Genomic DNA, 55,001 nt, shown 5'->3' on the forward strand with positions numbered 1-55,001 from the left:
GACGTAGGCCTCCATGATGACCGCGTAGAGCGCCCGGTCGATGCGGCGCCGGCGCTCCAGGAGGCTGGGGAAGAAGCTGCCGGTGCGGACCTTGGGGATGGCCAGCTCCAGATCGCCCGCCTGCGTGGTCAGGGTCTTGTCGCGGTGGCCGTTGCGCCAGGTGGTGCGGGCCTCGGTGCGCTCGCCCGGCTCGGCGCCGATCCGGGCGGTCGCTTCGGCCTCGATCAGCTCCTGCAGCATCCGCTGAGCGAGGACCCTGATCAACTCGATTCCGTCCGCCGAACGCAGTGACTCCATGAGGCGGAGTAGGTCAGACTGGGACAAGGCCATCGCGCACCTCTCACTCAACGAGCCTTCCTACTCGGAGAGTTACGCGATGGCTCCTTCATGACCAGGGGTTACGCCAAGATCCCTGCTACACCACTCCACGGGACGCCATCTGTGGCCGAACACCGACTCGGGCTGTACGGCCAACATCCCGGTTCAGGTTCAGACCGTCCTGGAGCTCCGGGAGCCAGTGAGTCTAAGCGGCCTGATGGGGTGTCAGATCTTCTGGTTGGCGCGCAAGAACTCGTGATCGACATCAGGTGTGCGGCGGGGAAGTCGCGGCCGGGTGCGCTCGGTCGGGCGGCCTAGGGAGGCACGGACGGATCAGCGCCGACGCTGTACGTCACGCCATCCTGTCGCAGTTCCATGGCGAAGCCGGATCCCTGTGAGAGAAGGGCGAGGGCCTCGCCGTACCGCCGGTGGTCGCTCAGCCAGGCGCCCACGATCCGGGTGGCGGGCGGATCCAGCTGGACGGCGATCTCGTCGAGTCGTCTGCGGATCCAAGAGATCGCGTCGTACGCCGACTCGACAATGGCATCGCCCAGCGGGAAGTCCCACACCCCCGTGGCCACGCTGCTGCACCAGAAGCTCGCGCTCTGCATGACGACAACCCGTGAATCCAAGGCGCTGATCAGCACACGATCACCTCGCTGCCCTGACCGGCGTGCTGGGACTGTCGAGCTCCTGGCAACGACTCTGCGGCGATCAGTGCCCAGATTCGCTTTCCGCCACCGGGACTGAGAATGCTCTTCCACTCAAGGCTCAGCGCCTGAACCAGGACGAGCCCTCGTCCGTGATCGTTGTCCTCAGCAGCCTCGATGCGGGCTGGCAGCTTCGAACTCGCATCGCCGACCGCGACCTCCAGCCCGGCCGCGCCGGCGGCCAGGAAGACCTCGAAGTCACCGTCAGGTCCACTGCTCCCGTGGATGACTGCATTGCTGGCCAGTTCGGCCACGACCACCTCGGCGTCATCAATGACAACCTCCGAGTAGCCCCACTTGAGCAACTCGCCACGGACTCGTGCGCGGAGGGTGGGGACGGAGTCCCGCAGGGCGGGGAAGCTCTCCTGCCAGGAGAGCGCATCGGCGGTTTCGGCCGGCTTGCTGGTCGTCGTGCGCACAGTGCCCTCCTGTGAGTGTCGATGGCTGGTTTGAGCAGCGAACTGTCCGGCGGGCCGGATGGCTGGTCGTACGCAGGCTGATCTTGGTGCCGGAGGCGACGAGAAGTGGCCCACGATCGCCTGGCGACGCATCAACTTCACTGCGGGAAACGCCCTGAGAGAAGACCAGGTGACGGTCGGGGTGGTCTGCGAGAAGGTAAGAATGGTCAGCTTTCCCGGATCCAGCCGAATCCGGTGTTGTACCCGTGCCACGCTGACGAGACAGCACGAGGCCGAGGAGCGGTCCGGGCAGGGGAAGGCGGGTGGCAGACAGCGATGGCTGAGGCGTCGTTGCTCGGCGGGTGCCTGGAACGACTGGACTGGTCGCCGGAACGCCTCGCCCGGGAGATCAACCGGCTGTGCGGGCCCGGCACCATCAGCAGCAAGGCGCCCTACGGGTGGCTGCGAGGATCCTGCCCGAGAGGGCGGCTGCCCCAGGTGGTCGCAGAGATCCTGTCCAGCCGACTCAACGAACCAGTGCGCGCGGAGGCCTTGTGGCCCTCCAGACTCAGGGCCGGCGGGGTCCTGCTGTCTGCCGACGACGGCCTGGATCTGCCGTGGACCCAGAACGGGACGCGGCAATGCTCCACCCTGCTGACCGGCGGAGGAGCGGCCGAGCAGAGCGTCCCCGCGCTGCTCCCGGTAGCCGGGCACTCGCTGATCGGGCCCGCAGTCGACTGGCTGACGGCCCCCGATGAGCAACTGCAAGCGCGTTCGATCGGTGCGGAGGTCGGCCCCGCCGCCGTGGACATCCTGATCGACCGCATCACCCAACTTCGCCGACTCGATGATCTCCAAGGAGGCCCGCTCGTCCTCGACTGGGTCGCCCAGGACCTTCACTGGGCTGCAACCCTGGTTCGCGGCGGCGCCTACGACAACCAAACCGGCGTGCGCCTCCACGAAGCGCTCGCCGAACTCGCGCAACTTGCGGGTTGGGTGGCAACCGACCTCGATCGTGTCGCTCTCGCCCAGCGCTACTTCCTCACCGGGTTGCGAGCCGCGCACACTGCGGGCGACCGCCTGCTCGGCGCGAACATCGTCTCCTGCCTGAGTTACCAAGCGGCGTGGCACGGTGCCGACGATGATGCCTTGCGGCTGGTCAAGGTGGCCCGAAAGGGAGCCGCCGGCAACGAGAGTGGAGCTGTCCAAGCCCTGCTCGCCACCCGTCAGGCCAGGGCGCACGCGAAGCTCGGCGACGTGGGGGGATGCGGGCGAGCACTGGAGGAGGCCGCCGCCTTCGGATCGGCCATCGACGGAGCAACGGACCCGCGCTGGTCCTACTGGGTAACGCCGGCGGTGCTGGCCGCTGACGCGGGCCGCGCCTGGCTCGAGCTCGGCAGACCAGCCCGAGCGGAAGAATATCTCGTGCGTGGGCTGGAGATGTTCGGTCAGGACCAGCCCCGCAACCGCCTGCTGCACAACGCCTCGCTCGCCGAGGCCCGGCTGGCCCGGGAGGACGTCGAGGGGGCCGCCGCCGCGGCGCACAGCGCGATGGATCTGAGCGCACACCTGGACTCGCAACGCGCCCGTGCCCGGCTTCGCGTCCTGCACACGGGCTTCGGAGCCAGGGACACCTCGGTGGCTCGCGAGGTATGCGGCAGGGTGGAGGACATCCTGTCCGCGTAGGCTCAGCTCGATCCGTAAGAAGGAGACCGCGTGCACGTCCGCTCCCAGGTCCCCCTGGCCCCGCTGACGACCCTCGGGATCGGCGGGGCCGCCGAGTCCCTCATCGAGGTGACGGAGTCGGACCACGTCCCCGCAGCCATCGACTACCTCCGTGGGCTCGGGATCCGCCCCCTGGTTCTGGGCAGCGGTAGCAACGTCCTTGCGGCGGACACCGGGTGCTCCGGGGTGGTTCTGCGCATGGCAACTCGTGGGGTTGCCCTCCAGCCGCAGCCTGACGGCCAGAGTGTGCTCGCCACCGTGGAGGCGGGGCACCCACTCCAGGACCTGGTGGAGCTGACCATTGCGGAGGGCCTCACCGGCATGGAGACGCTCATCGGCATTCCCGGCACGGTCGGGGCCACGCCGGTACAGAACGTCGGCGCGTACGGGCAGGAAGTCGCTGACACGCTCGTCAGCGTCGAGGCCTGGGACTGGGAGACCAACCGCCCGGTCCGGATTTCCGCCGCAGACTGCGGCCTCGGGCACCGGACCAGCATCTTCAAGCGGTCCACCCGCTGGACTCTGCTGCGGGTGCTGTTCCGACTTCACCGGTCGCAGCTGAGTACCCCGATCACCTACGGCATGGTCGCCGAACGGCTGGGCATCGCAAAGGGCCAGCGCGTCCCGCTCGCCGACGCCGCCGCGGCGGTCCTCGCGGTACGACGGAGCAAAGGCATGGTCCTGACTCCCGGGGATCCCGACGACCGCTCGGCAGGCAGTGTCTTCCTCAGCCCTGCGATCAACGCGGACCTCGCGAAGCGCCTGCGCGTCCGGCAGGCCCCGGTCAATGACTTCCCTGACGGTTCCACCCGGGTGAGCGCGAGTTGGCTCATCAAGGAGGCCGGCTTCTCCCTCGGCCAGATGGTTGCTGATGGTGTCAGGCTGTCCAACAGGCACTACACACTGGTCACGGAGAGCGGTGCCACGTCCGCAGCCTTCGCGGCCGGTGCTGAACGGCTGGCCCTGGACGTTCTGAAGGTGACCGGGGTGCGGCTCACACCAGAACCCGACCTCTTCGGCCACGAGCCCGTGTACACGCGACTCGTCGAAGCCGTGCAGGTGCAGCGGCCGTCCAGCACCCTGGTGCCCGCGGCGGACTGAGGCCCACGCGAGTGTTCGCGTCCGGGCCCAGCAGGCCAGATCCTCCGAACCGATGCGGACCAAATACGTTCCGTCAATCAGCCCGTACGGGGGGAGCATCCGTGGGGAAGCGGCGTCGGCTACTTGACCGTCCAGGTCGACGGTCTCGGCCGGCGCAATCGGGGATGGTGAAGATGCGGCGGTGGCACTCATCACGGACTGCGTCGTCATCGCCCTTGCACCTCCCTTCCTCCGGACCGTCGCTTCACCAGCAGTGATTGATGTCAAGTCAGAACGCTAAGAGCATGGTTGGTTGCGAACCCGGAAAATTCTTCCGGGGGCAGGACGCCGGGCACCGCAAAGCTGGGGGGTATGCGTGGGATGACCGAAATGCTGAGCGTCGGCGAGCGCGTCGCCTGGTACCGCCGACGGCGAGGCATGTCGCAGGAGGTGCTCGCCGGTCTCGTCGGCCGAACGGCTGACTGGCTGAGCAAGGCGGAGAACGGTCGCATCGAACTGGACCGGCTGTCTGTGATCAAAGCCCTGGCTGATGCTCTCGACGTCCAGCTCGGTGACCTGCTCGCCGAACCGTCCCTCCTGGACTGGACGACCGACGCCCGGGGTGGCACCGTGCCGAGGCTGCGCGAAGCCCTCATGGACTACAGGAGCATGTCTCCGCTGCTGGCGCCCGAGCCGGCAGGCCCTCCACCCGACTTGGAGATCCTGCGCGCCGAGGTCGGAACCGCCTGGTCTTCCTACCAGGACGCCAGATATGCCCGCGCTACCCGTCTCATCCCCGGCATCCTCGTGGAAGCCCAGCGGGCGGTCCGTGCATACGAGGGTGACCAGCAGTTACAAGCCCAGGCGCTGCTTGCAATGGCCTACCAGGGTGCAGCCATGGTGCTGACGAAGATAGGCGAGTCGGATCTGGCCTGGATCGCCGCAGACCGAGGCCTTGCCGCTGCCCAGGAGGCTGGCAACCCCATCATCGTCGGCTCGCTGTTCAGATCCGTCTCCCACTGCCTCCTCGCCAATGGGCGCCTTGCCGCCGCGCGGGACCTGGTCACGGACGCGGCTGGCTACATGGAAGGCGGTCTCGTAGACGCTTCACCGACGCATCTATCGGTCTACGGCACACTGCTTCTCGTCGGGGCGATGGCCGCGGCCCGCATCGACGACCGCGCCGCTGCCCGTGAGTTTCTCGCCGAAGCCGATCGGGCGGCCCAGCGCCTGGGCCACGACGCCAACCACATGTGGACGGCATTCGGACCGACCAATGTCGCAATCCACCGTGTCTCAACGGCCATGGAGCTGGGCGACGTCCAGATCGCCGCCGACCTGGGACCACGTGTGGATTCCTCCACCCTGCCGCTCGAACGCCGCGTACGCCACACGCTCGAAGTCGCCCGTGCCTACAGCGCGCAAAATCGTATGGACGAAGCCCTCGCCCTCGTTCTTGACGCCGAGGAGCTGGGCCCCGAACAGGTGCGCTACCACTTCATCCCCCGGCAGCTGGTGACTACGTGGGTCCGTCAGCAGCGCGGGAAGCCGACTCACATTCTCGCGGGCGTGGCCCAACGGCTCCGCATCATCGGATGAGATGCCGCCGGACGACTACAGTCGTCGCCATGAGCGACTCCGAACTCAACGAGGCCGTATCCCAGCCTCGCACCGCCGCTGGCGTACTGTTCTTCGACGAAGCCGGGCATGTGCTCCTGGTCAAGCCCACCTACAAGCCCGGCTGGGAGATCCCCGGTGGCTACCTGCATCCGGGCGAGACACCGAGCCAAGGTGCGGCTCGGGAGGTCAAGGAGGAGCTCGGCATTACCCCACCCGTTGGTCGACTCCTCGTCGCGGACTGGGCACCCCACCCGACCGAGGGGGACAAGCTGCTCTTCGTCTTCGACGGGGGCATCCTCCAAGCCGAGGACCGCGCCCAGATCATCCTCGACGGGGTGGAAATCGGCGAGTACGCCTTCCACGACTCGGATCAGATCGACAGCCTTCTCATCCCGCGCCTCGCCCGCCGCGTCCACGTTGCCCTGGAGGCCCGATCACGTGCGGAGACTGCGTATTTGGAGCACGGCGCGCGTCGGGGTGGCGACGACATGTAGTGGTCCCCAGGACGACGGTGCCCTGCTGATCTCAAATCGGGGCGGGGACGGCTGAGCTGGTGTGGCAGGTCTAGTCACAGCAGAATCGGCAAGGAAACCAGGCCACGCATCAACCTTGTGTGCCGCCACTCCAACTCCTCGGTGGGCACAGCGAGGCGTAGCTGGGGGAAACGCGTGACGAGGGCACGGAGCGCAATCCCGCCTTCGGCCCGTGCCAGTGGAGCCCCGAGGCATCGGTGGACGCCGTGTCCGAAGGCGAGGTGCCCTCCGGTCTCGCGGTCAAAGTCGAGCCGGTCCGGCTCGGGGAAGCGGGCAGGGTCGCGGTTCGCGGCGCCCGGCGCGATGAGCACGGGTGCCCCTGCGGGAATCTCCGTGTCACCCAGCCTGATGCTTTCGGTCGTGAACCGGAACGTGGCCACGCTGACGGGGGAGTCGAGCCGAAGCAGCTCGTCGACGGCTGTCTCGACTAGACCGGGCTCTTCGCGTAGGCGGTGAAGCGATTCCGGAGCCTGGAGCAGCGCCAGCAGACCGTTGCCGATCAGGTTGGTGGTGGTCTCGTGCCCGGCCACCAGGAGGAGCACCGCGAGGGAGACGAGTTCGTCCTCGCTTAGCCGGTCCTCGCCGTCGCGGGCGCGGATCAAGTCATTGAGCAGGCTGTCGTCGGGGCTGCGGCGCTTGGACGCGATGAGGTCAGCCATGTAGCCGGCGACGGCATGTGAGGCGGAGTCGATTCGTTCGGGCTGTCCGGCCGCGAAGAGTTCGTTCGACCAAGCGCGCACCGCCGCGCGGTCGGCTGCGGGAACCCCCAGCAGTTGGCAGATGACAGTGACGGGCAGCGGGATGGCGAGGGTCGCGATGGCGTCGGTCTGCACGCCGGGCACCCAGGCGTCGAGCAGTTCGTCCGTCACGCTGGCGATGTACGGGTGAAGGCGCGCGACGGCACCCGGCGTGAACGCCTTCGTCACCAGGCTTCGCAGTCGTGTGTGCTGGGGCGGATCGGTGGCCAGCATGCTCTGGGACACGGCGGGGTGCAGGTTACGTCCGGTGTCCTTGCCACCGAAGAAGGCCGCCGTGTCCTTGGACAGCCGCGGGTTGGTGAACGCCTCCCTGGCTTCGGCGTAGCCGGTGACGAGGTAGCTCGATCGCCCTCCTCCACTAGGCATCTTCTGGACCGGCGAAGCGCTTCGGAGCGCCGCGAAGGTGGGGTACGGGTTCTGGAAGAAGCCTGGGTCCTGAAGTGGGTTGCTCATGCTCATCCCTGTGCCGTTTCGAGCATCGGTGCCTCGCGCGAGGCCGTTCGGACGATGTCGCTTGCGGCATACGCCCGCGCCACCGAGCGTAGCCAGATGGTCTCGGCGCGGAGATCTCCCGCGCGGGCGGCGGTTCCGGGTGCCTGCGGTGCCCGAGCGAATTCCGGCTCGGCACCGGCGCGCATCGCCCGGATGGCCGCTGCCAGGATGGCTGCCTCGACCGCTGCGTCGCCATCGGCGGTGCCGGCCAGGTTTCGGCGCTCAACTTCCCGGGTGGCCGCCTGCTGGACCGTGAGCGATCGGTAAGGGCGCAGGGTAAGGATGCCGTCGTTGATCTCGACGACCCGACGGTGGAGCAGGAAGTCGGCGTCGTTCTCGCCGATGGTGTCGTCGTCGAGGACGATCTCGGGCAGGGCCGCAGTGAAGTCCTGCCACAGGGGATCGAGGTCGGCGATCGACTTACGCTCCCAGCGGCGGCGGAGGAACTGCGTGAGCGGCCAGAGTGCGGCCGGCAGGGTCAGGCCAGCGGTGATGAGGAGCACGCCGACGGCCGGAGCCGTGACGCCGAAGGCGCAGGAGACCGGAGAAATCAGGCTGGTGCAGCGTTGCCCGCCGGGGATGGCATCCCAACCGAACAGGGCCGCAACGGCATTGATGGTCTTGTAGGCGGCGTAGAGAAGAGCGAAGACGCAACCGAGGGCCGTGGTGCGAAGGCCGATGCGCTGGCTCTTTCGGGTGGCGGTGCGCGATCGGGCCCACGTCTGGGTGAGGCAGTCGTAGACGGCGTATCCGAGGAACGCGATGTACGCGGCGGAGTAGATGTGCAAGGAGGCAGGAGCCTCATCGAGCTTGCCCCGGAGCTCGGCCGCACTCCACATAAGGCTGCGCGAGGTGACCATAAACGCGACGGCCATCGTGGCGACGGCCAGGCCCAGGAGCCGGAGCCGCCATCGAAGCCGGCGCCGAGCCTCGCTCGCATCGTGGTTGAGGAAGAGGAGTACCGAGGAGACGCTGGCCGCTGCGGACAGGGTCGCGGTGTTGCTCACCAGCCGTGAGAAGTCTGGCGTGATGGAGTCCTCCAGGGTTCGGATCGCCGGTTGGTAGGCGCTGAAGGCGATCGCGAAGCACCCGAGGAAGGCGGAGAGGCTCAGGGTGCCGGCGGGACGCTGGCCGGGGCGGCGTCTGAATGCCCAGTAGAGCGATGCGGCCAGTAGCAGGAGGGGCATGCCGCCGAAGATGGCGCTGATCATTGGTCGTTCTTTCGGGTCAGGCGAAGATCGCGTCCCAGCGCTCGTCGGCCGCTACGGGCCGACGGGGTGGGAGCAGGCGTTCGCGGTACACGCGTTGGCGGATGAGCGTGGCCATGTACTCGGCCTCGCGCTCGTCCGCTGTGGTGTAGGCCGTACGGCCGGACATGCGCTGAATGAGGGTCGGGTTCAGCCCGATGGCGGCCGTGACGTCGTCGCCGAGTGAGAGCGATCCTGGGTGGTCACAGAGGATGTGGCTTATCTCGTGCGCCAGGATGTGCATCTGGTGAGCAGTCGAGGTCCCCTGCTCGACGAACAGGAAGTCGGCGGTGGGCGTTTCGACGCGGATGCCGCATGGAGTGTCGGCAGTGCTGTTCGGGTCGAGGGCCTGGAGGACGATCGGCTTTCCCCGTAGGGCGGCGACGGCCTCACGGAGCTGCTGGGTACCGAAGCGGTGGGGCAGTTCGAGGCGCGCGAGGCGTTCCTCGCAGGCAGCCCGAAGGTGGCTCTTAGCCATGATCTCCCCTTACAGGGACACGGTCGCTGGGACGTGTCGGTCGGAATGCGGCCGAGCAGAGGGTTTCGCGTACAGCGCGGGTGGGAGATCGACAGCGAGCTGGGCATCACGACGAGCGTCGCGGTCCGCCCGGCCGCCGACCTGCCCTGGTCGGTGGTGCCGGAGATCGGACACGGCAACGGCGACGCGCCTTCTCACTGCCGAAGCGTCAGTGCCCCATGGCGACGCCGCCATCGACGGGAATGACTGCTCCCGTGATGTAGCCCGCATCCTCACTCGCCACGAAGCGCACCGCCGAGGCGATCTCCCGCGGTTGGGCAATCCGACCGAGCGGGACCTGGGCGACGATCTCGTCCATGCGTTCCTGGCCGAGAACTGCGGTCATGTCCGTCTTGGTGAGGCCGGGGGCCACCACGTTCGAGGTGATACCCCTGCTGCCGTACTCGCGAGCCAGAGAGCGAGCGAAGCCGACGAGACCGGCCTTGCTAGCCGCGTAGTTGGACTGGCCGGCCTCGCCTGCCAGAGCGACGGCGGACGAGATGAAGACCAGTCGGCCCCCTCGGCGCGCGCGGATCATCGCGCGCACAGCCCGCTTCGCACAGCGGTATGCGCCAGTGAGGTTGGTGTCGATCGTTGCCGCCCAGTCCTCCTCTGCCATCCGCAGAAGCAGGCAGTCCCTCGTCACACCAGCGTTGATGATCACGACGTCCGCAGGCCCATGCTCGGCTTCGACTGCGGTGAAGGCGCGCTCGACATCGTCGGCGACGGTCACGTCGCACTGCACCGCGAAGAGACCGAGGGGCGGCTCGCCGGAGCGGTAAGTCACAGCAACGCGGTCACCGCCCTCGGCCATCTGCCGAGCCACCTCCAACCCGATTCCCCGACTCCCACCAACCACCAGAACCGAACGACCAGGCATTCCCCTACTCCCTCTTGCACAAGCCAGAAACCGCAGGCCGCGCAGGAAGCAGCTCGGCGACGGTGACGTTGCGGAACTACTGCTTCCGGGAACCGGCGCATCCTCACCATGCCTTGGGCTGAGCGGAAGTCGCACTTCCGGGAAGCGGCAGTTCCGCTTACGGAGTGTGGCCAATCTGGGTCGTTGGTTGAATCGTAAATAGCTGTGGTGGCGCGGATTCGATGGGGGCGGGTGCGCGTCCCGGGCCGACACGGAAAGGAAATCCGGAGCGAGAGCGGCGCCGGAACCTGAATGCGATCTCCCGCCTGTCTCGATTGATGGGCAGCGACAGGTATACGCTCCGTGACGCGGATCTTGAGTTCAAGATTTTCTGACGCGGTGTAGCTTTTGGCGTGATATGAGCCACAAGATCAAATAAAGAAGATCGCCCACGACCACCGTAAAATCACCCGTTATGAGCACGATGATCGAGGCGGCAGGCGGTGCGGAGGACCACAGTGAGTCCCTCGGCGACCTTCTCCGGTACTGGCGGGGCCGCCTCGATCCTCACCGCATCCCCGGTTTGGTCCGCGAGGGCCGGCGCAGCCCAGGGCTGTCGCAGAAGGAAGTGGCTCGCCTCACCGGCGTCACCGATCGGTGGTACCGCGAACTGGAACTGGGGCGACAGGCCAACTTCTCCGACGACTTCCTGGATCGGTTGGCGTTCACACTCCGACTGTCCGACGCTGAGCGCCGCGGTCTCTACCTGCGTGCGACTGGCCGGGAGCCCGCACCCCGAGGCGGCGCCGACGCAAAGGCGATCCAGGCGCTGGATGCCCCGATGCAGCGGTTCCTGGATAGCCAGCTCCCCAATCCGGCCTACCTCTCCGACGAAGCCTGGAACATCTTCGGGCACAACCAGCCGCAGGCCGACTGGTTCCCCTGGATACCCTACGAGCCCAACCTTATGCGGTGGGCCTTCCTCTACCCCGAAGCCCGCGAGCAGCTGGTCAACTGGCGAGAGGACTGGGCCAGTCCGTTCCTGGCCCAGATCCGATTCGCTTGCCTTCATCATCCCGAGAGCAAGCCTCTCCAGCAGCTCAAGCGAGATGTTCTGGCGGGAAATGCCGAGGCGCGTGAGATCTGGGAAAAGCACGAGGTGGTTGTACATCCCGACGGGCATGAGCGTCGATTGAGGCTGCCGTATCACGGCGACCAGGAGATCGCGGTGCACATCATGGCCCTGGCGCCACTCCGGAGCACTGCTACGCGATTTATCGTCTTGATGAAGTCGTAAGGTGCCCCAGCAAAGCGTCAGCGGGCCCATTCGAGCTAAATGGCTCGAATGGGCCCGCTGTCGTTTATTGAATGACGCGCTTGGATTATTCGTTCAGGTCGAGGCCCGCGAAGTCGTCCCCTGATGGGAGTCCTTCCAGGTTTCGGGCCTGCTCGATGACCGTGTGCACCATCTTGAGGCTCGCTGTCGACAGGCCAGCGGATCGAAGCGCTACCTGGGCGATCTTCTGATCTCTCATCGCCGCCACCAGCTTGATCTCGGCCTCTGTGTGCTGGGCGACGTCATCGTCGAAGAAGTAGCCGGCGGGAACTCCGAAGAAGGCCGCGAGTGCCTTGATCGTCTCCATCTTCGGGTTTCCGCGCGCGCCGGTGCGGAGCTGCTGGATCCCGCTCGCCGTGATCGCGCCCTCGCCCGCTTCCTTGATGGCCTGGGCCACCTCGGCGTACGTATACGGGCCGCGGTCGTCGGGGTGGACCTCCTTGAACAAGTGGTCCAGCCGCTCGGCGAAGGTCCGCCCTGCTCTCTCGGTCATGTCCACCTCCTGTCGTCCTGGCGAGTCTAGCCACTGCAGTGTGTCGACCAGAACCCAGGGCCCTCCGCGCAACACTGCAGTTGACGAAATGACGCAACTGCAGTGTACGTTGATCCCACCAGAGATCGCTCAGCAGTTGATACGCGCTGGTGAGGCCGGGTGGAAACCACCCTGGACTGATCGCGAACGTGCCTCGTATGGTGCTGCTCCCGCCGCTCAGGACGGGGCCAGCGAAGGGGAGAGGACAGTTGATGCGCGGACCACCGTGACCGGTGAGCCGGGGTGAAAAACGAGACCGGCGCCCGGGAGCTACCAACTCCTGGACGCCGGGGCTGGCACCCCGAAGGGCACCGATTCACAACCACGCAGGCGGCGGGGCTTTTGCACGAGAACCGCCACCTGCGCTCCTACAAGCAACGGAGTATCGCATGCTCACGACCGTGAGCGGAACCTTGGCATGTCCGGACGCCGACCGTCCGCAGCGCCTCGCCGCACAGCTCACCGACATGATCCCCGGCGCAGTCACCATCCGCGTCAGCCTCACCGACCCGACGAGGCAGTGGCCTCATCCGCACGCCATCGCCAAGGACGCGGCCGGTAGGCCGATCGAGCTGAGCCGGACCACGTCCAGGACCGCAGCGCGCTGGATCCTCCGGGTCTGGCCGCAGGCGGACTGGAGTCTGACCCACACGCTTCACCTCGGCACCGCAACGCTCGCTGGCAGCAGCGACCGCATGCTCGCAGGTCGGGGCCGTTGACATGTCGCGGATCCGACCGGTCAAGCCGGAGGCGTTCGTCTCCGAGACGCTCGCCGAGCTGACTCTCGCCGCCGAGCGCACCTTCTTCGGCCTCACGACCGAGTGCGACGACCGAGGGCGCCACAAGGACAACGCGGCGATCATCTACGGAAAGCTGTGGGTCGTGCGCGGCGACCAGAGCCCGGTGGACGTTGAGAACCACCTCCTGCAGATGGAGAGGTCCGGCCTGATCTGCCGGTACGTCGGGTGCGACGGCAAGCGCTACCTCCACTACGTGACCTGGGACAGGCACCAGAAGATCGACAAGCCGAGTCTGTCCAGGCTGCCCGCGTGCCCTCACCACGCACCCGAGCGATGCGGACTCTGCAAGGGTCCCTGCGCTCACCGGCCCGAGGCTTCGCCGAAGCCTCCCCGAGAGTTCGACGAGGCTTCGCTGGCCTCGCCCCGAGCCCTCGACCTGCCCGCGCAGCCCGTACCGAACCCTCCCGCGCTCACCGACGACGGATCCGCCTCGATGCAGGACGCCCTCCTCGGCCTCGAGGACGCGCCCGCCAATGCCGCACAGAGAATCGCAGGTCAGGGGGCCTTCGCCGAGGATCCCCCGAAGACTCCCCGAAGCCTCGGCGAGGGCTCGGCGCCTGGATCTAGGATCTTGGATCCTGGATCTTCTTTCCCTACGGGGCGCACAGCGCCCGACGCCACCGCCTCGGCCAAGGACCTCCTCGCCGAGTACGTCACCGCCTGCGCCGAGCGCCCACCGGGCGACGTGCTCGGGCACCTGGGCCGGATCACCAAGAAGCTCCTGGACGAGGGCATCGCGGTGGAGCACATCCGCGCCGGGCTCCAGCGGTTCGCCGAGATCCAGGGCCACCCGAGTCGCCTGCCGAGCCTGGTGAACGACTCCATGAACTCACGAGGCTCCGGTTTGGCGCGGCCGGGATTCCGGCCTAACGTGCCCGCTCACCAGCCGTGGACCAACCCGGTCGACGCTGTGGCCGCCTACGCCGAGGAGCTGTGATGCGCACCCGCGAACCTCAGACCCTCGGCGAGGGAACCCTCGACCGGGTGGCCCGGATCCTGGCCGCCCGCCGCATCGACCCGGCTGCCGTCGCCGCACTGAGCGATGAGCCAGCGCCGTACTCGGCGACGGAGGCCCTGTCCGCCGGGATGCCGCCCCGCTACCGGGGCGCGGCGGCCGAGCACCCGCAGGTCCTGGCGTGGGTCCGCGAGGTCGCTCGGCAGGCTGTCGCCCCGAGCATCGGGGCTCGGCGGCAGGTCGCGACCGGCCCGAGCCTGCTGATGGCCGGGGTGGTCGGGGCAGGCAAGACGCACGAGTCGTACGGCGCGGTCACCGCGCTGGTGCAGGCCGGCATCGGCGTGCGCTGGCGCGCGACCACCGCCGCAGACCTGTATGCCGACCTGCGGCCCCGCCAGGGGGTGGACAGCGAGAGGGAGCTGGCCGCCGTCAGCCGGGTACCGCTGCTGATCATCGACGACCTCGGCGCGGCGAAGGCCACCGAGTGGACCGAGGAGGTCACGTACCGGCTGATCAACCGCCGGTACAACCACCTGCTCCCGACGCTGATCACCACCAACCTCGCGATCGGCGACCTGCGCGCCTACCTCGGGGACCGCGTCACCTCCCGACTCGCGCAGATGACCACCCGGGTCCAGTTCGAGCCGGTCGACCGCAGACGACTCCAGCGCGCCGCCTGAACCGACACCAGGCCGCCGCCGGGCCGCGCCCGAGCACCGCCCGATGCACCTCCCGACCCAGCGCACCCCTCCGCCGACGCCCACCGCGCGCGGAGAGCGATCGGAGCAACCCCGCATGAGCACCACGACGATCAGCCCTGCCCGCCACCGCTCACTCGGCGACCACACCTGGCAGGACCAGGCCGTCTGCCAGCCGACCGAGTACAACCCGGTCGACCCCGAGATCTTCTTCCCCGAGCCCGACGAGACCGACAAGATTGCCGCCGCCAAGGCGCTGTGCAGCCAGTGCCCGGTCCGCCGCGCCTGCCTGGACGCCGCGCTGGAGGCCAACGACACCCACGGCATCCGGGGCGCGACGACCGAGGAGGAGCGCGAGCCGCTCCACGAGAAGATCGCCTCCCGCCTCGACTACTCCCGGGTCAACGCCACCCTGGCCGGGCGCGACATCCACCTCACCAAGACCGAGCGCCGTGCGGTGGTCATCGCCGGATACCGACATGGCGTCAGCGTTGAGCGCCTCGCCCGGCTTCTGAAGATCACCGAGGAGCACGCCCAGAAGCTGTACCGCGAGACCCGCCGTGCCATCCGGAACCGAGACCTGGAGCAGAGCACGAAGACCACTCAGCCACCCAGGCCGACCGGCGAGCGCCTCGGCCGCGACGACTTCGGGACGGCGGCGTGACCACGGCAGCAGCACCGACCACGGCGCTCGTCACCGCCTGGGACCGTGCGGTCATCATCGCCCTCGGCGGCGCGGGATGCGCCCTGTCGTACGACGCCCTCCAGCAGATGGCCGTCGCCATCCACGTCCGCGGATTCCTCACCTACCTCTTCCCCCTGGTCATCGACGGCTTCATCGCTTACGGCGTCCGGGCCCTGCTGGTCCTGCGGGATGCACCGTGGCGAGCCCGCGCCTACGTCTGGACCCTGTTCGGCACGGCGACCGGTGCCAGTCTCTGGGCCAACGCCCTGCACGCGATCAGGATGAACGAGCAGGACACCTTGGTCACCGGCCTGCGGCTCGGTGACTCGGTGGTCGCGGTCTTGTCCACCCTCGCCCCGCTCGCCCTGGCCGGAGCAGTCCACCTCTACATCCTGATCGCCCGGCGGCCGGTCAGCGGAAGTGACCGAGGTGACCTCGGACAGCCCGGTCTCTCCGGCCAGGCCGGTCAGGTCACTCAGGTCGAGCGCATCCCGGTCACCCCGACCGCCCGCCTCGGACAGCACCAGCCGCAGCCCGGTCAGGTCAGCTCCGGGCAGCCGGTCACCGCACTGACCGAGGCGCCCAAGGTGTCCCTGGACAAGCATCGACCGGACAGCCACGCGGTGACCGGCGACGGCGGTCGGACGGTCAGCACCGGCCGGCGCCCCGCCGACACCGGTCACGGTGACCCGCTGATCTGCGCCGCTGACCTGGGCGGACAGCCGGTCAGCACCCCGGCGGACAGCACCCGGTCGGTCAACCCCGAGCCGCTGACCGCGTCGGCGGTCAGCGCCCCGCCGGTCACTGACCGGCCGGTGACCGCTCCGCCGGTCAGTCACCGGGACGACCGGACAACCGGTGACCGGCGCGGTGACCCCGACACCGAGCGGCTGCTGGAGATCGCCCGGATGGCGGTCAGGGACGAGGACAAGCTGACCCGGAAGGTGGTCGCCCAGGCGATCCGCGGTCAGCAGATCCCGCTGTCCTCTGACACGCTCACCGCCCTGATGGCCCAGCTGCGCGAGCAGACCGCACAGTCGGCGACCGCCACCCGGAACTGACCGGGAAGCACCTGGGGCGGGTGACCGGGCCGGTCACTCCAGCCGGTCACCCGCCCCAGGTCAGCCACCCCACGACCTCCTCCACCGAACCGGAGAGCACCACGATGCGCACGACCCCCGCCACGACCGTCGAGGTGGACACCTGGATCGCCGTCCTGCACGAGAACGGCCACCTGCACCAGGCCGAAGCAGGCCCCGACGGCACCTGGACCGTGCAACGTCGCCGACACAGCCGCCCCTGGACCCTCCACCACCCCGTCCTGGCCATGGACTTCATCGAGGACATCCTGCGCGACATCCAGCAGCAGAGCGCGGAGACGGGGCGATGACCGCCCGGACTCCGGAGGGCACCACCCACGGCGGTGAACGTGACCTTGATCAGGCTCCTGGCGGAGCAAGTTGTGGGGTAAGCGATGCTTACCCCACCCCCGCCCCGAAGGGGACGGAGGCATCCCGTTCGGCAGTCGACCCAGGGGGGCCGGCTGCCGAACGGGAGGTCGGCCCAAGGGTGCCGACAAAGGGGAAGAAGCCGACCGTCGCAGCCCGCACCGCCTCGCGCCGCCGCCGCCCGCGCCACAGCGCACAGCGCCGCACGTGCACCAGCCTGCGCTTCAGCGAAGCCGAGTGGACCGCCGTCCAACACGCCGCCGACGCCGCAGACCTCGCCCCCGGCGGCTTCGCAGCGGCGGCCACCCTCGCCGCCGCAACCAGCGCCAACCCCACCGCAGCCGTCGCCGACTACCGGCGCGGCATCCAGGAACTCATGGAGTCCAACCGGCAGCTCGGCGCAGTCGGCAATAACCTCAACCAGCTGGCCCACTACGTCAACGCCGGCGGCCAGCCCGGAGCCGACCTGCGCCAGCTCCTGCACCGCGTCGAAGACGCCATCGGCACGGTGGACGAGGCCGTGGCCTGGCTGGTCCGCCGATGATCCCCAAGATCCGCACCGGTACGGGCGGCACCTACGGCCTGGTGCGCTACCTCTTCGGCCCCGGCAAACGCGACGAGCACACCGACCAGCACCTCGTCGCTTCCTGGAACAGCTTTGCGCCTGACCCCGGACGAAACGCCCACCACAGCGTCGCCCAACTCGCCGCCCAACTCGACCAGCCGGTCAAGGCCCTCGGCGACACGGCACCCACCACCACGATCTGGCACTGCTCGGTACGCACCGACCCCGGCGACCGCTACCTCGAAGATGCCGACTGGGCGAAGATCGCCTGCCGCATCGTCCACGCCACCGGCATCGCCCCCGAAGGCGACACGGCCGCCTGCCGGTGGGTCGCCGTGCGCCACGCCGACGACCACATCCACATCGCCGCCACCCTCGTACGCCAGGACGGCCGCCACGCCGACCTCAAGTTCGACAAGCGCAAGGCTCAGGCCGAGGCCCGCCTTATGGAGAAGGAGTACGGCCTCCGACAGCTCAACCCCGGCGACGGCACCGCAGCCAAACTCCCCACCAGCCAGGAACGCTTCAAGGCCGAGCGCACCGGCCACGCCGAGACCCCGCGCGAGACCCTGCGCGGCGCGGTCCGCCAGGCCGTCACCGGAGCCGCCACCGAAGCCGAGTTCTTCGCCCGCCTGAGCTCGGCCGGCCTTCGCGTCAAGCCCCGCCTCGCCCCCTCCGGCGACACCCTCGGCTACTCGGTCGCGCTGCCCGGCGACCGCAACCGCGAAGACCAGCCCATCTGGTTCTCCGGCTCCACGCTTGCTCCCGACCTCTCCCTACCCAAGATCCGCCAGCGCCTGGCCTCCGGCCCCGTCGACCAGGCCGCCCTGGCAACCGAAGCCGACAAAACCGGCACGAACACCCGCTGGTCAGCACCGGCCAAGGCCCGCCGCCACGCGACCCAGCTCGCCGAGCGCGCCGCTGTCGACCTCGACACCGGTGGAGACGACGGAGCCGCCCAGCTCGTCGGCGTCGGTGAACTCCTCGACGCTGTCGTCCAGACCGCACCGGCCGCCACCCGAGACGAACTGCGCGCTGCCGCCCGCGCCTACGAGCGCGCCACCCGAAGCCACGTCAGTGCCGAGCGGGCCGACAACCGTGCCCTGCGCTCAGCAGCCCGAGGCATCATCCATGCTGGCGGCGCGCTCGGCCGAGGCGAGGACGGGGGCACCACAGCGATGTTGCTGTCCACCTTGGTCTTGGTGGCGATGGCCACAGCCCGCTGGCACTCCGCCCGCGGACATGCCCAGCAGGCCGCCGCCTCCCGCAAGGCCGCCGAACACCTGCGCACCGCGTACCGGCAGGCCGCCACCACGCCGATGAAGGCCATGCGTGAGCAAGGGCGAGCACTGCCCGATCCCGAGCGCCGCCGTCTCGACGCCACTATCCGCGCCGCTCTCCCCACGACTGATGGCCGGCCTCCCCGAGAAGAACGCTGGGGCGCGCTGGCCGGCACGCTCGCCCAGGCCGAACAGGCGGGCTACGACCCGGAGACCCTGCTCCAGGAGGCCATTGCACAGAGGGAGTTGAACACTGCCCAGGACGTCAACGATGTCCTCGTGTGGCGACTGCGCCGCTTGGCCAAACTCCCAGCCCACCCGGAGGCGCCCCGCAACCCCACAGCCGGGACCGGCCTCGCCAAGCCCGCAACCAACCGGGCCGCCACCATCCCGGCCACGCCCGTCGCGACCGAGCCGCGCGGCCGCGCACCTCGCCGCTGACCCCAGGTCCGGCAGGCCGACCACTGGCCTGCCGGACCGGGCAAAGCCCTGGACAACCAGTTTCACCAGCTGTTACGGATGAACCGAAGGCACTCGACGGGGAGAACACGCTCGTGACCAGAACCACCAATCATCGCACGATGCCAGCATCGACGCCCCTGACGGCCACGGCGCCCAGCGATCCGCTGCTCCAACTGCAGAACGAGACCGAGCCACCGAGCGGTCCAGGAGTCAACCGCTGCCTCGACCATGCAGACGAACTCGCCCTCGGCGGCATCCCGGTCATCTGCTCGGCATGCAAGGCCCGCCGTGACTGGCTGCTGATCAACCAGGGCCGTAACGTCTACATCCGCTGCCGCTGCGCGAACGAGTGGCTCGAGCCGGAGATCACCCGGGCCGACAACGATTTCGCGGTTGAGATGCTGTTCCCCGGCGACAGCAGCGACTCGATCGCCAGGGCGACCAGCCATCGCGAGATGATTATCATCGCCGCGCGGCTCGGCATCGGCGTCCCGATGGTTGCCGGACGCTTTGGCAACCTGACTAAGCAGTGGAAGCTTGTCGGCCGCCTGCGCGAATCGATCTCCGACGAGGACATCAGCGCGCTGGAAACGATCGCTAAAGACGTCGCCGCGTAGCGAAGGCGCTTTCGGCATTTACCAGCCGACACAAGCCCGCTGCTGCGGCGGCGACGCGGACCAGATCGGGCCGCCGTTGAGTTGTCCGTGCGGCGAACCGCGTCGGCGAGCTCGTAGAGCCAATGAGGCCGTCTCCGACGTCGACGCAACCGTTGGTCCCCCGAGAGTGGACCAGGTACATGGCGAGGCCGCCCCTGCCAGCGGGCGCGGGGCGGCCTGGTGGACTCGGTGATCAGGGGTGCGCGAGGCGGTTGGCGTACTCGATCGCAGCGGTGGCCACCTTGAGGGCGGCGCACAGGCCGGTGACCTCCGCGAGGGTGGGGCGCACGAGGTGCGGCCAGTCGTCGGGAGCAGCAGGCCAGGTGGCCAGGAGCACCTCGGTGGTGGCCAGCCCGAGACGGGCGGTGACGTCCATTCCACTGTGGGAGGCGGGCTCCCAGGTGAGCAGGATCTGGCCGAGGCCGAGCGGTGCGGAGTCGGCGGCCAGCCACCTGACGTCCAGCGGGCCGTCGGGGCGGATGGTGACGCGGTGGACGAGTGCGCCGCGCGTACCGGGCGGCATCGGCCGCAGGGCCAGATCGGTAAGGGCGGTGTGGCGGGTGATCGTGGCCTCCTGGCGGTTGGCGGGGCGGACGCTGATGGTGGGTCACCCCCACGTGAGGGCGTCGCGGACGGTGGGCGGGAGGTATCCCTCCTGGCCGTCGTCGGCGATGAAGGCGACACAGTCCCGTACGACGATGTCGGCGCCGATGTAGTGCGCGAAGGGCCAGTCCGGGTTGACGGCGAGACGGATCGGCAGGCCGGGGTCGACATCCTGGAGCTGGCGGAGCAGGTGGCCGACGGTCACGTGCTGGGGCATGGGAGCCTCCTTTGTGGGCGAGATCGGGGCGATGGCGGGGATCGGCAGTTACGCGGTGTCGAGGCGGAGCCGGTCGCGCAGGACCTTGGGGCCGGCGGGCGTCTGCTTCGAGTGCCTGGCGAGGTGTCGCTTGCGCTCCTCGTTGACGTAGCCCTTGCCGGAACACTCGAACTCCCACTCACCGCAGGAGCAGGTTGCGCTGCTGTAGGCCCGGCCGGGGCAGGCGGGGTGGAGAGGCTTGCCGGTGACGGTGTGCTTGTGCTCCTTGGGGCAGATGCTGTGGTCTGCGTGGTGGTTGACCAAGGGGGCCTTGTAGGTCATGCGGATGCCTTTCGCGGTGGTGGCAGCTATGTGAAGCGGACGGACCGTGAGTTGGTCGGGGATCAGGTAGCGAGAGTGAACGCCTGGATGGAGTTGGTGTCGCTCGCCGAGCGGGCGGCCGTGGCGTCGCGCTGTTCGAGACCGGTGCCGCTCTCGTGAGCCGGGGGCCGGCCGGTGAGAGATGAGCCAGTCCGCGACGGCCGAGACATACGCGTGGGTGTCGTCTGGGTGGTGGAGGCCACCGTTGGGCCGAAGTAGACCTCGTGTGGCGCCTCGTTGCTGCCGTCGTCGGCGGCGTAGAAACAGGCGAGCCAGGCGCTGTGGTGCTCGGCGGGCGGGCGATCTGGGCGTCGTCGTCCGTGATCAGGACCTCGCCGCACGGGACTGGCAGGTGCAGGGCGAAGTCGCCGCCGCAGGTGTGCATGGGCTCGAAGGCGAGATCGCTGGCGCGTCGCGCGTGGTAGAGAAGGCGTCCGGCGATCGGGGACTCGCCGTCGGCCAACTCGTCGGTCAGCGCGGACTCGATGCTTCGCAGCTATGTCACGGTGGTTGCTCCTCGCACTGGTTGGTGTCGATCGGACTGGAGAGCAGGGAAAGCCCCGCCAATGCGGGGGTGCTGTCAGTTGGCAGAGGCGGTGATGAGCGCGGCGAGGAACCCGGCGACCGCCTCCGAAGGGGTGTAGAGGCCGGACTCCTGCACCCAGGGATCCCCCTTACGGGGCGAGACCCGGATCTGCCAGACGATGCTGCGCGTCCATGCCGCCCGGTCCTCGGGGAGCCAGCCGACGTAGACGCGACCGTCCGGGCTGGTGCAGTGCACGTTGGCCTCGGGGGTGTCGACAATGGCCCAGCCGAGTCCGTCGAGCAGAGCGAGGACGGGGCCCGCGCAGTGGTCGCTGGCGAGCCAGTCGCGGTCCTCCACGGTGGGCTGGACAGCGGCGGGGAGGAGGGTGGTGGAGGTGTTCACGGGAGGATGATCCCTTCGTTGACCTGCGGTTTCCCGACATCCGTACGTTGGCATGTGACATGCCGAAGTACGTAGTCGTTTCCCGGCAGTGGGCGTCTGCCGTGGGCGAACTGCCGGAGGTACGGCGCTGCAGACGCGGACGGGAATGAAAACGGCCGTCACTGGTGTCGTAACTAGGTTGCGGTGAAAGGCCGGAGCAGGACGAAGGGGGACGCAGTGACCGAGCCGGGAAGCAGCCACCAGGACGGGGCGGCGCTCGAGCGCAAGATCCGGTCGACCGGTCGGCCCTGGACGGTGGGTGACATCGCGATGGTCGCCGACGGGCAGTGGGCGGTGCGCACGCGCGGGGAGCGGGCGGCGCAGGACCCGATTGTGTGGGAGCGTGCCGCAGACGGCGGTCTGATCGAGCTGACGCTGGATGAGCTGGCCCGCGCGGTCGGCTCCTCGTGGCGAGGTGCCGATCGCGGACAGCACGAGGACTGAGCTGCTATCGCCTGGGACCGGCCACGGCCGCAGCGGGGCCGCCAGCAGCCGACGGCGCCAGCTCGCCGGGTGGTTGGCCAAGGGGGCGCGGGGCGTGCGCTGACCGGGCGACAGCGGCTTGCGCAAGGCGGACCGCCGGCGTCTGTCCTGCGGCCATGGCGGCTTCGCGGGCATCGATCACGTGGCTGATGGCCTGCAGAGCGGCGCGGCTCTCGGAGTGTGCGACCCGCAGAGCGGACGCGGAGTCGGTGATCCGCTCCAGATCGTAGAAGCCCGGGGTGTGTCCTGGCCGGGTGAGCGCGTGCAGACGGTCCTGGTGGACCGCGATGGCGTTGCTCCACACGACCAGGGAAGAGCGGATGTGCATCGCCGAGCGCAGGAGCGGGTCGTCCACCGGACGGCGGGGTGCGAGGGATTCCAGTTCCTCGATGGGGCGTCCCCAGGCAGCGGCGATCAGCGCGTCGGCCTGGTCCAGGGGCGGGGTACCGGTGTCGGGCACGGTGCGTCCTAGAAATGTAGCGGTCAGCGTCGGGGTGCGGTCGAGGGCCGAGGAGCGGCAGTGAGGGCGGCGGACGCGGAGGCGGTCACGGTGTGGGGGCGGACTGTGGAACGCGCGTGGAAGGCGGCGATGCGCGGGTTCGGTGGCGAGGTGGCCCCTGCATAGCGGTCTGCGGCTTCGAGCACGAGGTTCGCCTGGCGCTGCCGTGAGAGAGCGTCGATGGCGGCGAGGTAGGCCGGCATCCATGGGGAGAACAGGCCGGCAGGCCGGAGCCCGGCCGCTTCTGCGACTACACGGGCGGCCTCGGCCTCGATCAGCGGTCCGAAGGAGTCGTCGAGGCCCTCCAGCTCGCACATGAACTCGCCGCCGCCGCAAAGGGCTTCGGAGAACACCAGCTCATCGTCGAGTCGGTGGACGAGGACGTCCAGCAGGGTGAGCGTCGCGGTGCTGAGCCGGGCCATGACGTCTATGTCGGTGTTCCAGGACGAGTCCAGGGTTGGTGGAGCGGCAGCCTGCTGGCTGTGGGCGGGGTTGGGTGCGTTGCTCACGGTTCTCCTCCGAACAGGACGGGATCAGCGGCTGCGGAGCTGGGCCGGGATCTTGGGCAGCGAGTGCTGGCGCTGGGTCGGTGCAGCAGTGTGCCGCGCGGCACCGGGGCGCGTGATGGGGGAGCGGGCGCGGGCGGCATGGGCACGGCGGACATCGAGCGGCGTTGGTGCGGGCGGTGTGACCGGTGTTGCCGTGGCGTGTGGCGGCAGGAGGCGCAGATCGTCGCCGTAGCGGATGACGGGGGCCGGGTCGGTGAGCGCCCAGTTCATCGCCGTCACGAGCGCCGGCGGCGTGTGGGAGGAGGCGGTGGCGTACCACTGGTGGCCAGGCGGCCCGGCCAGGGTGAGCCAGCGCTCCTGGTTGCCGGCCATCTCGGCAGCGTTATCGAGGTGCTTGCGGCGCAGGTGGACCTCGGCCAGGCCGTCGGGAGACTCGAAGATGACGTCGGCCGCGGTGTAGCGGTGGCTCCAGCCTGCCGCTACCAGAGGCGTGCCCACGTTGAGTTCCGCCAAGTCGCGGCCGCGATCGGCGAGATAGGAGTCGGGGCCCTCGGCGTGTGCCCGCGCGAGCGCTGTGGTGAACCCGGCGACGATCTCAGTGGGAGCGCTGTCCTGGTAGGTGACCAGCCACCGAGGTGCTGCGAAGGCATTGGAGTACGCCGTGATCTGCCACAGGGCGTCGTCCTCGCCTTCTGGCAGGTAGCCCAGGCGGAGCTTCTGGTCTGGTGAGTTGACATAGACGTTGCCCAGATCGTCGTGGTTAAGGTGCCAGCCCGCGTTGAGTAGGGGACGAAGGGCGGGATCGCCGGTGAACGTCGATCCGGCCAGGTAGCGCGGGCTGACGTGGTACTCGCGCCACCGCTCGTCGTTCGGGTTGTACGGCACAGCTCCTCCGATCGGGGTACGGGTCAGCGATGTTGGGTTGCGGTCGCGACGGAGCCGGCCGTCGTCGGCGGGGCGGCCAGTGCCAAGCCCCGGCAGGCGGGGCCCGGTGGTGCGGGCGAGGGCAGCCGACTGGCGCGGTGCGGATGTCTGGGGCGCGCGCCGCATCTGGACGTAGGAGAGGTTGCGTTTGGGAACGGTCGAGAGCGCCCGGGTGACAGGGGTGGTGCTGCTGAACGCCACCACGGCCTCGCGCACCAGGTACAGCGGGGTGCAGCCGGTGAAGTCGGCGTGCCAGCGCTCGCCGTTCTCGCGCTCCACGCAGGCGTGAATCGTCCATTGCGGTGGGCCCTGCTCCAGGAGTTCGGCCTCCTCGTCGAGGTGTAACTTGCGCATCCGAAAGGCGGCGTGGCCTTCGGGGGCGCGCTGGTACAGGTACTGCTGGGCCTCGTTGTCGGTGATCCAGCCGCGGTCGGCGAGAGCGCCGGTAGGGCTCGGAGGTTGGAACTTGGGTCCGCCATTGAGGTAGTCGCGGTGGTTGCTGCGCAGGCCGTCGACGAGGGTGGTGGTGAAAGCGGAGGTGATCTCGGCCGGGGTGTTTCGGGAGAAGGAGGCAGCCCAGATCGGCGGGCCGAGGGGCTCGCGGTGGGCGAGGACTTTCCGGCCGCCGTACCGGCTGCCCGGCACGTGCGCGATGTGCACGGTCTGGCATGGACTGACGTAGTGGGTACCGGTGTTGGTGACGGCCTTGCCCCAGCCCGGGGCGGAGTCGAGGGGGCCGGTGATCAGCTCGGGGTTGCCGTGGCCGGCGAGGTAGACGGGGCTGACCAGCATCTGCGGGTCGGACGGTGCGAGGTTCATGGTGAAGGTGCTCCTGGAGACAGGTGGGCCGCGCGCCAGCGGGCGATGGCGGAGGCGAGAGGGCGGGCGCGCGGCGGGTGCGGGTCTGCCGGTGTTCATCGCGTTCGGCCTGGGGCTGACCGTGCGGTGATAGCCGCCGGCACCCTCGGCTGCGGAGCCGGGGCGTGGCTGAACAGACCGCTCGATGACGCGGCGGTGCGGCGCAGGGCTGTGGCCGTGCGGGCGGTTCCTACAGTGATCTTGGGGACGGAGCGGGCGCGGGGTGCCACCAGGGCGGCTGCTGGGGGTGCCACAGTCAGCGACTGGCCCCAGTGCTCGACGGTTTCGAGGATCGGAAGCGTGGCCAGCCCGGCGTCGGTGAGCGTGTACGGGTCGCCGTGGCGCGGTCCGATGCGGGTGACCAACTCGTCGCGCTGAAGCCGGTTCAGGCGGAACTGGATCGACGGGGAATCTAGGCCCGATGCCTCCGCTGCGTGAGTGAGCCGGAGGGGGCCGTGGGCTTCGAGGGCCCGGATGACGGCCGTGGTGTTGCGGGGAGCGAGGCGCCGAAGCGCGTCTTCGACGCGCTCGGCTCCGGCGAGCTGCCCGAGGCGGGGAAGGTGGGTCTGGGACCAGTCGGCGAGGGAACGCTGAATCGGGGCGAGGGCTCGACCGGCTTCGCTCAGCTTGTAGGGTGCTCGCGTCGCGTTCGCGCGGGTGAGGAGTCCGCGGGATTCCATCTCGGCCAGGCGCTTGGACAGGAGCGTGTTGTGGACGAAGGGCAGGCCGGCAGAGATCTCGCTGACTCGCATCGGACCGTGGTGAGCGAGGGTCTGCACCACCCAGGTGGTCCACTTCGGTGCGATGACCCGAAGCACCTCCTCAACGCGCACCTCATCGAGAGTGGTGGCCTGGGAGTTGGGTGCGTTGGAGGTGAACATGGCTGAACTCCATTGAGTGGGTGGTCGGTTCTGACAGTCAGAGGCAGTGACGTACGACGCCGTCCGGTGCGGTGCGCTCCTCGCGCAGTCGCCGCAGGACCACACCGAGCCGCTTGTTGCTGACCTGGATTCCCAGAGTGCGCAGGCCCTCGCGCAGGCTGTCGCGGGTGAGATGCCGCAGGCCGGCGGCGATCTCGCGTGCGGCGGGCATCAGGTGCTCGATGTCGAGCACCGCGTGACTCGGCGGCGTTGCTGTGGAACTGCGGGCGGAGGGCTGGTCAAGTAGAAGCCGGATGTCGAGGAGGTCCCAGATGGCCTCGGCCTCTGCCTGCTTCTGCCGGTCGAGGTCCAGGGCCTCGGTGGCGTAGAGCAGCAGGAGTTCGCCGTCGCCCGCCGGGCACTGTCCCACGAGGTCGAGGCGACGCCGGGCGTCGCGTTCCTGCTCCTCTGTGACGGCAAGTGCGGTCAGGCGCCGCAGGACGATCGGAAGGACAGGGTCGCTCGGCGCGCGTCGAGTGGCACTCAGCTGGAGTTCAGCCACGGTGCGGCCGTACCGGTGCTCGACCAGCCTGCGGGTATAGATCTCGGTGGACACGGTGATTCCTCTCCTGGGGGATTCAGTGGGAGCGGGCGGGCTTGCCCGGAGTGGCGGCTGGGGCAGGAACGGCAGCCGGCGCGGTCATGGCGGCCGGGGCCGGTGCGTGACGACTGCGGCTGAGCGCGGCGGCTACCAGAGCGGTGGCATCGGCCTTGGCGTGTAGCGCATCGGCGCCGCGAGGCGTGAGGAAAAGCAACTGCCCCTCGTACACGGTGGTACTGGTGTCGATGCTGATGAGGCCCTCGGCCTGCATCCAATCGACGGTCGCTGGCCAGATGAACACGTAGTCGCCGGTGCCGTCGGAGAAGTACCGGTCTGCTGGGTGCAGCGCGCTCTGATGCAGACGCAGGCTGCCCTGCCCGGTGGCCAGGAGGACCTTCAACTGCTGGTCCTCTGGGGGCGTCCAGGCGGTGCTCGATTGCCGCGCGCCGTCCTGCTGATGGACCAGTGTCTGCTCGGGTGTGGTGGCCGTCGGCGTGTTGACGGGTCCGGGCCGGCAGCGCTCGTAGGAGTGGACGGCGCGGGTCAGGTGCTCGAACGCCTGTCCGCGCCTGGCGGCGAGGACTTCGATCTCGCCGCCGGTGGACCGCAGCACGCCGCTCGAGTCCCGCAGGTCGCCGCCGGGGGCGCGGGTGAGCCGTTCGAGGGTCTTGATCGCCGTCTCGGCCCGCTCCAGCAGGGCGGAGTGCAGCCGGTCGGTGTCCCGGCTTGAGTCGGCGACCAGCGTGGCCAACATGCTGAGGGGACTGCGAGAGGGGTGAAGGGTGACCAGGGATTCGGGGTCTTCGATTGCGAGGACCTCGAAGACCAGGTGGGCGTCGGGCCGTTTGGTGGCGTCGTGCGGGTTCACTCTCCCGCCTCCATCCGGGCCAGGAGGGTGCGCACCAGGGTGGGCAGGCTGTCGGAGCCCGCGGTAGTCCGCAGGTGGTCGCTCGCCTCGCCTCGGACGTAGCGTGCGTCATCCAGCAGGCCGTCGCAGATCTCGGTGCAGGCATCCGCGATGCGCGAGTCGGCGAGCAGGGCCAGCGACAGCAGCTCGACGTACTGCCCGGCGCTGAGCCCTGCTTCCTGCGCGGCTGTGCGGATGGCGGCCAACTCCGTTGTGCTGAAGGGGAAGCCGAGTTCCTCGGTGCCGACGCTGAGCGGGTCGGCGGGCTGGGCGTCGGAGATGCCGGCCTTGGTGCAGATCTGGTCTACGGCGGTGGTCAGTTCGGCGAGGGACTCGGTCAGCCAGCCGAGCGCCGCGGCGACGGACGCGACGGTGAACAGGCCGGCGGGGGTGGCCGGTAGCGGTCGCGAGACCAGGGTCTCGAAGCGCTCGTTCAGCTCGGTGATCACGCCCGGCCCAGCGGATAGCGCGCCGAGGACCGGATGCAGGTAGGAGCGGGAGGTGGGGGTGGGGTACTCGGCGTCGAGGATCGCCGAGACGCTCTTCGCGGTTTCGGTGAGCAGGGTGGCGAGTTCGGCGCGCGAGGCGGGGGAGTGCTCGGAGATCATGACAGGGCCCTTCGGGTGGTCGGCACGGTCGTCGGAGCGGGCGGTGGGGCGGCCGGGGCCGGGGACGTGCTGTCCTGGCTGAGCGGCGAGCGGGCCAGGGCCGCCCGGGTGCGCAGGTCGGCGGCGGTACGCGGCGCGCGGTTCGTCCGCTGCTGGGCGGTGCGGTAGACGGCGTAGTCCGCGCGAGGCCCGGCGGCGACGAGGAACACCTCGCGCTTGTGCTTGGAGTTGGCGGGCGCGTCGCGGAACTGCACCACCAGCCGGTGTGTGGCCCAGGTGCCGCCGACGCCGAGAACGACCTTGTGGAAACCTTCGAGGCGGCCGTCCAGGCGCGTGGCGACGCGCTCACCGTGGACGAGGTCCTGCAAGTGCAGCAGGGCCTGGTCGCGGATTCCGTCGGGCAGTGCGCGAAGGTCGGCGATGGCGTCGGGGTGGGCGGCGAAAGCCATTCGAGCGGTGGTCACAGCGTCCTCCCTCGGGTCGGCAGCTGGCTGGCGGGCGAGGGCTTGGCGGCGCTGTCCTGCGCCCCGGCCTTCGGGCTCAGCGGGGTGCCGGTGGAGCGGGACCGGGCCGCGCGGGTACGTCGTTCTGCTGTGGCTCGGTGCTCGGGCGGCTCGGGCAGGGGGCCTGGGCGCTCGGAGAGCCAGGCGACGGCCGCCCACTCGTCGGCGAACGCGCCTTCGCGCACGGTGTAGGTGCCGGCATCGAGGTCGGCCTCTTCGAGGAAGACCCGAATGGGGAGCTCGGCGGCGCGCGAGTCGTGGACCAAGGTCCACGTCTCGCAGGGCTCGGAGTCGCGGGTGTACGTGTCGATGACCCGGTAGCGCTCGCCGGATTCCCGCACCTGCTGCTCGGCGCGGGCGGTCAGGTCGTCGGCGGGCTTCAGGAAGTCGTCGCCGGGGATGATCTTCTCTGGCGGACAGCCCCGCTCGGCCAGCCAGTTCTGGGCGAATGCCAGCCCGGCGTGGCGGGCGGCCTCGAAGGTGAACGTCCGCTCGCCCAGGTCGCGGGTGATCTTGATAGCGGCGAGCTGCGGCTCACCAGGCACACCCCAGATCGCCGAGCGGTCGTGGGTGAGGAAGTAGCTGTGCGACTCGTTGGGGGTGGTGTGGTACTCGGCGATAAGGGCCAAGTCCCCAGCGAAGAAGGCATCCGACGCAACCCAGGAGGCTTCGTCGGCGACCTCCAACATGTCGTCCAGGCGGAAGTCGACGGTGATCACGCGGCCAGCTCCAGCTGCTCGGGCGCTGGGGTGGCCAGCAGCCGGTGGTTGGGTCGGTTCGCCGAGGTGGTGCAGGCGGCGAACGGCCCATCGGGTGCGCGCAGATGGACGAGGGCCTGGTCGAGGTGGTCGCGATGCCACGTACTCGGTCCCGACAACCCGGCCTCGAAATCAGTCAACTGCTGCCACGCCAGCCACAGGGCATGGAGGCGGGCGACGGCTTCGGGGTGCTGCTCCCACTGGGCGCACCAGGGGCGGGTGGTGCTGATCTCGCGGCCGTAGACGGGCAGGAAGAGGTAGTTCACCCAGTCGCGGAGCGCGGCTATCTCTGCGTCGTACTCCGCGCCGCCCAGGGCGAGGATGAACACGGACATCGCCTCCGACTCCTCGCCAGCCGGGTCGGCGGTCGGAAGGTCGGCGTGGCGAGTGGCGAGCAGGGCGTCGCCCTCGGAGCTGAGGCGGTCGAGGAGGACGCCGTGTTGGCGAACCTCGGCCATGGTCTTGGCGAGGGTGCTGGCGAGGTCGTCGAGGTCGTCGTCGGGCACGCGGAAGGACTTTTCGGGGGTGCCCTCGCTGGAGTTGGACATGGCGGGTTGCTCCTGTGTCTGTGGGAGGACGGCATGGGGATGAGGATCCGGGGAATCGGCGATTTGGCGCGGCCGGGAATCCGCGCTAGTAGCGCCCTGCGGCACGGCCGTTGGGCCCTGCGGACATCCGCTCTCACCGCGAGAGGGTGAGGTCGGCGGGCAGGCGAAGGCCGAGGGCGACGGCCTCGTCAAGGGTGTCGGCGAGCGGGTGGCCGGAGGCGGCGAGCTTGGCGGGGTGGTGCAGTCCTCCGGTGTGGAGCACCGCGTGGGCGCCATTGGAGTGGGCGGCGTCCGCGTCGTCGATCGCGTCGCCGATCAGCAGCACGCGCTCCGGCTGACCGGTCAGGCCCAAGGAGCCGAGGTGGTCGGCCAGCGCGCCGGCCTTCGTACCGCCGGATGGGCCAGTGCGACCGTCGATCCGGGCGAAGTAGTGCCCGATGCCGACCTGTTCGACCTCGCGCAGCAGGGTCTCGTGCGGGCACAGCGACAGGAGCGACTGGGTGTGTCCGGCCTCGCTCAGCGCGGCCAGCAGCTGCTCAGCTCCGGCGCGCAGCCTCACGGGCTGAGCTTTCAGGTGGGTGAGGAACGCCGCGTCGCTGGAGGCCCATTCGGTGTCGGTGATCGTGCGGCCGAGGAGGCGTGCGTAGAAGTTCGGGATCGGCACGGTGTGCTTGGCGCGGTAGGTGTCCCGGTCGACAGGCTCGCCGCCGAGCGCGGGCAATGTCGCGTTCAGCGCGGAGACGTGGTCATCGAGGTCGGCCTTGATCGTTCCGTTCCAGTCCCAGACAACGTGCATACGGGAAGAGGGCGTTGCGGTGGCGATGGCGTTCACGGTGGTGCTGCATTCGGGTTGGCGGGGGCGAGTCAGAAGGTGAGCTGGTGGCGGGAGCGGTGCAGCAGTCCAAGGGCTGTGGTGGCTGCGGCGAGCGGGACCGCCGCGCAGGCGAGGGGGCCGGCGGTGGCGGCGAGGGAGGCCAGGACGGTTCCGGCGGCCTGGCCGGTGCCGACGACGGCGATGAGCCAGGCGAACGCCTCGGTCGTCTCGCCGCGCGGCGCGAGAGCGTTCACTGTCACGAAGGACGCGGTCAGCAGCGGAGCGAGGAACAGGCCCGGCAGAACCGCGCAGACCACGGCGACGGCCGGAGCGGGGTCAGGCAGCAGGGGCAGCCACCCGATGGCGAAACCAGCGGTGGCGGTCACGAGGTGCGCGAGGGCGGAGGCGGGCCAGGTGCGGCGGCCGTAGACGAGGCCGCCGACGGTGCTGCCGACGGACAGAGCGGCGGGCACGAGGCCGGCCAGCCAGCCCGCGTGGTGGCGCTCGGCCGCGCTCAGCGCCAGCACGTTGACCGCTCCCAGCGCGACACCGATGCCGGTGAGAGTGGCGAAGAGAACGCGAAGTCCGGGCACCCGCAGCGGGCCGAGCCAGTGCTGCTGGCGGTCGGTCGGCGACCAGTTGCGGGACGGTTCGGCCGAGACGACCAGCCCGGCCCCGAGCAGGCCGAGCGCTGCGGTCGCCGCGATGGCGGCATGCGGACCGGCTCCGGCCGAGAAGGCGGTGGCCAGCACCGGGCCGGCGACGAACACCAGGCCCTGCGTGGCAGAGTCCAGGGAGAGCGCGGCGCGCTGCTGGTCGGGATCGGGCACCAGCACCGGCCACAGCGCCCGAAGGCCGGCCTCCAGCGACGGTGTGCTCAGTCCGGCGACGATCACCGCGAGCGCGGCCAGCACCGGGTGGCGGTGCGGGCTGACGCACGGCAACAGGAGGAATGCGGCCGTAGCGGCGCCGGTGGACCCGACGAGGATCCGGGTCTGGCCTTGTCGGTCCACCATCCGGCCCAGCAGTGGCTGGCCCGCAGCGGCGGCCAGGCCGAACAGGGCGGACAGAAGGCCGGCCAGGGCGAGCGAGCCGTTCTCTGCCCGGACGAGCAGCAGGATCGCGATCGGCGCCATGCCGGTGGGCAGGCGGCCGATTAGCGTGCCGCCCAGCAGGCGGGCGACGTGCCGCCTGCCCAGGACAGCGCGGTAGCCGCTGCCCTGGGCGGGGCCGGTGACGGTGGTGGACGTGCTCAAGGAGGACCTCTCGGTGCGGGTAGAGCCGGTGGCGCGCGGGCAGGTGCCCGCTGGTCCGGGACGTGCGCTGGCATGACAGCCCCCTTGGTCAGTGCGGCTGCCGGAGAGAAGAGTCCGGAGAATCCGCGATTTGGTACGGCCGGAATATCCCGGTAGAAGCCCCTTGCGAACCCGCGCAGCGCGGGCACCGGGGGAACGGAGGAGCGAGCAACTCCAGTGCTCGCTCGGCCTGCTGGGGCACGACGCCGTTGCCGAGGGCGGTGAGCTGGGCCGGGTGCCCGAGCCCCGGAGTGGCGGTCACCCAGCCCGGCGCGAGCCCTTGCATCCACTCGACGAACTCCGCGCGGAGCCGCCCGCCCGCGTCAGTAGGCGGCGGCGCTGGGCGGGTGAGCGTCTCCCATCGGGCGACGGCGGAGGCATACGGTCCCCACCGTCCGTCGGTTCCTCGGCCGCTGGGCCCGGCTCCGACCACAGCGGCAGGACCACCGCCGACAGCGGCGGGCGCCAGCCCTTGCCCGGCCGCCGCCCAGGTGTGCCCGTGTCGCTGGCCCGCGGGGTCGGCAGCAGCCACTTCACCTCGTCGACCAGGGACGGGCCATGGCCGTCGCTCTTCCTCTTCGCCGGGTGCTGGCTGCCGCTGTTCTTGCCGATGTTGCTGGTTGGGGTCTTGAGCAGGGTGTTCGGCGGGCCAGGCGGCGAGGAATGCCCGCTCCCTTCGGTGTGGCGCTCCGACGTCGGAAGCGCGAAGCACGAGCCACCGAGCGTCGTACCGGAGGTCGGCCAGGCTGCCCAGAACGGCACCAAGTGCTCGCAGAGGAGGTTGGGTTGGCTGGTCTCCCAGACACCACGGGCAGGGTTCCACGTCGCCAGGGGAACCGGCGGGGGAGGTGAGGAGACCTCGGACATTCTCGACCACCAGGAGGCAGGGGCAGAGGGCCTCGACCGCACGCGCGACGTGCAGCCACAGCCCGGAACGGGTGTGCTCGTTGAGTCCGGCGCGGCGGCCTGCAACCGAGACGTCCTTGACAGGGGAAGCCCGCCGTCAAGACGCAAACCCTCGGCACATCGGCCCAGTTGATGGCGGTGATGTCGCCCAGGTTCGGGACTCCGGGCCAGTGCCGGGTCAGGATGCGCGAGGCGTCGGGGTTCACCTCCGAGTGCCAGGCCACGCGGCCACCGAGGGCAGCCTGAACGCCCAGGTCGAGACCGCCGTACCCCGACCACAAACTGCCGATCAGCGGAAAGGGCGAGGTGCTGGTCCCCATGTCACCGCTCCTGCGCGACGGGAATCGCCCATTCACGAAGGCGCGAGAACGTGCCCAGGGCGGCGTCAAGCTCGTCAAGAGCAGTGGACTCCTCGCACGTGAGGTGCCTGGCCAGCTCTCGTAGGCCCCCCGCTGCGCTGATCAGCAGGTTCTGCGCTTCGAGGAGGTTGAGGTAGGCGAGCGCGCTCTCGTCGGGCCCGGAGCCCTTCGCAATCGGGGTAGCCGCCTGGGCGGCAGTGAGCAGGACGGCGGAACCGAACACGACCGCCATGCCGATCATGGGAGCGACGTAGGCGTCGGACAGGGCGGCTCGCTGGTACGCGAGGGTCGCCTCGGCGGACAGGTCGACTATCTCCTCGATCTCTCCGGCGCAGCCCAGCGTTCGCTGCTGCAGGGCCGTGAGTCCGGCGAGGGTGTCAGACAGGGCCGTCAGCTTGGGCAGGCCGGTGCGCGGGCTGAGACGGAGAGCCTGCGGGCGAAGTCGGTGAGTTGGTCGGCCAGCTCCTGCAGCTGCTCTCGCTGCCCGGCGATGAAGGTTTCCATGGGGACTCCAAGTTCGGTAGGTGGGGGTGGGGGCAGGCGGCGCCGGTGCTGTGCGCCGGCGGTCAGGAGTGGGTGCGGGTGGGGGCGCGGCCAGCGGGACGGGCGTGGGCGGTTTGCGTTGCGGGGTCGGGTCGGGTCCGGCGCCGCGGTTGGCTTCGGGCCAGGGCAGCGTCGATCCGCGCCGGGGGCGGAGGATCTGCCGAAGCAGGGATGGTCGTGGCGGCGGGCTCGGCAGTGGCGCTCTGCCAGCGGGCCCTGACCTCGTCGAGGGAGCCGAGGGCGTGCAGGGCGTGGCTGATGAGCCGACCGGGTGCCAAGGCCTCGTCCTCGGCCAGGGCCCTGATCGCGTCAGCGGAGGTGGCGGCTGTCCGTGTCAGTGAGAAGCGCATGATCTGCTCGCCGAGGAACTCGGCCGAGCCGACGCCGTACCCTTCGCAGATGCCGCCTATCTGCTCGTCGGTGAGGACGCCGTCCGTGAGCAGGCCGCGCCGTTGGGCCTCCCACAGCAGGGTGAGCTCGTCGATCGGCTCGCCGCGGTGGTGCAGCGCGCCCAGGCACCGGTAGAGCTGGCCGTCGCCGGGCTCGGCGAAGTCGCCGGGCCGCAGCCAGCGAACCACCTCGTCCATCGCGGCTGGCTGGTTTACCAGCACGGAAAGCAGGATCTGCTCGTCCTGAAGCGCCTCTTCCGTGGCGGCCGGTGGAGGTTCGGCCATTGCCGTCCGCGACTGGGCGGGCGCGACAGGGCGCGGCTCGGTTCCCCAGCGGAGGGCAAGATCGGCCAAGACGTCGGCCAGGACCTCGGCCTGGTGCAGCGCGCTGTCGACCTCGCCCTGAAGTGAGTCCGCGCGGGCTGCCTGGTGCAGGCGGACGGCGTGCTGGGTCACGGTGCGGTGGATCGCGCCCTCCAGAACCATCCGCCCGTACACCGGGGCGTGTCCGGGTCGCGGGCAGCCCGCGATCAGCGTGTGGGCGTAACTCGCACTGAGCCCACGGACGTTGAGGCTGGCCTCGGCGATGGTGTCGGTGACCCACTCCAGCGGCACCTCCCCCTTGTCCGTAGGCGTGGGGCGACCCTCGGCGTGGAGCTTGCACATCGCGGCGAACAGCGCTCGGTGCACTGGACGGCAAAAGTGGTCCGGGGCGAGCCAGGAGAGCGCGGTGAGCTGGCCCGGGTCCAGGAGGACGGCGCCGAGAACTGCCTGCTCGGCCCGCAGGAGGGGCTTCACCGCCCGCCCCGGTGGCCGGATTCGCGGCTCTGGGCGCGCAGTTCGGCAACGGCCTGGTCGGCGGCGGCCATCGCGGCGGCGAACCGGTCCAGCTCGCCGGTGAAGGTCGGGTCCGTGGAAAGGATGGAACCGCTGCCGACGACCAGCCACCACTGGCCGCCACGACGGACGACGGGCGAGGCGGCGAGGCGCTCGGAACGGGGAGCTGACGAGGACGGGGTGTTCGGGGACACAGAAGGCTCCTGAAGGAAGAGGAACGGGAGGGGGGGTTCACGCCGTGAGATCGAAACAGGCGGTCACCGGGGCGCCGGACCGGCACGACCAGGGCGAGCAGCCGTCCGCGTCACCGTTCTCCAGCTCGGCGTCCGCGATGGCATCGAAGATGTCGCCTTGACGGCCGGACCACTCATGGGCCGTGACCCGGTCGATCGGCGCCTGGTCGAGCGGGCGGCGCGAGCGGTGCAGGTACGCCTGGCCGAGCAGCGGAGTGCCCTCGGCGGTCGCCCTGGCGTTGCCCGACCTGATCGCGGAGTTGAACTCGACGACGTCGCGCCACTCCTCGGGCGAGCCGTCGCGCAGCTGCTGCCACTGGGAGTTGCCGTGGTACGGGCACCCGAGACATGCACTCTTCGGGGTCTCGCCGAAGCCCCGCGAGCGCAGGAGCCGCAGGCAGTCGGCGCGGGAGAAGCCCAGCTCAAGAAGGGGGAACCGGTTCTTCATGTAGGCGACGTCCGCGTCCTTGGCCCGGTGGACCTCATCCACCGAGATGCCGATCCACTGCTCGGCGAACATCCCGGCCGGAATCCGCTGCGGGTACGGGTAGCCGAGCAACTGGCGGACCCGCTCCTTAATCGGGCGGATTTTGTACTGACCCGTGCACTGCCTACGTGACATCCCTTCGGTCCCTTGGGGGTTGAGGATGTGCAGCGGCATCGACGCGAACCGCTTGGACGGGTCGAGGGCGTCGTCGCGGATGTTGCCGGAGGACACCCGCAGGACCGGGATGCCGGCGGGCTCGGCGATCTCCCGCTCGATCCGGTCCAGGTGGGCATAGACGGAGCGAGGCTCCCAGCCCGTGTCTGCGAAGATCGCCACATCCAGGCCGGGGAGATGGCCTTCGGCGGCCAGCAGCAGAAGACAGGTCGACTGAACCCCCGCGCCGAGCGACAGCGAGCGAAGCTGCGGGGCGCTCATGCCGACAGCCCGAAGTCGTCGCGGCTGACGGTCTTGGCGATGGCTCGCTCGGTGATCGCCTTCGTTGCGCGAGCGGAAGCCGGGCCGATCTCCTTCGCAGAGGGCTCCTTGTACCAGGGCCGAAGCTCGAGCATCGCCGCTCGGATGCCGGTGGCGAACAGGAGCGCCTTGCCCTTGGGTAGCGCGCGGATGGCGTCCGGGGGCAGGATCCGCTCGGTGCGCATCGACACGGAGGTGGACTTGCCGCCATCGCTGGTGGAGACGGAGGTGGTCTGCACGTCGTGGTCGCCGATCAGGCGGGACAGACGGTCCGCGAAGTCGCTGTCGTCGATACCACTGCCGATGATCTTGACGGTCGCGGCGCTCCACAGCGAGTCCATGCCGGCCTCGCCCCAGCACTTCTGGCCCTGCCGGTAGGACTGCAGGATCGTCATCGGGATGACACCCCGACTTCCCAAGTGCGAGTACAGGTCAGGGAGATCGCTGATCCGGCAGACGTTGGCGGCCTCGTCGAGGACGCACAGCGCGGGCGGGTCGAGCCGCCCGCCGGAGCACTCGGCCACGATCACCGCCGCACGCATCACCGCGTCGGCCGCAGCCGCGATGATCGCCCCGGCGTTTCCTCCGCCGTCCTTGCTGAGCAGGTACAGGGTGTCGCGGGAGGTCGCGAAGTCGGCGGGCTTGAACTCGGGCAGGCCCTGGGTGGGCGTGACCCAGGCGGCGATCTCCGGATCCAGCAAGCAACTCGCGTACTGCCGCGCGGTCTCGTAGATGCCGTCACGGGTTTCCGTCGCGCCGGACACGGTGCCCTGGAGCTGGGCGGCGACCGCGTGGTGGCCGGCATCGGTCAGCAGGTCCACCGGGGTCCGGTCCGCCGGGGAGGCCAGCCAGGCGAGCACGTCGGTGATCGGGCGCCGAGACGAGGCGGCGGCCAGGAAAAGCGCGCCGAGGGTGTTGCTCGCGGCAGTGCTCCAGAAGTCACCGCCGTTGGACTCGTCCACGCTCGCGGCGACGAAGTGCCCGGCCAGCCGCTTGGCACCGGCGAGATCGCGGGCATCGGCCAGAATGTCCCACCACATCTCGCGCGGGCGGTGGGCGATCTGCTGCGGATCGAGCGTCCAGATCGTGCCGACCTTCGCACGAGCGTCGACCGTCGCGGTGAAGGCGTCGTTGGCCGCCTTGTTACTCGTCAGCAGCACGGGCCCGGGGGCAGAGAGAATCGCGGGAATCGCGAGCCCCGACGTCTTGCCGCTTCGCGGGGCCATGATCGCGACGAACACGTCCTCCCAGGAGCCGCGGACTTCCGCGCGACCGGGCGAGAGGGTGCCGACGAGGATGCCCCGCTCGGCCGGCGCGATCTCCTTCGGCTTCAGGTCGGACAGGCTCGGCCGCAGACTCTTCGCCTTGGCGGTGATCTCCTTGTCCAGCAGCGGAGCGAGGTCGGCCTTGCGGGCAAGCCCGTTCTTCGCACCGCCGCGAATCCGCATCCAGACGATCAGGCTGGCCGTCAGCAGGGCCACGGTGAGCACGCCGGGCACGATCCGCGCACCGATCGGCACAGCGGTGGGACTCAGGTGTGGCCACAGCGCCTGCGGGTGCAGCAGCGCGTCGGTCGGCTTGAACGCCGACCACGGGCCGCTTCCGACGAGGGCGTTGGTGAGGTTGCCCGTCAGGTAGGCGAGCGATCCGAAGGCGAGGGCGGCGCCGACGAGGCCGAAGAGGAGGTAGAGGAGCGCGTCGGTCCCGGTTGTGGTCGAGGGCGCGCTGGAACGAGGGGCAGGCATGGAAGGTCCAGGGAGGTGAGAGGACGGGAAGGGAGGCGGGGCGCGCGGTGCTCTTCTGGAGGTCATGCGGAAGATCCTTTGCTTGTGCGTGAGGTGAGTTGGGCCTACCAGCCTGATGGCGCCGGTCCGTTCGCCGGGCGGCAGCAGAGGCGTCAGCGGGTCCGAGGGGGCGGCCGGGTGCGGCGCTGGGCGGAGGCTGAGAGCTGGTGGTGGCACCGGTGGCCTGGGCGCCTGTGCGAGGCGAGAGTGAGCGGGCGGCGCGCTGGCGAGCGGCCTGCTCGTTGTTGAAGCCGTCGGCGGTCAGGGCGCTTCCGCTTCGGTCGTCTCAGCTGGTGGCAGGGGCTGGTGCCCCGCCGGGGCGGGGCACCAGATCGGTCAGAAGTGGGGGTTCTCGACGGGTCGGTCCCGCTCGGTTGCCGCGTCCAGCAGCTCGGTCAGGTCGCCGGGCTCGGAGGCGCGCTGGTCGATCCACCAGCCGGCGCGGGTGATGGTGCGGGCAGAGTCCTCGATCCCCTCCCACTCGGCCTCGCTCGTTTCGCCTTCGAGGACGAGTGCGGCGTAGGCGGCGGACAGGATCTGGTGCCGGCAGCGCACGCCCCAGGCGACGGCACGCTCGGTGCCGTCCAGCGGCGGCATGCGGTACTGCTCGGACCAGGCTTCGGACGCGGCCTGCTCTTCCGCACGCTTGGCCTCCAGCCAGGCGGCCTTGTATTGCTCGTCGCCTTCCTTGGCGGCCCGCCAACAGTCGGTGCACTCCTGCTTGGCGAGCCACGCGGCGTAACCGGCGCGGCGGTCGGCCGGTCGGGCAGAGAGGTCGCGTTCGGCTTCGTGCCCGCAGGAGTGGGTGATCGTCCAGATCTTCTTCACGGCCATGGGAACTGCTCCTTACGGGAGTTGGGGTCAACGGTTGCGGGAGAAAGCGATGCGCGGGTCTACGGGACGCGAGGCGGACGCGGGGGAGCTGGGCTCGGCGACCGGCCCCTTCCCAGGCAGACCGGTGCGGGCAGGGCTCGCGGCGAGCGCGGCGGCGGTGAGCGGGAACCGGTGGGTGGTGAAGCCCCGGCCGCTCTCGTGGCGGACTGCTGCTGCCGGAGCTGGCGCGCTCCGAATGGCGGCCACGGCGAGCGGGGGCTGGACGGCTACCTGCAGGTCACCCTTCCTGTGCATCGCCGCTGTGGCTCGGGCGAGCTTGCCGAGGGCCTCACTGCGGCTGGTGGCGGCGGGCAGGGTGTAGACGTCCAGGTCGTAGTCGAATCGCCAACCGTGCGTTTCGAGGATCGGCCCGCCGCGCTCCACCGCGTTCACGGTGGAGGCGGTGGCGGCTACGACGCCGAGCCTGGGTGCTCGGCGAACGCGAAATCCGGGTCGGCGTGTTGGGGCTGCACGCCTGGATCGGGATCCGGCTCCGCGGCTTGGAGGCTCGGACCGGCGGCGTCCAGTCGCGGATGCGCCTGTGCCTGCTCGCTCGGGCTCTCGGGGGCCAGGGACATATCGGTGTCGACCCGGTAGCCGGCGCCGGTGAGGAGCTTGATGGCCCAGGCAGTGCGCTCGAAGGCCTCGCGCTGCTGGTCGGTGAGCGCGTACAGGCTCGGGTGGCCGGGGACGCGCTGGAAGTCGAGGCGCTCCAGCATCCACTGGGCAGCGGGCGACTGGGTGGGGAGAGCGGCGACGATGCCGTGGTCGGGGTGGTGCCCGATGGCGACCTCGGGCAGCTGAGTGGGATCGGGGACAGACACGGTGGAACTCCGCTTCGGGGCACGAACGGGCGGGAATGCGGTGGGCGGGGTGCAATCTGTTCGGCCGGGGCATGGCGGGGTCCTTCCTGGACGGTGGTTCAGCGGCGCAGGCCGGCCGGGCGGACGGCTGCGGCCGGTGCGGCGAGAACGGCTTCGGCCGGGTGGCCGGTGAGGGTACGGCCGGAGGTGGGCGAGGTCGCGAGCGCGGCGACGACCCGGGCATCGACGCTGCTTGCCGCGAGCTGCGGAGCGGGCCGGGCGCGGCCGGGGTGGGCTGTGTGGCGGTCGGCGAGGTCGCCGCGCATTGCCCGGACCTCCCGCACGTAGCCATCGGCCATGGTCGCGATGTAGCGCAGGCGCGCGGCGTAGTGCGGATCGGCCGCGCCGCCCAGGCCCTCCCACCAGGAGGCCGTCTCGTGGAGGGCACTGACGGCCTGGTCGAGGACGCCGTCGCCCGGTGCGGTCAGCTCGCTCAGCGCGTCGACGACCTCGCGGGTGTGGCTGGCCTGGGAGATGGCCTCGGTGACCTGGGCCAGCGACCGCGACGGGGGCAGTGCCAGCGGGAGACCGGGGTCGAGCAGGTCCGCTGGGCCGGCGAAGCCGTACCCGTCGGCTTGTAGGAAGTCGACGGCCCGCGTCACGGCGGCCCGGCGCTCCGTGGGCTCGACCACGGCGGCGGGCAGCCGGTGGTAGGTCTCGTGCACGCGGACGACGGGGACGAACCCGGCGCGGTGGAGGGCGGACTCGGCCCCTGCGTGGAGAGCCTGGACCTGCTGGCGGGACGGTACGCCGAGGCGGTCCAGGTGCTCGTCGATGGCGGTCAGTAGCGCGGGGACACTTCCCCTGTTGCGGGCGTGCGGCCCGTCCGGCCTGCTGTCGTAGACGAGTTCGAAGAGCTCGGGGTCGTCCGGGTGGGTGCGGGTCACCAGCCACTCGTCCGGGAATCCGGGAGCGTGCGCGGAGCCGCTCTCCGGCGGGGGCGAGATCGTCAGCCAGGTCTCGTCGGGCAGCTCCGCGACGACGATGTAGTCGTACGCCCCGAAATCGACCCCGGTGTCGAGCCCGCGCTGGGCGAGCGGGCCGGTGATGTGCGCGTAGCGCCGTGCGGGAGCAGAGGTGTCGCGCTCGGGTGCGGTGGGCCCGAGGATTTGGGCGCTGACGCCCGTGCTGGTGTCGGTGAACACGACGGTCACCTGGTCGGGTTGCATGGTTCTTCTCCTGGAGCGAGTGGGCCGGTGCCAGCGAGCCCCGGGCGGCCAGGGCGGTTCGAGGATGCGGGCAGTTGGCGGCTTGGCGCGGCCGGGGGCTGGTGGTAGAGGGGCTGGTCAGAGTGCGGCGCGCCGGGAGGCGGCGAATCTGACGGACAGCCGGGCCCTTCAGCTTTCGTGAACTCACGGGGGTTTCAGTGCATGCGGGCGTCGGTATCGAAGAGCGCCTTCTCGGCGGGATGGAGGATGTGCTGGGTGATGAAGCTCCGCCCGGCGACCTTCCATAGGCCGCGTCCCCGCGTGAGCGCGGCGACGGCTTGGGTCTCGACGCCGGTCAGCCCCAGTAGGGAGGCGGCGGTGGCGAGTTGGTCGCTCTCCTGGCGGTAGATGATGCGCGTGCTGCAGTCGGCGAGCAGGCCCTCGGCCAGCACCCGGCCGCGCGAGCCGGCATCACCGGCGGACAGCAGGTCGGACAGCCGGTGGATCACCATGAGGTTGGCGATGCCCAGCCCGCGCGAGAGTTTCCACTGGCTCTGCATCCGCTCCAGCAGGCCGACATGGCGCATAACCCGCCATGCCTCGTCGTAGATCACCCACCTCCGACCGCCCTGTGGGTCGGCCAGCGCGGACTCCATCCAGGCACTCGCGCACGTCATCGCGAGGACGAGCGCGGCGTCGTCGCCGCTGCCGCCTAGGCGTGAGAGGTCGATCGTCAGCATCGGGACGCTCGCGTCGAAGACGAAGGTGCTCGGGGCGTCGAACATCCCGGACAGGTCACCGTGGACCAGGCGCCGCAGGGCGTGGGCGAGGTCCTCGGCTGCCGGGCCCATCCGCCCGCCCTGCTCGCCGAGCGCGGCATCGAGGCGCTCGGGTGACCCGAGGGTGTGCGCGACCTCGCCGAGCAGCGGCACCGTGCCGCGCGCCTGGGCGTCGGCGACCACCAGGTCCAGCGAGAGGTCCAGGGCGGTGTGCTCCATCGGCAGCAAGTCGCGCCCCAGAACCGTGCGGGCGAGGCCGGCCAGCAGCATGAGGCGGCGCTTGCGGACCTCGCCCGCCCAGTCCTCCTCGTTCATGCCGTCCGGCCGCGCCGGGGCGTCGAGCGGGTTGAGCCTGCCCTTCAACCCGGGCCCCAGCGCGATGGTCTGCCCGCCGAGGGCCTGGGCGACCGCGGTCCACTCACCCTTCGGGTCGGATGGCACGTACACGCGGTAGTTGTGCGCGATGGCCCGGGTCGCTATGGACTTGGCCAACGCGGACTTGCCCATGCCGATGATCCCGGCCAGCACGGCGTTGGGGTTCGTGAAGCCCTCGACCTTGCCACTGTTGTAAAGGCTGAACGGGTCGTAGCAGAACGAGCCTTCCGAATGGACGTCCCGGCCGATGAAGATCCCCTCCGAGCCCAGGCCTCCCTCCGCCAGGAACGGATAGGCCCCGCTCGCCACGGCGGTGGTCATCCGGTGGGCGGGCAGGCGGACCTTCCCGCCGCGGGCGGAGGCAGGGCCCGGTCGTCCTGACGGCGGATAGGTCGCCCGAAGCTCCGGATCGAGCCCCTCCTCCCCCCGCTCGGGCGGAGCCTCGGCGAGGCGGGCCTTGCGGCGGGCCCGGTCGAAGTCGCGGCGGGCGGAACGAAGTTCGGTACGGGAGGACTTGCGGGGAACGAACAAGGGGCTGGCACTGGCGCGGGTCTTGGACATGGCGATGGGCTCCGGTGGGTGGCGGGAGAGGGTTAGCGGCGGACGAGGCCGGTGAACGGGGCGTGCAGGTCGGCCGGGGTGGTCTGCCGACGCACGAGGTGCGCGGTGCGCTGGTGGCGCTGGCAGATCGTCAGCTCGGGCGCGCCTTCGGGAAGGCCGACCTGGCACGCCTCGCGGTCGGGCACCTCGCCGGTGCCGGGCCGGGGGGAGGCGTGGTAGGCGGCGTGCACGTGGTCGGCCGCCTGCCAGATCCGGGTGCGGGCGGCCCGCAGCTGCTCGCCCTCGATCGACACGAGCGCTCCGGTGCGGCTGGCGTGGGCGTCGAGCAGGGCGTGGAGGGAGACGAGGTGGGCGTGCAGGCTGTCCAGCTCGGTGCGTGAGGTGACGAGGGGGCCTGCGGGGATATTGAGCGTGCGGTGGAAGTCGACCGCCGCGGTCGCGAAGGGAAGGAAGTCCTCCGCGAGGGGAGTGGTGGTGCGGGGCATGGCGGTGCTCTTTCCAAGGGGGTAGGGGTGGTGGTTCAGGCGGCGAGCGCGAGGGGGAGCGCGGCGGCGGTGAACGCCTCGGCCTGCTGCCAGGTGAGCGGGCGCAGGTCGAGCTGGGCGGCGACGGCGGCGGTCTCCACGACGGCGCAGGCCGAGCGCAGTTCGTCCTCGGTATCGGCGCTCACCGTCAGCAGGCCGGTCAGGGCGACATCGGCGTGGCCGGCGATGAGCTGGCGTTCGCGCTGCTTGACGTCCTGGTACTCGACCGTGTCGGCTTCGCTGTCGACCTGGCCCCGGCGGGCGCGCTCGGCCGAGTCCGCGATGATGCTGGCCTTCTTGCGCTGGACGTCGCGCATCGCCGCGTCCAGGCCCTTGGGCTCGTACGCCAGGGACAGGGTGCGCTGGACCCCGCCGCTGAAGAGCAGCTGGTGCAGGAACCCGGGGCTGGTTTCGGTGCGGGGCCAGTTCTCGACCCAGTAGGTGGCGTGGACGGCGGAGTCGGTGGCGATGTGGCCGGCCTTCTCGATCACAACCACGGGGCCGGCGGCGGCAGGGGCGGCCTCCGGGTGGCCGGAGGAGGACCAGCGATCCAGCCCGGTCAGGGACTTGGGGTCGTACGCGGTCCGCACCACGGCGGCGATCTCGGTGGCGGACAGCCAGCCTGCCGGATTGAGACCAGCGGTGCGGGCGGCCTGGTCGAAGGTGGCGGTCAGCTGGGCCAGCACCGAGAATCCCCCGGCCAGGCCGCCGCCGGCCTGGTTGATCAGCCGCCGGGCTGCCTTGAAGTCCAGCGAGATGGCGACGTATGCCTCGTGCGGTGCGGCGGCCGGTCCGGCGTTCTTGACTAGGTCGCCGTAGATCTCACCCGCGACCGGCGCGTCGGGGTTGCCCGTCTTCTCCCAGTAGCGCCGAAGCGCATCGCCCGAGGCCGGCATCGTGCGCTCGATCACCTGGATACGGGCGATGTGCCCGGTGCGGGCGAGCGCCGCCAGTGCCCGGCCCCACCCGCTGACGTTGGCGTTCTGCGCGGCGGGGTCGAGAAGTGCGTAGGCGCGGCTGCTGACCTTGACGATTGCGGTCAGAGTTCCGGCGCGCGGGTCGTGGACCGCGCCGTACCGGCGGTCGGGTGCGGTGACGACCCGAAGGCTGGCGGCGGTGCCGGGCAGGTGCAGCAGGCCCTCGCGCACGGGCCGCCGGGAGGGTCGGGCGAGCCAGATCAGCTGGCCGCGCATCCGTCGCAGCGCGTAACGGGTGACGATGGGCGCCCAGTCGGCCAGGGAGCGGCCACGGTGGCGAACGAGGACGAACAGGGCGACGGCGGCCCAGAACGGGATGAGTTCGAGTGCGCCGACCACGCCGCGCGTGAGGACGACAACGAGCAGGAGAAGACCGGCGAGGGAGGCGACGATCAGCTGAGCGGCGGTCAGGCCGAGCAGGACGCCGCGCTTGGAGCGGTGCGGGAACTTCACGGTGGCCGGGGAGGTATCAGACATCGGGGATCCAGGAGGTGCGAGCGGGCGGATGGGGGCGGCGGGCGCGGCGCTCTTCTGGAAGCCATGGCGGAACTCCAGTTCGGGGTAGGAGGGGCGGGCTGTGGCCGTGCGGTCAGCAGCCCGCCCCGAGGAGGTGGGCGGTCAGGACCCGGAGGGCGGCTGCTGGGGGAAAACCCAGCGCTGCGGGGCCGGCGAGCCCTGCGGCGACGGCCCGCCGACCGGCGGAACCGCAGGTCCGCTCGGTGCGGAACCTGAGGAGCCCGGAACGCGGGCGGTGGCATCCGAACGCCGGCTGACCGGTGCGCTCTGGCCGGCGGAGCCGCCTGATGCCGTGGCCTCACCCGATTCCGAGCCGGCATCGCCACCAGCGGCGGGTGCCCGGGTGATGAGTGCGGGGATGCCCGGACGCTGGACGAGTGCACGGCCCCGGTCGCCAGGGGCTGACGGGTCCTCGCCGAAGCGGAACTTGGTGGGCATGCTCGGCGGCCCGGCATCGATGCCTTCCTTGCTGAACCGCCCAGATGGGTCGATCCCGGAGGCGACACCATCCTGGCCCATGCCAGCAACCTGGGCAGGGCCCTGCGGTGCAGGCGTGCCGGTGCCCACCTGCATCACCAGGCTCGCCGCGGTCTTGGCTGCGCCTGCGGCGACCGCCATCCCGGCGACGCCGGAGCGGTGCAGGTCGTCGTGTCCGCCGTTGTCCGTCGCCCAATGCACGAACTTGTACGTCGCGTACGGGCAGAGGAGGACGAGGACCATCACGACGATGCCCGCCATCGCGTCCGAGAGGGCCGACATGCCGTCCTTGGCATCCGACTTGCCCATCGCGGAGACGCCGATCAGGAACACCACCGTCATCAGCAGCTTGCTGACCACCAGCGTGGCGGTGGCCTCGATCCAGCCGCGCCGCCAGCGCTTGGCGACCTCCCAGCCGCCGCCGCTTCCCGCGAAGACTGCGAGGGCGACCAGGATCAGGACGCCGACCTTGCGGGCCACCATCGTGCACCAGTAGAGGAAGGCGCCGATCGCACAGCCCAGGGCGACCAACGCCGGTACACCCCAGCCGAGTCCGTACATCGCGCCGAGTTCGTTCACCTTGACGACGCGGCGGATCGCGTCGTCCACGGACGTGTTGGCTGCTTGGAACAGGCCGTCGCTCAGGGCATCCACTACGGTGATCGCCACGCTGGTGAACGAGATCGCGCAGAACGAGAACAGGACGCCGGTCATGGTCCCGATGGCGGCCTGGGCGAGGGCGCGCTCGTCCCGGCGCCAGGCGGCGAACATCAGCTGGATGCAGAACGTACCGACGATGATCGACAGCCCGATGGGCAGCAGCAGAGCGTAGTTGTCGCGGAACCAGGGGGCATTGAGGTCGATGCCGGTGGTGGCGTTGACGGCCTCGGCGGCGAGGTCGGCCGCGCTGGAGGCAAGCTCACCCGCGGACTTGGCGATCCACGCGCCGATGCCGTCGGTGATCGACTTGCCGGGGTCGGAGACGAAGTTGATGCCGTCGACCACGTCGCAGACCTGGCTCATCAGGGGGATGTCACAGACACCCATGGGGGTACCTCCTTTCGGGAGCGGTGGTCAGGGGGCGACGGTCGGGAAGACGCCGGCGAGAGCGCAGTTCTGGGACGGGCGGCACTGCACGGCGAGCGTGGTCGAGCGGGCCTCGGCGCCGCCTGCGGGCGAGCCGTTCCAGCCGATCGACTGCCGACCCGAGACGGTGACGGCGTAGACGTACGCCTGCGTGATCGCCCCCGGGTCGGACTGCAGGACCTGGGTGAAGGAGGCCGGGAAGTGCGCCTCGTTCGCGGTTGCGGTCGCGTACTGGCCGTTGTCGGCCATCCGGCCCCATAGCACGGGTGAGGGGACCAGGGCGTCCACTGATGCGGTGTCCGCGTACTTGGCCTCTGGCGACATCCACTTGTGCAGCGCGGCCAGCAGCTCGGGCTGAGAGTAGGAGCGGGTTTCGTACGACCACAGCGCCGAAGCCGCCGCCTTGCCGAAGGCGATCGGATCGTGGGTGGCGGGCGGAACCGGCAGGGCCGCGCGGCCACCGGGCGAGGACGAAGCCGCCGGGGCGGACGGCTGGGCCGATGAGGAAGCGGGCGCGGAACTCACCGAACTGGGCGGAACCTTGGCGGGGGTCCTTCCGTCTCGGGTGAGGTAGGCGAGCAGGCCAGCGAGGGCGACGAGCGCCGCCAGTGCAGCGGTGCCGAGCAGCGCCCGGCGGCGCACGCGAGATGCGCCGCCGGGGTTGCCGCTACGGTCAGCGGCAAAGGAACGCTTCTGCATCAGTGGACCTGGCCACCGAGCGTCGAGAAGAAGGCCACGACGCCGTTCGCGGCGCCGAGCAGCAGGGCCGCGCCGGCACTGACGAGGACGCCCTTCTTGCCGTTGGCCTCGGCCTGGTGACCGCCCGAGTGGTGGCCCCAGGCCCAGACGCCGGCGCTCACCGCGAGCGCGCCCACGACGGCGATGATGCCGAACAGGTTGATCGAGCCCATCACCTGCTTGAGGACCGCGAGACCGGGGAGGCCGCCCTCGTTCGGCTGGATGCCCGGGTCGTAGGCGAGCTGGATGGCCTTGTCGGCGAGGAACATTGCGAACTCCAGTTCGATTCATTGCGCGCAGCAGCCCGGAATCGGGGAAGGGGACAGTGCGGCGGAGCGAGAAAGGGGGGAGGGGAGAAAAGCGCCGGTCAGACGACTCGGCGGGCCGCGAGAACCTGCGGCTTCCAATCGGCGAGGGTCGAGATCTTGACCACGTCGCCCGTGTGCGGGGCCTGAACCACAAGGCCCGAGCCGATGAACATGCCCACGTGCTCGGGGTGTTCGGCGGTGCCCTCGATGAACAGCAAGTCGCCGGGCTTGAGGGAGTCGACCGACACCGGCTGACCCTCGGTGACCTGCGTGTACGTCGTCCGGGTCAGCGTGACCCCGGCGGCCTTGTACGACGCCTGCATCAACGAGGAGCAGTCGCACCGCCCCATCGGGTCGGGCCCGTGCGGATCGTTGCAGTCACCGCCCCACTGATACGGCGTCCCCAGCTGGCCGAGCGCCCAGCGGATCGCGGTGCGCACCTGCGGCGGGGCATCGGCCGGGATGGCGTACCCGGCCGGCAGGGTGCCCGGTGGGATGGCGCCGAAGCCGGAACCGTCCCCACCGCTCGTACAGCCGCCGCCGCTTGGGGCCAGCGGCGGACTACCTCCACCGCCGGGACTGGGACTCGGCGTGGCGCCGGTCTTGGCGAGCAGCGGCTCGATCGACTTCTGCAGGGCGGTGGCCAGCGGCTCCCACTTGGCGTAGGCGTCCGGATAGCCCGAACCCTGCACCGCCTGGGCGGCCTGGGTAACCGTCATCGACTCCCAGCCCGACACCTGCTGGAGTGCCGAGTAGAACTCGGTGCTCGCGTGCACCGGGTCGAGGATCTGCTCCGCGGTGCCCCAGCCCTGGGAAGGCCGCTGCTGGAACAAGCCCAGACTGTCGCGGTCCCCGTAGGTGAGGTTCCGCAGGCCGCTCTCCTGCATCGTGGTCGCCAGCGCCACGATCTGCCCCCGGACCGGAATGTGCATCGCGACGCCGGTGGCCTGGATCGTCTTGGCGTTGGGCACCTGCTCGGCCGGGTTGTCCAGCCCCGGCACGGCAACGGTGGTCTTGTCGCTGCCGTCCAGAATCGCCTTCACCTGGGCGGCCACCGCCGAGGTATCCACAGCCTGTGCACCGCTATTGGAGCAGGACGTGGCGGCGGCGGCGGATCCGGCTGCCGCGACGAGGATCGGAACGGCCAGCAGCAGCGGGCCGGCAGCGGCAAGACCGACAATGGCTCCGGCGGTCTTCTTCATCGCCGCCGCCAACAGTCGCCGGCGTGAACGGCCTTGACCGGACGAAGGGTCGGGCACGGCGGCGGGTGTATCAGGGCATGCTGCATCGCAGCGGCTCCTCGCTGGTGGTAGGAGCGCGGTGCCGGCTTCTCGTGCAAAGCCGCCGGCACCACGCTGTTGTGAATCCGCCTCTCGGAGGCGGGCCCGGGTCAGGGGAGTTGGTAGCTCCGGACGCCGGTCTCGGGTCGTGCGCGGCAGCCAGCCGCGCTCGTAATCTCAGGCGGTGCACGGGGGTTCTCCTCGGATCGCGGAATCGGGTGTCGAATGTGCCGAGGGTGCACCGAAATTGGACGGAACGACATGAATCAGCACAGGCCAGCAGGGGTGGAGCTGGGCTCCGCCTCGGCGACATGGCCAGACATTAGACGCGGATTCCGGCCGCACCAAACGCCCCCGGAACAGGCCCAGGAAGCGGGCGGATGCCTCATTAGGTGCGGCCGGACATCACGGCTAACCTCCGGCGCATCCCCACTCCGAGCGGCTGCCCCCTCGGCGTCGTTCGAAGTGGGCCCAGTCCTGTCACGCCCTGAAAGAGGCCCCGCACATGAGCTACACCCTGCACCGAGGCGACGCCCTCACCGTGCTGACGTCCCTGCCCGACGAGAGCGTTGACGCGGTGATCACCGATCCGCCGTACAACTCCGGTGGACGCACCAGCTCCGAGCGCACCGCCCGCGACGCTCGCGCCAAGTACGTCACGAGCGGTTCCGCTCACGACCTTCAGACCTTCCCCGGCGAGAACCGCGACCAGCGCTCGTACCGCGCCTGGCTGACCGCCCTGCTGACCGAGGCGTACCGAGCCTCGAAGGAGCACTCCGTCGCGATGGTCTTCTCCGACTGGAGGCAGGAACCCACCACCTCGGACGCCCTGCAGATGGCCGGGTGGACCTGGGCTGGCACGATCCCGTGGATCAAGCCCGCCAGCCGCCCGCGCAAGGGCGGATTCAAGCAGTCCGCCGAGTTCATCACCTGGGGCGTCAAGGGAAGCCTCAACAAGAACAGGGAGATCTACCTCCCGGGCCACTTCATCGCCTCGCAGCCGCGCAAGGACCGAGTCCACATCACCCAGAAGCCGGTGGAGGTCATGCAGCAGCTCGTCCAGATCTGCCCCGAAGGCGGAACCATCCTCGACCCGTTCACCGGCTCCGGCTCGACCGGCGTCGCCGCGCTCAAGGAAGGCAGGAAGTTCGTCGGCGTCGAACTCTCCCCGCATTACGCCGAGGTCGCCGAACAGCGGCTGCGAGCCGAACTAACCCAGGACGACTTCGTCCTGGCCGGGCCCGAGGCGTGAGAACAAGGGCGGCCGGGGCCGACAGAGAGCAGACACGAAAGGGCGGCTGTCGCATCGAGTTACCGATGCGGCAGTCGCCCTTCGCCGTTGGTCATGCCGCGTCGAACGCCTGCTGGATCAGCGGCGTCGCCCGCTCCAAGTCGGCCGCCGATCTGATCCGCACCTCCAGGTCACCCGTCCCCAAGTGACCGATCCCGCGTACGTCGCGCGTGAAGCCCTCCTCCAGTGCGACGGTCCCCGGGTCGACACGCAGATAGACCATGATCGTCTGGCTGGACGGGCGGAACAGCACACACGCCAGGTTCCTCATCCGCCGGAACGCGATGTAATGGAGCTTCGCCTCCACCTCGACATCTCCCGACCGGGTCAGAGCCTCGCTCAACTCCTCGTAGAGAGCACGCAGCGGCGTCGGCGGCTCAGCCATGATCGTCTCCGTCGAGTTCGGGGCCCCCGCCGGACCTTCGCCAGCACGGTCGACCGCCGTCCGTGGTGCAGCCGGCGCGGCGTTGCCCGGGGCCGACTCCACCAGGAGCAGGCTCAGCAGGCCACCCTCGAAGACCCGGTATCGCACCAGGTCAATGCGCTGACCCATGAGGTGGATCGCGGTCCGGTCGTGCCGGAAGAAGTCGGCGGCGATGCAGACCACCCGCGGGTTGCGCCAGTCGATGCTCTCGGCTGCCTCGGCGCCCAGCTTCTCCTGCACGAGACCCTGGAACTCGTGGCGGCTGCTCTTGAGCCAGGACAGGTACGAGACCGCCTGCGTTACCACCCCGTGGTCGCTGCCCTTCTTGTACTCGATGATCACCGGGGTGCCGTTCTCGTCGAGCCCGAGCGAGTCGATCCGCCCCCGATGCCACGGCCCGGTGGGGTACTCCGACGCCACGAAGCGGATCCCGAGCATCGCCTCCGTGCTCGCTTCGACCCGGCGCTGTAGGTCCACCTCCAGCGCCACCGTCGAACCTTGCACCTCGGCATCGCGGCCGTCGGCGTCGAGCCGGAACAGCTTTAGGTCGGTCATCCGTGTCCCCTCCGTGCCCAGTACAGGAACACCAAGCGAAGAATGGAAGGTCGTATTCCCGATGGGTCGGGTTTCCGGCCAGGTCGCGCCAGACCTGCGTGAAAGGGGCGGCTGGGTCAACTACCACAATGTGGCGGCCGGACCAAATTGGCGATTCTCCGGATTATGGCCCTGCCCGCCAGCTGTGGTTCGCGCGACTCCGTCGTGCGGCGGGCCGAGCAATCGCATGGCCGCGCTCAGGCGGCGTTGACTCCGGAGAGAAGATGCGAAATAAGTCAGAGGTCGCCGTCGAGCCTGCGTTCTTGAATCTTCAGGCCGCAGCGAAGTACATGGGGGTATCGGTCAACACCTTGTACATCTGGCGCCACCGGCGGCAGGGGCCGCCGAGCTTTCGTATGGGGCCTGGCGGTCGAGTGGTGTACCGCCGTGAGCTCCTCGATGCCTGGTTGGCTGAGCAGGAGAAGGCGGACTCGCGATCGAACCCAGCACTCGACCCGCTGAAGGCGTCAGCTCAGCGGCGCTCTTCGCGCAAGTCCGGACGATAAAGCCGGTACTTGCCTGAGCTGGCCATACGCCCCTGCGGCACCACTGATTAGACGTTTGAAGTTCTCGGCTGCATCAGGAATTTCGTGCACGCCGAGGTCGTCTGTGTGTTGGACATGCCGCAGGGACGTTCCCTCGGCGCGCATTGCAATAACTGAAGGAGTTCGCAAGTGGCGGGGTACATAGAGGACAGGTGGCTCAAGAAGCGCCCCAACAAGGAGACGGGAAAGCGCGAACGAACCAACCTTTGGGGAAAGGGCGCTCGCTACCGCGTCAAGGGAATACCTGGCGTCCGAGACCGCTCGTTCGACACCGTTGCAGACGCCAAGGCGTGGCTGGCGGAAGCGCAGACCGATACGCGGCGCGGGGACTTCGTCGACACCCGGGACGGACAGATCTCGATGCGCGACTACGTCGAGAAGCACTGGTGGCCGGCGCAGACGCACCCTGCGCAGACGCTGGAGAGCATGCGCTACCGCATCTGGGGCCACATTCTTCCCTACCTTGGGGATCTCGCGCTGCGCGAGATCGGCGTCCCGGAGCTGCGGACGTGGTCTGCCGAGATCCAGCGGAAGATCGGCTCCGGCACGGCATACGTCACCTGGGTGTACCTGAAGGCGATCATGCAGGCCGCAGTTGAGGACAAGCGGCTGTTCCGCAACCCCTGCAAGGGGAACAGCTCGATCAAGCCGCCGAGGAAGCCCGAGCGGAAAGCGCGTGCCTGGGCACAAGAGCGCGTGAGTGGTGTCCGAACGGCGCTCCCCGACCGGTATCACGCGACGTTTGATCTCGGCATTGGATGCGGGCTACGCCAGGGTGAGGCGTTCGCGTTCAGCCTGGACGATGTGAACGGGGAGTCCATCCACGTCTCCCGCCAGATCCTGCGCTACAAGTCGCAGCTGTACTTCGGCCCGCCGAAGGGGCGGAAGGAGCGCGACGTGCCGTTGCCGCGCGCCCTCCGGAAGCGGCTGGAGGAGTACCGGACGAGGTTCCCCACGATCGAGGTCACCTTGCCGTGGCTTGACCCTGAGCTGCCGGATCTGCCACGGGACGAGTGCCGCAAGGTGACCGTATCGCTGCTGTCCACGACGAGGCAGGACACGGCAATCAACCGGGCGACCTGGAACACTCGCAACTGGAAGCCGGCACTCGCTGTCGCCGGTGTGATTCCGCCGCTCCCTGAGCCGACGGAGGGGGCGAAGCCGACCAGGGTCTGGGAGCCCAGCCGAGAGCACGGGTTCCATGTCCTGCGACACACGTACGCCTCGGTCATGCTGGAAGCTGGCGAGTCGATCGTCTCGCTGGCGCAGTGGCTCGGGCACTCGGATCCGGCCTTCACCCTTCGGACCTACACTCACTTCATGCCGGAGGCGGGAGCGCGCGGTCTTGCTGCTGTCGACAGCCGGCTTGCGGATCTCGGCTGAAAGTCCCTGAGAAGTCCCTGACGGGCCGGACGAGGCCCGCGGATCGCCCAACGTGCCTGGTCAGGGCATGATCATCGCCAACGCTGGCCTTTACCCGGCGTATAGGCCGACTCGTCCGCTGCTCAGCCAGGTGTTTGCGTCGAGGGCCCGACCGCGATCGTGCGGTCGGGCCCTCGACGGGTTGACGGGGAGTCAGGCGGGTCAACCGGTGACCGAGGCGTTGTAGCTGTCGATGGCGGGCTGGAGTTCCTTGCCGGCGTCGGTGAGGGCCTGCTGGGCGGTCTTGGAGCCGCTGATGGTCTGCTCGATGGCGGTCTCGACGCCCTTGCGGGCCTGCGGCATGACGCCGAGCAGGCAACCGGCGGTGGCCGGGGTGGGCTTGGTGGCCTTCAGCTGGTCGATCGCGGTCTGGAACTGCGGGAACTTGCCGACCCACTCCTTGTCCGCGGCGACGTCGAGCGCCTTGGTGTTGACCGGGAAGTAGCCGGTGCCGGTGTGCCAGGCGGCCTGCTGGGAGGGGGCGGTGGCGAACTTCTCGAACTCCCAGGCCGCGCGCTGCTGGGCGGTGGAGTGGCCGGGGCCGGAGATCCACAGCGAGGCGCCGCCGATCACCGGGCCGCCCTGGTCGGAGGCGGCGGTCTTCGGGAAGGCCGCGGTGCCGACGGTGAACTTGGCGGCCTCGGTGTAGCCGCGCAGCACACCCGTGGACTCCAGGTGCATCGCCACCGTGCCGGCCTTGAACGCGGCCTGGGCGTCCGCGGTCTGCCGGCCGGTGTTGGCCGCGTAGCCGCCCTTGACCAGGTCGGCCCACCACTGGACGATCTCGGCACCCTTCGCGGTGTCGAAGGTGGCCTTGGTGGCCTTGCCGGTACGGCCGTTGTCGCCGTCGCAGTACAGTGCGCCGGACTCGGCGAGCAGCTGCTCGACGAACCAGCCGTAGATCGCCGCGCCGAAGCCGTAGCGGACGGTCTGCCCGCTGCCGTCCTTCTTGGTCAGCTTCTTGGCGAGGTCGCCCAGTTCGGCCAGGTCGGTGGGCGCCTTGGCCGGGTCCAGGCCGGCCTCCTTGAAGGCGTCGGCGTTGAGGTAGAGCAGCGGCATCGAGGAGTTGAACGGCATCGACTGGAGCTTGCCGCCCACCGAGTAGTAGTTGCGGATGTTCGGCTGCAGGTCGTCGAGCGAGTAGCCGTCCTTGTCGGCGAAGGCCTGGGCCGCGACGGTCTGCTTGGAGTCGATCATGAACCGGGTGCCGATGTCGTACACCTGCACCAGCGCCGGCGTGGCCTTCTGCTGCACGGAGGCCTTGTACTTGGCGATCAGGTCGTCGTAGCTGCCCTGGAACAGCGGCTTGACCTCGATCTTGCCCTGGTGGGCGGCGTTGAACTGGTTGACCAGGGCGGTCAGCGCATCGGCGTTCTTGCCGGTCATCGAGTGCCAGAACTCGACGGTGGTCACCCCCGACGCCTGGTCGAGGGCGGAGGCGCCGGGAGCGGCGGAGTCGGTCGACGCGTTGCCGGAGCTGCTGGACGAACAACCGGTCAGGGCGAGACCGGAGACCAGCAGGGCGGCGAGCGCGCGGGCACTCTTCTTCACGGTTCTTCTCTCTTCTGCGAGGGTGAGGTACCGGGCGAGTCGGAGCCGGGCGTGCGGGGCGGGTCGTGCGGGGCGGGTCGGGTGGAGCCGAGGCGCCGTCAGCGGACCGCCCCGGCGGTGAGTCCGCGGACGATGAAGCGCTGGCCGAACACCACCAGCACGAGGGTGGGCAGCAGTGAGAGCACCACGCCCGCCAGGATCAGGCCGGGGTCGGCCATCTCGGAGTCGCGCAGCGAGGAGAGACCGATCTGCAGGGTCTGCATCTCTGAGGTGCGGGTGATGATCAGCGGCCAGAAGTACTGGTTCCACGCGGACAGGAACACGTAGATGGCGAGCGCGGCGAGGGCGGGCTTGTTGAGCGGGACGAGGATCCGCCACAGGAAGCGCCAGTGGCCCGCCCCGTCGATCCGGGCGGCGTCCCGCAGCTCGGCCGGGAACTGGCGGAAGGACTGCCGCAGCAGAAAGGTGCCGAAACCGGACGCCAGGAAGGGCAGCACCAGTCCGAAGTAGGTGTTGCCGAGTCCCCAGTCCGACAGCGTCAGGTAGTTGGGGATGATGATGGCTTCCCACGGCACCATCAGGGTGGCGAGGAACAGCCCGAACACCGCTGCCCGGCCCTTCAGCGGCAGGAACACGAAGGCGTACGCGGCGAGGATCGCGGTGAGCAGC

62 protein-coding genes and 1 pseudogene (1 of these 63 running past the window's edge) are annotated in these 55,001 nt (G+C 69.8%); 18 read left to right on the forward strand and 45 right to left on the reverse strand.

Annotation, left to right across the window (positions count from 1 at the left end):
• From AB0K51_RS01745 to AB0K51_RS01755, 3 genes are all read right to left on the reverse strand, one after another.
• Positions 1-297: transposase (locus tag AB0K51_RS01745; RefSeq protein ID WP_363449356.1), on the reverse strand; the 297-nt coding region annotated here is incomplete at its 3' end.
• A gap of 335 nt (positions 298-632) precedes the next feature.
• A complete protein-coding gene (locus AB0K51_RS01750) occupies positions 633-965 on the reverse strand; it encodes a hypothetical protein (RefSeq protein WP_363449358.1) in 333 nt (110 codons plus the stop codon).
• On the reverse strand, positions 959-1,447 hold the full coding sequence (locus AB0K51_RS01755; RefSeq protein ID WP_363449360.1) for an ATP-binding protein: 489 nt from the start codon (positions 1,445-1,447) through the stop codon (positions 959-961). Before AB0K51_RS01755 ends, AB0K51_RS01750 begins: the two co-directional genes overlap by 7 nt.
• A gap of 315 nt (positions 1,448-1,762) precedes the next feature.
• On the opposite strand from AB0K51_RS01755, the gene AB0K51_RS01760 reads away from it, so the two are divergent.
• The 4 genes from AB0K51_RS01760 (at position 1,763) to AB0K51_RS01775 (ending at position 6,345) form a co-directional block, all read left to right on the forward strand.
• Positions 1,763-3,112 carry a hypothetical protein gene (locus tag AB0K51_RS01760; protein ID WP_363449362.1) on the forward strand — a complete coding sequence of 450 codons (1,350 nt, stop codon included), beginning with the start codon at positions 1,763-1,765 and terminating at the stop codon, positions 3,110-3,112.
• 30 nt (positions 3,113-3,142) lie between these two features.
• Positions 3,143-4,252 (forward strand): UDP-N-acetylmuramate dehydrogenase, encoded by a 1,110-nt coding sequence (locus AB0K51_RS01765; RefSeq protein ID WP_363449364.1) that lies wholly within the window; start codon positions 3,143-3,145, stop codon positions 4,250-4,252.
• A 360-nt stretch (positions 4,253-4,612) separates the two neighbouring features.
• Positions 4,613-5,830, forward strand: a complete 1,218-nt coding sequence (locus AB0K51_RS01770; protein ID WP_363449366.1) for a helix-turn-helix transcriptional regulator — start codon at positions 4,613-4,615, stop codon at positions 5,828-5,830.
• A gap of 29 nt (positions 5,831-5,859) precedes the next feature.
• A complete protein-coding gene (locus AB0K51_RS01775; protein WP_363449368.1) occupies positions 5,860-6,345 on the forward strand; it encodes an NUDIX hydrolase in 486 nt (161 codons plus the stop codon).
• Between the two features lie 74 nt (positions 6,346-6,419).
• On the opposite strand, the gene AB0K51_RS01780 is transcribed toward AB0K51_RS01775, so the two are convergent.
• The 4 genes from AB0K51_RS01780 to AB0K51_RS01795 form a co-directional block, all read right to left on the reverse strand.
• Entirely contained in the window at positions 6,420-7,595 is a 1,176-nt protein-coding gene (locus AB0K51_RS01780; RefSeq protein ID WP_363449370.1) for a cytochrome P450, read from the reverse strand.
• 2 nt (positions 7,596-7,597) lie between these two features.
• Positions 7,598-8,845 carry an MAB_1171c family putative transporter gene (locus AB0K51_RS01785; RefSeq protein WP_363449372.1) on the reverse strand — a complete coding sequence of 416 codons (1,248 nt, stop codon included), beginning with the start codon at positions 8,843-8,845 and terminating at the stop codon, positions 7,598-7,600.
• Positions 8,846-8,861: 16 nt separating this feature from the next.
• Entirely contained in the window at positions 8,862-9,359 is a 498-nt protein-coding gene (locus AB0K51_RS01790; protein WP_363449374.1) for a regulator component, read from the reverse strand.
• 208 nt (positions 9,360-9,567) lie between these two features.
• The gene (locus tag AB0K51_RS01795) at positions 9,568-10,278 is read right to left on the reverse strand and encodes an SDR family oxidoreductase (protein WP_363449376.1); all 711 of its coding nucleotides are present in this window, start codon (positions 10,276-10,278) and stop codon (positions 9,568-9,570) included.
• Positions 10,279-10,732: 454 nt separating this feature from the next.
• Between AB0K51_RS01795 and AB0K51_RS01800 the strand changes: the two genes are divergently transcribed.
• Positions 10,733-11,554: a helix-turn-helix transcriptional regulator gene (locus AB0K51_RS01800; protein ID WP_363449378.1), complete on the forward strand. Its 822-nt coding sequence runs from the start codon at positions 10,733-10,735 to the stop codon at positions 11,552-11,554.
• An 85-nt stretch (positions 11,555-11,639) separates the two neighbouring features.
• Here AB0K51_RS01800 and AB0K51_RS01805 read toward each other — a convergent pair whose 3' ends face one another.
• Positions 11,640-12,086 carry a Secondary metabolite protein gene (locus AB0K51_RS01805; protein ID WP_363449380.1) on the reverse strand — a complete coding sequence of 149 codons (447 nt, stop codon included), beginning with the start codon at positions 12,084-12,086 and terminating at the stop codon, positions 11,640-11,642.
• Between the two features lie 428 nt (positions 12,087-12,514).
• On the opposite strand from AB0K51_RS01805, the gene AB0K51_RS01810 reads away from it, so the two are divergent.
• The 9 genes from AB0K51_RS01810 to AB0K51_RS01850 all read left to right on the forward strand — a co-directional run bounded on the left by AB0K51_RS01810 (position 12,515) and on the right by AB0K51_RS01850 (position 19,635).
• On the forward strand, positions 12,515-12,844 hold the full coding sequence (locus tag AB0K51_RS01810; protein WP_363449382.1) for a transcriptional regulator: 330 nt from the start codon (positions 12,515-12,517) through the stop codon (positions 12,842-12,844).
• Between the two features lies 1 nt (position 12,845).
• The gene (locus AB0K51_RS01815; RefSeq protein WP_363449384.1) at positions 12,846-13,862 is read left to right on the forward strand and encodes a hypothetical protein; all 1,017 of its coding nucleotides are present in this window, start codon (positions 12,846-12,848) and stop codon (positions 13,860-13,862) included.
• On the forward strand, positions 13,862-14,560 hold the full coding sequence (locus AB0K51_RS01820; protein ID WP_363449386.1) for an ATP-binding protein: 699 nt from the start codon (positions 13,862-13,864) through the stop codon (positions 14,558-14,560). Before AB0K51_RS01815 ends, AB0K51_RS01820 begins: the two co-directional genes overlap by 1 nt.
• A gap of 115 nt (positions 14,561-14,675) precedes the next feature.
• On the forward strand, positions 14,676-15,242 hold the full coding sequence (locus tag AB0K51_RS01825; protein ID WP_363449388.1) for a WhiB family transcriptional regulator: 567 nt from the start codon (positions 14,676-14,678) through the stop codon (positions 15,240-15,242).
• Positions 15,239-16,324 (forward strand): DUF2637 domain-containing protein, encoded by a 1,086-nt coding sequence (locus AB0K51_RS01830; RefSeq protein ID WP_363449390.1) that lies wholly within the window; start codon positions 15,239-15,241, stop codon positions 16,322-16,324. The genes AB0K51_RS01825 and AB0K51_RS01830 overlap by 4 nt, the downstream gene beginning before the upstream one ends.
• Positions 16,325-16,428: 104 nt before the next feature.
• A complete protein-coding gene (locus tag AB0K51_RS01835) occupies positions 16,429-16,653 on the forward strand; it encodes a hypothetical protein (protein WP_363449392.1) in 225 nt (74 codons plus the stop codon).
• A gap of 179 nt (positions 16,654-16,832) precedes the next feature.
• The gene (locus AB0K51_RS01840) at positions 16,833-17,255 is read left to right on the forward strand and encodes a MobC family plasmid mobilization relaxosome protein (RefSeq protein WP_363449394.1); all 423 of its coding nucleotides are present in this window, start codon (positions 16,833-16,835) and stop codon (positions 17,253-17,255) included.
• Positions 17,252-18,997, forward strand: coding sequence for a mobilization protein (locus AB0K51_RS01845; RefSeq protein WP_363449396.1), 1,746 nt, complete (start codon positions 17,252-17,254; stop codon positions 18,995-18,997). Before AB0K51_RS01840 ends, AB0K51_RS01845 begins: the two co-directional genes overlap by 4 nt.
• A 113-nt stretch (positions 18,998-19,110) precedes the next feature.
• A complete protein-coding gene (locus AB0K51_RS01850; RefSeq protein WP_363449398.1) occupies positions 19,111-19,635 on the forward strand; it encodes a hypothetical protein in 525 nt (174 codons plus the stop codon).
• Positions 19,636-19,867: 232 nt separating this feature from the next.
• Here AB0K51_RS01850 and AB0K51_RS01855 read toward each other — a convergent pair whose 3' ends face one another.
• The 4 genes from AB0K51_RS01855 to AB0K51_RS01870 all read right to left on the reverse strand — a co-directional run bounded on the left by AB0K51_RS01855 (position 19,868) and on the right by AB0K51_RS01870 (position 21,782).
• Complete coding sequence (locus AB0K51_RS01855) at positions 19,868-20,197, reverse strand: esterase (protein ID WP_363449400.1); 330 nt, start codon at positions 20,195-20,197, stop codon at positions 19,868-19,870.
• A gap of 84 nt (positions 20,198-20,281) precedes the next feature.
• The gene (locus AB0K51_RS01860) at positions 20,282-20,494 is read right to left on the reverse strand and encodes a hypothetical protein (protein WP_363449402.1); all 213 of its coding nucleotides are present in this window, start codon (positions 20,492-20,494) and stop codon (positions 20,282-20,284) included.
• Positions 20,495-20,542: 48 nt separating this feature from the next.
• A complete protein-coding gene (locus AB0K51_RS01865) occupies positions 20,543-20,815 on the reverse strand; it encodes a hypothetical protein (RefSeq protein WP_363449404.1) in 273 nt (90 codons plus the stop codon).
• Between the two features lie 619 nt (positions 20,816-21,434).
• The gene (locus AB0K51_RS01870) at positions 21,435-21,782 is read right to left on the reverse strand and encodes a DUF317 domain-containing protein (RefSeq protein ID WP_363449406.1); all 348 of its coding nucleotides are present in this window, start codon (positions 21,780-21,782) and stop codon (positions 21,435-21,437) included.
• Between the two features lie 216 nt (positions 21,783-21,998).
• On the opposite strand from AB0K51_RS01870, the gene AB0K51_RS01875 reads away from it, so the two are divergent.
• Positions 21,999-22,265 carry a hypothetical protein gene (locus tag AB0K51_RS01875; RefSeq protein ID WP_363449408.1) on the forward strand — a complete coding sequence of 89 codons (267 nt, stop codon included), beginning with the start codon at positions 21,999-22,001 and terminating at the stop codon, positions 22,263-22,265.
• Between the two features lie 4 nt (positions 22,266-22,269).
• Here AB0K51_RS01875 and AB0K51_RS01880 read toward each other — a convergent pair whose 3' ends face one another.
• From AB0K51_RS01880 to AB0K51_RS02025, 30 genes and pseudogenes are all read right to left on the reverse strand, one after another.
• Entirely contained in the window at positions 22,270-22,764 is a 495-nt protein-coding gene (locus tag AB0K51_RS01880) for a hypothetical protein (RefSeq protein WP_363449410.1), read from the reverse strand.
• 23 nt (positions 22,765-22,787) lie between these two features.
• Positions 22,788-23,312 (reverse strand): hypothetical protein, encoded by a 525-nt coding sequence (locus AB0K51_RS01885; RefSeq protein ID WP_363449412.1) that lies wholly within the window; start codon positions 23,310-23,312, stop codon positions 22,788-22,790.
• A gap of 24 nt (positions 23,313-23,336) precedes the next feature.
• Entirely contained in the window at positions 23,337-25,055 is a 1,719-nt protein-coding gene (locus AB0K51_RS01890; protein ID WP_363449414.1) for a DUF317 domain-containing protein, read from the reverse strand.
• A gap of 95 nt (positions 25,056-25,150) precedes the next feature.
• On the reverse strand, positions 25,151-25,975 hold the full coding sequence (locus tag AB0K51_RS01895) for a winged helix-turn-helix transcriptional regulator (protein ID WP_363449416.1): 825 nt from the start codon (positions 25,973-25,975) through the stop codon (positions 25,151-25,153).
• Positions 25,976-26,012: 37 nt separating this feature from the next.
• Positions 26,013-26,570: a hypothetical protein gene (locus tag AB0K51_RS01900; protein ID WP_363449418.1), complete on the reverse strand. Its 558-nt coding sequence runs from the start codon at positions 26,568-26,570 to the stop codon at positions 26,013-26,015.
• 22 nt (positions 26,571-26,592) lie between these two features.
• Positions 26,593-27,423, reverse strand: coding sequence for a hypothetical protein (locus AB0K51_RS01905; protein WP_363449420.1), 831 nt, complete (start codon positions 27,421-27,423; stop codon positions 26,593-26,595).
• Complete coding sequence (locus AB0K51_RS01910; RefSeq protein ID WP_363449422.1) at positions 27,420-28,070, reverse strand: hypothetical protein; 651 nt, start codon at positions 28,068-28,070, stop codon at positions 27,420-27,422. The genes AB0K51_RS01905 and AB0K51_RS01910 overlap by 4 nt, the downstream gene beginning before the upstream one ends.
• On the reverse strand, positions 28,067-28,534 hold the full coding sequence (locus tag AB0K51_RS01915; RefSeq protein ID WP_363449424.1) for a hypothetical protein: 468 nt from the start codon (positions 28,532-28,534) through the stop codon (positions 28,067-28,069). Before AB0K51_RS01915 ends, AB0K51_RS01910 begins: the two co-directional genes overlap by 4 nt.
• Positions 28,531-29,292, reverse strand: coding sequence for a glycosyl hydrolase (locus AB0K51_RS01920; protein WP_363449426.1), 762 nt, complete (start codon positions 29,290-29,292; stop codon positions 28,531-28,533). Before AB0K51_RS01920 ends, AB0K51_RS01915 begins: the two co-directional genes overlap by 4 nt.
• Complete coding sequence (locus AB0K51_RS01925) at positions 29,289-29,879, reverse strand: DUF4913 domain-containing protein (protein ID WP_363449428.1); 591 nt, start codon at positions 29,877-29,879, stop codon at positions 29,289-29,291. Before AB0K51_RS01925 ends, AB0K51_RS01920 begins: the two co-directional genes overlap by 4 nt.
• 133 nt (positions 29,880-30,012) lie before the next feature.
• Positions 30,013-30,675: an HAD hydrolase-like protein gene (locus tag AB0K51_RS01930; protein WP_363449430.1), complete on the reverse strand. Its 663-nt coding sequence runs from the start codon at positions 30,673-30,675 to the stop codon at positions 30,013-30,015.
• 68 nt (positions 30,676-30,743) lie between these two features.
• Positions 30,744-31,949 (reverse strand): MFS transporter, encoded by a 1,206-nt coding sequence (locus AB0K51_RS01935; RefSeq protein ID WP_363449432.1) that lies wholly within the window; start codon positions 31,947-31,949, stop codon positions 30,744-30,746.
• Between the two features lie 88 nt (positions 31,950-32,037).
• Positions 32,038-32,916, reverse strand: a complete 879-nt coding sequence (locus tag AB0K51_RS01940; RefSeq protein ID WP_363449815.1) for a DNA cytosine methyltransferase — start codon at positions 32,914-32,916, stop codon at positions 32,038-32,040.
• A gap of 112 nt (positions 32,917-33,028) precedes the next feature.
• Positions 33,029-33,214, reverse strand: a pseudogene (locus AB0K51_RS01945) (hypothetical protein); the annotation flags it as partial.
• Position 33,215: 1 nt separating this feature from the next.
• Positions 33,216-33,485 (reverse strand): hypothetical protein, encoded by a 270-nt coding sequence (locus AB0K51_RS01950; protein WP_363449434.1) that lies wholly within the window; start codon positions 33,483-33,485, stop codon positions 33,216-33,218.
• Positions 33,486-33,819: 334 nt separating this feature from the next.
• On the reverse strand, positions 33,820-34,983 hold the full coding sequence (locus AB0K51_RS01955; protein WP_363449436.1) for a DnaB-like helicase N-terminal domain-containing protein: 1,164 nt from the start codon (positions 34,981-34,983) through the stop codon (positions 33,820-33,822).
• On the reverse strand, positions 34,980-35,216 hold the full coding sequence (locus tag AB0K51_RS01960; protein WP_363449438.1) for a hypothetical protein: 237 nt from the start codon (positions 35,214-35,216) through the stop codon (positions 34,980-34,982). The genes AB0K51_RS01955 and AB0K51_RS01960 overlap by 4 nt, the downstream gene beginning before the upstream one ends.
• A 37-nt stretch (positions 35,217-35,253) precedes the next feature.
• A complete protein-coding gene (locus AB0K51_RS01965) occupies positions 35,254-36,177 on the reverse strand; it encodes a hypothetical protein (protein ID WP_363449441.1) in 924 nt (307 codons plus the stop codon).
• Complete coding sequence (locus tag AB0K51_RS01970; protein ID WP_363449817.1) at positions 36,174-37,961, reverse strand: TraM recognition domain-containing protein; 1,788 nt, start codon at positions 37,959-37,961, stop codon at positions 36,174-36,176. Before AB0K51_RS01970 ends, AB0K51_RS01965 begins: the two co-directional genes overlap by 4 nt.
• A gap of 375 nt (positions 37,962-38,336) precedes the next feature.
• Positions 38,337-38,834, reverse strand: a complete 498-nt coding sequence (locus tag AB0K51_RS01975) for a hypothetical protein (RefSeq protein ID WP_363449443.1) — start codon at positions 38,832-38,834, stop codon at positions 38,337-38,339.
• Positions 38,835-38,861: 27 nt separating this feature from the next.
• Complete coding sequence (locus AB0K51_RS01980) at positions 38,862-39,266, reverse strand: hypothetical protein (protein ID WP_363449445.1); 405 nt, start codon at positions 39,264-39,266, stop codon at positions 38,862-38,864.
• Between the two features lie 17 nt (positions 39,267-39,283).
• Positions 39,284-39,697 (reverse strand): hypothetical protein, encoded by a 414-nt coding sequence (locus AB0K51_RS01985; protein ID WP_363449447.1) that lies wholly within the window; start codon positions 39,695-39,697, stop codon positions 39,284-39,286.
• A gap of 98 nt (positions 39,698-39,795) precedes the next feature.
• A complete protein-coding gene (locus tag AB0K51_RS01990) occupies positions 39,796-40,905 on the reverse strand; it encodes a hypothetical protein (RefSeq protein WP_363449449.1) in 1,110 nt (369 codons plus the stop codon).
• Positions 40,906-41,099: 194 nt separating this feature from the next.
• Positions 41,100-42,599 (reverse strand): ATP-binding protein, encoded by a 1,500-nt coding sequence (locus tag AB0K51_RS01995; protein ID WP_363449451.1) that lies wholly within the window; start codon positions 42,597-42,599, stop codon positions 41,100-41,102.
• A 32-nt stretch (positions 42,600-42,631) separates the two neighbouring features.
• Positions 42,632-43,084 (reverse strand): DUF6238 family protein, encoded by a 453-nt coding sequence (locus tag AB0K51_RS02000; RefSeq protein WP_363449453.1) that lies wholly within the window; start codon positions 43,082-43,084, stop codon positions 42,632-42,634.
• A gap of 35 nt (positions 43,085-43,119) precedes the next feature.
• On the reverse strand, positions 43,120-44,577 hold the full coding sequence (locus AB0K51_RS02005) for an SCO6880 family protein (RefSeq protein ID WP_363449456.1): 1,458 nt from the start codon (positions 44,575-44,577) through the stop codon (positions 43,120-43,122).
• A 141-nt stretch (positions 44,578-44,718) separates the two neighbouring features.
• A complete protein-coding gene (locus tag AB0K51_RS02010; protein WP_363449458.1) occupies positions 44,719-46,140 on the reverse strand; it encodes an ATP-binding protein in 1,422 nt (473 codons plus the stop codon).
• Between the two features lie 27 nt (positions 46,141-46,167).
• Entirely contained in the window at positions 46,168-46,878 is a 711-nt protein-coding gene (locus AB0K51_RS02015) for a hypothetical protein (RefSeq protein ID WP_363449460.1), read from the reverse strand.
• Positions 46,878-47,186, reverse strand: coding sequence for a DUF6112 family protein (locus AB0K51_RS02020; protein WP_153463742.1), 309 nt, complete (start codon positions 47,184-47,186; stop codon positions 46,878-46,880). The genes AB0K51_RS02015 and AB0K51_RS02020 overlap by 1 nt, the downstream gene beginning before the upstream one ends.
• A 98-nt stretch (positions 47,187-47,284) precedes the next feature.
• Positions 47,285-48,427 carry a C40 family peptidase gene (locus AB0K51_RS02025; protein WP_363449463.1) on the reverse strand — a complete coding sequence of 381 codons (1,143 nt, stop codon included), beginning with the start codon at positions 48,425-48,427 and terminating at the stop codon, positions 47,285-47,287.
• A gap of 583 nt (positions 48,428-49,010) precedes the next feature.
• Between AB0K51_RS02025 and AB0K51_RS02030 the strand changes: the two genes are divergently transcribed.
• On the forward strand, positions 49,011-49,757 hold the full coding sequence (locus AB0K51_RS02030; RefSeq protein ID WP_363449465.1) for a site-specific DNA-methyltransferase: 747 nt from the start codon (positions 49,011-49,013) through the stop codon (positions 49,755-49,757).
• A 91-nt stretch (positions 49,758-49,848) separates the two neighbouring features.
• On the opposite strand, the gene AB0K51_RS02035 is transcribed toward AB0K51_RS02030, so the two are convergent.
• Positions 49,849-50,775, reverse strand: coding sequence for a DUF5655 domain-containing protein (locus tag AB0K51_RS02035; protein WP_363449467.1), 927 nt, complete (start codon positions 50,773-50,775; stop codon positions 49,849-49,851).
• Between the two features lie 263 nt (positions 50,776-51,038).
• Between AB0K51_RS02035 and AB0K51_RS02040 the strand changes: the two genes are divergently transcribed.
• Positions 51,039-51,320, forward strand: a complete 282-nt coding sequence (locus AB0K51_RS02040; protein ID WP_363449469.1) for a helix-turn-helix domain-containing protein — start codon at positions 51,039-51,041, stop codon at positions 51,318-51,320.
• A gap of 168 nt (positions 51,321-51,488) precedes the next feature.
• Entirely contained in the window at positions 51,489-52,742 is a 1,254-nt protein-coding gene (locus AB0K51_RS02045) for a site-specific integrase (protein WP_363449471.1), read from the forward strand.
• A gap of 201 nt (positions 52,743-52,943) precedes the next feature.
• Here the strand turns inward: AB0K51_RS02045 and AB0K51_RS02050 are convergent, their stop codons facing one another.
• Positions 52,944-54,332 (reverse strand): ABC transporter substrate-binding protein, encoded by a 1,389-nt coding sequence (locus AB0K51_RS02050; protein ID WP_363449473.1) that lies wholly within the window; start codon positions 54,330-54,332, stop codon positions 52,944-52,946.
• 98 nt (positions 54,333-54,430) lie between these two features.
• A protein-coding gene (locus tag AB0K51_RS02055; protein ID WP_363449475.1) for a carbohydrate ABC transporter permease crosses the window boundary here: on the reverse strand, positions 54,431-55,001 show its 3' portion. Its footprint extends 317 nt past the window's final position; 571 of the gene's 888 nt are visible here — the last part of the coding sequence; the start codon falls outside the window, past its right edge; its stop codon occupies positions 54,431-54,433.

It is taken from the genome of Kitasatospora sp. NPDC049285, from assembly GCF_040678815.1.
Taxonomy (GTDB): domain Bacteria; phylum Actinomycetota; class Actinomycetes; order Streptomycetales; family Streptomycetaceae; genus Kitasatospora.

Excerpts from the sequence above, each read along its gene's own strand:
- AB0K51_RS01805 (WP_363449380.1), bottom strand. The coding sequence starts at position 12,086 with ATGACCGAGAGAGCAGGGCGGACCTTCGCCGAGCGGCTGGACCACTTG.
- AB0K51_RS01845 (WP_363449396.1), top strand. The coding sequence starts at position 17,252 with ATGATCCCCAAGATCCGCACCGGTACGGGCGGCACCTACGGCCTGGTG.
- AB0K51_RS01760 (WP_363449362.1), top strand. The coding sequence starts at position 1,763 with ATGGCTGAGGCGTCGTTGCTCGGCGGGTGCCTGGAACGACTGGACTGG.
- AB0K51_RS02030 (WP_363449465.1), top strand. The coding sequence starts at position 49,011 with ATGAGCTACACCCTGCACCGAGGCGACGCCCTCACCGTGCTGACGTCC.
- AB0K51_RS01995 (WP_363449451.1), bottom strand. The coding sequence starts at position 42,599 with ATGTCCAAGACCCGCGCCAGTGCCAGCCCCTTGTTCGTTCCCCGCAAG.
- AB0K51_RS01865 (WP_363449404.1), bottom strand. The coding sequence starts at position 20,815 with ATGACCTACAAGGCCCCCTTGGTCAACCACCACGCAGACCACAGCATC.
- AB0K51_RS01855 (WP_363449400.1), bottom strand. The coding sequence starts at position 20,197 with ATGCCGCCCGGTACGCGCGGCGCACTCGTCCACCGCGTCACCATCCGC.
- AB0K51_RS01910 (WP_363449422.1), bottom strand. The coding sequence starts at position 28,070 with ATGATCTCCGAGCACTCCCCCGCCTCGCGCGCCGAACTCGCCACCCTG.
- AB0K51_RS01950 (WP_363449434.1), bottom strand. The coding sequence starts at position 33,485 with ATGGCGGTCGTGTTCGGTTCCGCCGTCCTGCTCACTGCCGCCCAGGCG.
- AB0K51_RS01775 (WP_363449368.1), top strand. The coding sequence starts at position 5,860 with ATGAGCGACTCCGAACTCAACGAGGCCGTATCCCAGCCTCGCACCGCC.
- AB0K51_RS01790 (WP_363449374.1), bottom strand. The coding sequence starts at position 9,359 with ATGGCTAAGAGCCACCTTCGGGCTGCCTGCGAGGAACGCCTCGCGCGC.
- AB0K51_RS01970 (WP_363449817.1), bottom strand. The coding sequence starts at position 37,961 with ATGCCTGCCCCTCGTTCCAGCGCGCCCTCGACCACAACCGGGACCGAC.
- AB0K51_RS02005 (WP_363449456.1), bottom strand. The coding sequence starts at position 44,577 with ATGTCTGATACCTCCCCGGCCACCGTGAAGTTCCCGCACCGCTCCAAG.
- AB0K51_RS01930 (WP_363449430.1), bottom strand. The coding sequence starts at position 30,675 with ATGCACGTTGTCTGGGACTGGAACGGAACGATCAAGGCCGACCTCGAT.
- AB0K51_RS01890 (WP_363449414.1), bottom strand. The coding sequence starts at position 25,055 with ATGAACCTCGCACCGTCCGACCCGCAGATGCTGGTCAGCCCCGTCTAC.
- AB0K51_RS01795 (WP_363449376.1), bottom strand. The coding sequence starts at position 10,278 with ATGCCTGGTCGTTCGGTTCTGGTGGTTGGTGGGAGTCGGGGAATCGGG.
- AB0K51_RS02035 (WP_363449467.1), bottom strand. The coding sequence starts at position 50,775 with ATGACCGACCTAAAGCTGTTCCGGCTCGACGCCGACGGCCGCGATGCC.
- AB0K51_RS02020 (WP_153463742.1), bottom strand. The coding sequence starts at position 47,186 with ATGTTCCTCGCCGACAAGGCCATCCAGCTCGCCTACGACCCGGGCATC.
- AB0K51_RS02040 (WP_363449469.1), top strand. The coding sequence starts at position 51,039 with ATGCGAAATAAGTCAGAGGTCGCCGTCGAGCCTGCGTTCTTGAATCTT.
- AB0K51_RS01820 (WP_363449386.1), top strand. The coding sequence starts at position 13,862 with ATGCGCACCCGCGAACCTCAGACCCTCGGCGAGGGAACCCTCGACCGG.
- AB0K51_RS01925 (WP_363449428.1), bottom strand. The coding sequence starts at position 29,879 with ATGTCCAACTCCAGCGAGGGCACCCCCGAAAAGTCCTTCCGCGTGCCC.
- AB0K51_RS02015 (WP_363449460.1), bottom strand. The coding sequence starts at position 46,878 with ATGCAGAAGCGTTCCTTTGCCGCTGACCGTAGCGGCAACCCCGGCGGC.
- AB0K51_RS01810 (WP_363449382.1), top strand. The coding sequence starts at position 12,515 with ATGCTCACGACCGTGAGCGGAACCTTGGCATGTCCGGACGCCGACCGT.
- AB0K51_RS01860 (WP_363449402.1), bottom strand. The coding sequence starts at position 20,494 with ATGCCCCAGCACGTGACCGTCGGCCACCTGCTCCGCCAGCTCCAGGAT.
- AB0K51_RS02025 (WP_363449463.1), bottom strand. The coding sequence starts at position 48,427 with ATGAAGAAGACCGCCGGAGCCATTGTCGGTCTTGCCGCTGCCGGCCCG.
- AB0K51_RS01770 (WP_363449366.1), top strand. The coding sequence starts at position 4,613 with ATGACCGAAATGCTGAGCGTCGGCGAGCGCGTCGCCTGGTACCGCCGA.
- AB0K51_RS01835 (WP_363449392.1), top strand. The coding sequence starts at position 16,429 with ATGCGCACGACCCCCGCCACGACCGTCGAGGTGGACACCTGGATCGCC.
- AB0K51_RS02010 (WP_363449458.1), bottom strand. The coding sequence starts at position 46,140 with ATGGGTGTCTGTGACATCCCCCTGATGAGCCAGGTCTGCGACGTGGTC.
- AB0K51_RS01965 (WP_363449441.1), bottom strand. The coding sequence starts at position 36,177 with ATGAGCGCCCCGCAGCTTCGCTCGCTGTCGCTCGGCGCGGGGGTTCAG.
- AB0K51_RS01785 (WP_363449372.1), bottom strand. The coding sequence starts at position 8,845 with ATGATCAGCGCCATCTTCGGCGGCATGCCCCTCCTGCTACTGGCCGCA.
- AB0K51_RS01800 (WP_363449378.1), top strand. The coding sequence starts at position 10,733 with ATGAGCACGATGATCGAGGCGGCAGGCGGTGCGGAGGACCACAGTGAG.
- AB0K51_RS01815 (WP_363449384.1), top strand. The coding sequence starts at position 12,846 with ATGTCGCGGATCCGACCGGTCAAGCCGGAGGCGTTCGTCTCCGAGACG.
- AB0K51_RS01895 (WP_363449416.1), bottom strand. The coding sequence starts at position 25,975 with ATGTTCACCTCCAACGCACCCAACTCCCAGGCCACCACTCTCGATGAG.
- AB0K51_RS01780 (WP_363449370.1), bottom strand. The coding sequence starts at position 7,595 with ATGAGCAACCCACTTCAGGACCCAGGCTTCTTCCAGAACCCGTACCCC.
- AB0K51_RS01825 (WP_363449388.1), top strand. The coding sequence starts at position 14,676 with ATGAGCACCACGACGATCAGCCCTGCCCGCCACCGCTCACTCGGCGAC.
- AB0K51_RS01975 (WP_363449443.1), bottom strand. The coding sequence starts at position 38,834 with ATGGCCGTGAAGAAGATCTGGACGATCACCCACTCCTGCGGGCACGAA.
- AB0K51_RS01990 (WP_363449449.1), bottom strand. The coding sequence starts at position 40,905 with ATGCAACCCGACCAGGTGACCGTCGTGTTCACCGACACCAGCACGGGC.
- AB0K51_RS02000 (WP_363449453.1), bottom strand. The coding sequence starts at position 43,084 with ATGCCCCGCACCACCACTCCCCTCGCGGAGGACTTCCTTCCCTTCGCG.